Origin of the sequence: Curtobacterium oceanosedimentum (assembly GCF_040545555.1) — a bacterium.
Taxonomy (GTDB): Bacteria; Actinomycetota; Actinomycetes; order Actinomycetales; family Microbacteriaceae; genus Curtobacterium.
In genome coordinates, this window is the sequence record NZ_JBEPMD010000014.1 from 1 (window position 1) to 56966 (window position 56966).

Sequence of the window (56966 nt, forward strand, 5' to 3'; positions counted from 1 at the left end):
CACACACCCCCCGGCTGGGTCTTGCGGCGGCGCACCTGGTGGCCGGCGTCCCCAACCTCGAGGGGGGTCGCCGCACCGCCGCCGCCCCCCCCGGGGGGGGGGGGGGGGGGGGCCCCGCGGCCCCCGCGCCTCCCGTCCGTCTGCCGTGCCGTCTAGAACGCGGGGGTCCCGCCGGCGATCGTGATCGTCGAGCCGGACTGGTAGCTCGACTCCGGGCTGACGAGGTGCACGTAGGCGGCACCGAGCTCGGCGGGCTGGCCGGGGCGTCCGAACGGCGACTGCTCGCCGAAGTGCGCCACGGTCTGCGCGTCGTCCGAACCGGGCTGCAGCGGCGTCCACACCGGACCCGGCGCCACCGAGTTCACGCGGATGCCCTTCGGTGCGAGCTGCTGCGCGACGGCCTCGGTGAAGGTCTTCACCGCGCTCTTCGAGATCGCGTAGTCGATCTTGTCCGGCGACGGGGTGGCGGCCTGGATCGACCCGGTGGTGACGATCGTCGAGCCGGGCTCGAGGTGCGGGACCGCGGCCTGGGTCAGCCAGAACAGGGAGTAGATGTTCGTCTTGAAGGTCGAGTCGAAGTGCTCGGTGGTGAGCGACAGGATGTCGTCGTTGCTGTCCATGCGACCGGCGACCATCACGAGGGTGTCGAGCCCGCCGAGCTCGTCGACGGCCTGCTGCACGAGGTCCTTGCAGTACTGCTCGTCGGAGATGTCGCCCGGCACGAGGACGGCCTTGCGACCCTCGGACTCCAGGAGGTCCCGGACCTGCTCGGCGTCCTCCTGCTCGTCGGGCAGGTAGGAGAGGACGAGGTCGGCGCCCTCACGGGAGAGCGCGATGGCGGCGGCGCGGCCGATGCCGGAGTCGGCGCCGGTGACGATGCCGCGGAAGCCGGTCAGGCGGTCCTTGCCGACGTAGCTCTGCTCGCCGTGGTCCGGCTGCGGGTCCATCTTCCACGCGGCGCCGGGCAGTGACTGCTCCTGCTCGGGGAACGGCGGCTTCGGGTAGAGGGAGTTCGGGTCGCGCTTCTCGTACTGGCTCATGGGGCAATGGTGCTCGTCGGCCGCTCCGCGTCGGTCCAGCGGCGCTGCGCCCGTCGTCTGCCCGTGGCGACCGCCCTGTCCCCGTCACCCCCCGGCGACCGGTGGACAGAGCGGCCTCGTGCTCGACGGCTACTCGACGTGGTCCCCCCAACGGACCACGTGGACCGAGCAGTCGGCACGAGCAACAGCGTACCGCAAGGGGAACACGGGAGTGCCGTTCACGGCAGTGCGGTGAGGAAGCCGGTCACCGTCCGATCGAACCGGTCCGGATCGCCGTTGCGTTCCATACCGTGGGGAACGGGTGTCACCTGCTCGAGGCGGACCCGGTCGGGATGGCTCCGCGCGAGGTGCTCCGAGGCGCTCATCGGCGCGTCGGTGTCGCCGGAGGAGTGCAGGATCAGGACCGGCACCGTCCCGTCCGCGAGGTGCGGCCGGAGGTGGGCAGCGCGGAGCGGTCGCCGCAGCCCGGCGAGCTGCGCCAGGCCGGGGAGGGTCAGCGCGAGCGTGAACAGGGGCGCGAGCGGAGCGGGGATGCCCGACCGCCCAGCGGCATCCCGGATGCTGGCGCGCCAGTCGAGTGCGGGCCCGACCAGCACGAGTGCGGCGAGGTGGCGTCGCGTCCTGACGTCGTCGGCGAGGATCAGGCTGATGGTCGCTCCCATGGACCAACCGACGAGGACGACGTCCTCCGCACCGTGGTCGAGGGCGTACCGGATCGCTGCGTCGACGTCGCGTGCTTCCTCCTGACCGAGGGTCGCGGGCGGCGCGGTCTCGTCCTCCGCGTCCCCGCGGTAGGAGACGACGAGCGAGGGCATCCCGGCGGCGAGCGTCGCGGGCACGCTGCGGAGCGCCGAGATCCGCGACGAGTGGATGCCGTGCACGTGGATCGCCCACCGCGTGGAGGGCTGCTCGGTGTCGAACAGGAACGCGGGACGGGTGCCGCTGGGAGCCTCGATCTGCACCTCGCGGTGGGGCGCTCCGAGGTCGTCCGGGGAGGTGTACACGTAGCCCGTCCAGAGCACGGCGTCGCCGGCTCGCGGGACACCGTGCTCGGCCTCGACCACTGCGCGGGTCACGCTGGCGTCGTCCTGCGCGATGACGTCGCCGACGAGGACGTGCTGCGAGTCCCCGTCCCCGAACCGGATCCGGTACCGGCCCGGCGCGGCCGTGTGCACCGTGCGCTCGAGGCGGATCTGTCGGCTGTCGGCCGCGAGGACCCGGGGCCGCTTCTTCGGGCGGGGACGGATCGCGCGCCGGCCGCCGGCGACGCCGAGGCCCGCGGCTCCCAGGACGGCGCCCGCGGCGATCGCGGCTGCCGTGGTCACGAGTGCTGTCTTCATGCTTTCCAGGTCCTTCCACCCGTCGGGATCGCGGCGCGCGTGATCCAGCGCTCGATGTGTCGGAACCGGCGGGAGTCGCGCGGGCCGAGCTGGAGGGTGTCGTCCAACACTCTGCCCTGGATCCGGATCGACGTGGCGTACGCCTCTCCGAGTGGGTCGGACTCGTCCGTCCACCGCCGGAGGAGCTCCAGGGACGTGCCCGCCTCGCTCATGCGGGACAGGCGCCAGCCGACTGCTCTCCAGAAGGACCGGCCGAGCGCCGGGACCAGGTAGCCCGTCATGATGACGACCATCCCGGGGAAGAAGAACGCTTCGAAGGCGGTCAGGAGCGCACTGCCGGTGGGGGTGAGCTCGCCTCGGACGTGCCCGAGCGAGGTGTACGCCAGGTCGAACACCGCGCCGACCGCGACGGACGCGAACCCGACGACGAACGCCTTCCCGGGGAGGTCGGCTCGGCGCTTCCACGCGGAACGCAGCGAGTCGAGGGCGAGGTACAGCACGCCGAGCATGTACAGGCTGATGTACACCCAGCACGCCGTCGACGCCAGGTGCTCGTCGATGAACCGCACGGCGTCACCCTCCCGACGCGGGACGGCGACGAAGAAGGCACTGAAGACGAGGCAGTGGAGCACCAGGTGGCGACGACGAGCCGGGCGCCGGTCACCGCTGTAGAGCCGGACGGCGTCGCGAAGGTACCAGAAGCCGGCCGTGGCTGCGAGCGCTTCGACGAGGTTGAGGACGTTCTGCCCGCCGACGAGCGGTAGGGCGTCGTCCATCTCGTCGGCCGGGAGCCACACCAGGCCGAGGGTGAGCAGGCCGATGATCGCGAACCCGCTCGCGACCCAGGCGGGTTGGAAGCGGGCACCGACGCCGCCGGCGGCCCGCCAGGTGCGAACGGCGCGTCGAGCGCGGTACAGGAAGATCAGCGCACCGAGGACGAGCGCGAGTGTCGAGGCGAGCGACGGGGTCAAAAGATCTCGGCGGCGGAGGTCGTTCCGGAGCCGCGGAGCCAGCGGGCGAGCGCGAAGGCGCCGCGCTCCGCGACCACCTCCTCGGCCTGCTCGGCGTCCCCGAGGTAGCCGTTCACCACGGAGCGCCCACGGATCGAGATGACGGGATCGGCGGTCGCAGCGCGCAGCTCGTCGACGGTCTCGGGGCGAGCGGAGCATCCGCGGTGCTCGCCGACGGCGTGGATGCACTCGTGCAGGATCGTGTGCAGCTGGATCGAGTCGGTGTCCGTCGGCCGGTACATGATGACGCCGTAGTCGCCGTGGTCGATCCAGTAGCCGGTGTGGTGCTGGTCGGGGTTGCTGATCGGTCGGAGCTCGACCGGGATGCCCCGCGCGTCCGAGACCGCCCGCAGCAGGCGCTCCAGGGTGCGCTCGTCGTCGGGGAGCGCGAAGCGGTCCACGATGCCCCGGACCGCCGCTTCGACCTCGTCGATGTCCTTCATGCGTGTCGTCACTGCCCCCGTCTGTTGCTCTCCCGGATCGCTCGCGCGAGCGCGCGCAGCGAGGCGGGCGTGCCGCCGGGACCGCGCGAGGAGATCCCGCGTGCATCAGTCTGCGCGAAGGCGGCCTGGACATCCAGGCGGGCGTCGATGTCGTCCACCAGGTCCGAGACCTCGACGCTGGTCAGGTACTCCTCCGGGACGCCGAAGAACGTCGCGACCGCTGCGCGCTGCTCCACCGAGACCGCGGAGAGGTCACCGTCGACGACGGCCTGCCAGTGCGACGCGGTGAGCTGCGTCTCCCGCGCGACGTCGCTCGACAGCAGGGTCGCCGGCACGTCGATCCGCGGGAACTGTGCCCGAGCGACCGTGAGCAGCTTCTCGAGACGCTCCGCGATGACCTGCCCGGCGCTCTTGCCGCTCGGCCCGATGTCGGCCTGCGCCCTCGCCCAGAGGTCACCGACGGTGAGACCGCACGCTGCCGCGAGCGCCGACATGTCGTTCGTGGTGAACGGGAGTTCCCCGCGTGCGCGGCGGTAGTAGTAGTTCGCGGAGAGCCCGGAGCGCTTGATGAGGTCGCGGGTGGTGAGGCCGGCGGCGGACTTGGCGTCCTCGATCGCGCGCGCCACCGCCTGGGAGAACTCGTCGGCAGCGCCTGCGGGGACGTCGGGCATCGCACCAGGATACGGACTGCGTCGCGCCCCGCTGTCACCCGGGCACCCAGGTCGCGTCCGGGCGCCGGGCGTTGCCTGCTCCCGGTCACCCGAACAGCAGTTGGAGGCACGACATGGCCAAGACCTGGTTCATCACCGGAGCATCGAAGGGCTTCGGCCGCGAGTGGGCGGAGGCCGCCCTGGAGCGCGGGGACTCCGTCGCCGGCACTGCCCGGAACACCGACGACGTGCAGGCACTCGTCGACCAGTACCCGGACACCTTCCTGGCGATCCGCCTCGACGTGACGGACAAGGCCGCCGACACCGCTGCGGTGCAGCAGGCCGCCGAGCACTTCGGGCGCCTCGACGTCGTCGTGAACAACGCGGGCTTCGGACACTTCGGCATGGTCGAGGAACTCACCGAGGACGAGGTCCGGGCGCAGCTCGAGACGAACTTCTTCGGCGCGCTCTGGGTCACGCAGGCGGCACTGCCGATCATGCGCGAGCAGGGTTCCGGGCACATCGTGCAGGTGTCGAGCATCGGCGGGATCAGCGCGTTCCCGACGGTCGGTGCCTACCACGCATCGAAGTGGGCGCTCGAGGGCCTGTCGCAGTCGCTCTCGCAGGAGGTCGCCGGCTTCGGCATCTCCGTCACGCTCGTCGAGCCCGGCGGGTTCTCGACCGACTGGTCCGGTCCGTCCTCGGAGCACAGCGAGGAGCTCGACGCCTACGCGGAGGTCCGCGAGGCCGCCGCGAAGCGCCCGTCCGCATCGGACCCGGGCAGGCCCGAGGCGACGCGGTCCGCGATCCTCAAGGTCGTCGACGCGGAGCAGCCGCCGCTGCGCGTCTTCTTCGGCAAGGCGCCGCTCGGCATCGCCGAGCGGGACTACGAGTCGCGGCTCGCGACCTGGCGCGAGTGGCAGCCGGTCGCCGAGGAGGCGCACGGCGCATGAACGCCTGAACGCCTGGACGCCTGGACGCCTGGACGCCTGGGCGCTACGTCGCCGACGTCACCACGTGACGGACGGGAGGCTCCCCACCAGCTGGTGGGGAGCCTCCCGTCCGTCGGTGGGTCGGGTCGGTCAGACGCCCGCCGTCGAGCGGATCCACGAGGACGACTGCGACAGCAGCGCGTAGTTCGACCCGGCCGTCGTGTCCGCCCCGGGGTCGGCGCTGTCACCGGTGGAGCACACCGCGACGACCTTGCCGTTGACCAGGAGCGGGCCGCCGGAGTCGCCGTGGTTCGACGCACCGGTGACGCCGGTGACGTGCTGCGCCTTGCCGCTGTACGCGTCGCGCGTCGCGCCCGTGAGCGACACGGTCGCCTGGTACAGCCCGTCCGACTGCTGCGCGTTCGCGCGGAGTCCGTAGCCCTGGATCACGCCCGTGCCGCTCGACTTCGCCGCGGCGGTCAGGTCGAGGGGCGCGTAGGTCGACAGCGCGTAGGTGCTCCGCAGGTGCACGAGTGCGATGTCGCCGGCCGGCGCGGCGCTGACCCGGTCGATCGCGACGGCGGTGCCGCGGTTCGTGGTGGAGTTCGAGTGGTAGACGTTCATCGCGCCGATGCCGTCGATGCAGTGGCGGGCGGTGACGATCCACGAGGCGTTGATCTGCTCGCCGGTGCAGTTGCTGACGTACCCGGACGGGATGGTGCCGCCGGAGGCCTCGAGCTGGACGGCCCAGGTGGTGGTGGGTGCCTTCTCGCCGCCGACGACCTCGGTGCCGACGGGCAGCGCGGAGGCGGGAGTGGCGGCGAACACGCCGCCGGCGACGACGGCCACGGCGGCGAACGCCGCTGCGAGGGTGTGCTTCATGTGGACTCCTCGGTCAGGGACCCTGCGACGTTGCAGGGTGCAACTGAGAGTCATCCTGACCCCCGTCCGGGGGCCGCACCAGTCCGCACTTCGACCGACACGGCACCCGGACGGACGACGTCCGCCGGCTCAGCTGGGCGTCATCACCGAGAAGAAGTCCTGCTCGGTGATCTGCGTCCCGTCGTTCGACGCCGCCGCGTTGCGGTGGTACTCGAGGTCGAGCACGTCGGTCGGGTTCGTCACCGAGTACGCGCACCAGCCCTCGCCGGACTCGCCCTGGTCGATCGACTCGAGCGCCGGGTACCCCGCCGCCTGCATGTCGTCCTCGATCACCGACGTCGTCCCCTGCGAGGTGTACGTCTCGGTGCTGCCGTGGGCCTGCACCCGGATCGGCAGGCAGTCCATCGTCGAGTAGAACCTGTCCCCCGCCGTCACCTTCACGTGCACGAGGATCTGTTCGTTGTCGTCGCGGTCCGCGAGGCCCGCCTGCGCCGAGCTCCACGGGAAGTTCCGGACGATCTCGTCGGCCTGCACCGTGTGGCCCATCTGGTCGTCGACGATCTGGTCCGACGTCACCGTCACCACACCGGACGCCGCCGCGGGCTTCGACGCGGTCGGCGTGGGTGTGGACTGCTCCGCGGCGGCGGTGCGCGACGGTGCCGGCGCCGATGCGTCGTCGGAGCCGCCGGACGAGCAGCCGGCCAGGGCGAACGAGGCGATCGCGAGACCCGCGACCGCGATGGAGACGTGCTTGTACTGCATGGGTTCCTCTCGGAGCTCACGCCGGAGGAACGACTCCGCTCCCCCAGCGGGCGTCACGGCCGGATGAGGGTGATCCGTGACGCGATCGCGCGGCCGTACGCCCCCGCGTACGCCCCGGCGCCGCCCTGTCGGCCGGCCGCGCTCGGTGCGACCGAGGCAGGTCGACGCTACCCGAACCGAGCAGACACGTCGTACTGCGGTCATCGATCGCGCACAGGCACCCCGTGTTCCCGGGTGTCGGTCAGGATGGACGTCCAGCAGCCTCGCCGTCGAAGGCGTCCCGTCGTCCACCACCAGGAGCAGGAGGACCCGTGTTCGAGATCCCCGCCCGCCGCCGTCCCGTGATCGCGATCGCCGGACTCGCGATCGAGACCTCGACGTTCACGCCGACCCGGACACCGGCGCCCGCCTTCCACCCGGATCGCGGGGACGAGGTCGTCGCCCGGCACCCGTTCCTCGCGTCGTACGAGCACGCTGCCGAGTTCCACGGCGTCCTCACCGGGCACGCGCTGCCGGGCGGGGTCGTCGAGCGCGCCGCGTACGAGGAGCTCGCGGGCGAGATCGTCGCCCGGCTGCGGGACACCGGGCCGGTCGACGGCCTCTGGTACGACATCCACGGCGCGATGGTGGTCGAGGGGCTCGACGACGCCGAGACCGACCTGCTGCACCGCATCCGCGCGGTCGTCGGGCCGGACGTGATCGTCTCGGCGTCGATGGACCTGCACGGCAACGTCACGCGGGAACTCGCGCACCAGCTCGACCTGGTCACCTGCTACCGGACGGCCCCGCACGAGGACGTCGACGAGACCCGGGAGCGCGCGGTCCGGAACCTGGTCGACGTGCTCACCACGAGGCCGGTCGGGTCACAGCGCCCGGTCAAGGCGTGGATCCCGATCCCGGTCCTGCTGCCGGGCGAGCAGACGTCGACCCGCATCGAGCCCGCGGCGTCGATCTACGCGCAGGTGCCGGAGGTCGAGCAGGAGGACGGCGTGCTCGACGCCGCGATCTGGGTCGGGTACGCCTGGGCCGACCAGCCCCGCGACCGGGCGGTCACCGTCGTCACGGGATGGGACGCCGACGCCGTCGCCGCCGGGGCCGAACGACTCGCCCGCGCGTTCTGGGACGCCCGCGAGGACTTCGCCTTCGTGGCACCGACGGGCTCCTTCGACGAGTGCCTCGCCGCCGCGCTCGCACCCGGTGCTGCCCGTCCGTTCTTCGTGTCGGACTCCGGCGACAACCCCACCGCCGGCGGTTCCGGGGACATGACCTGGGGCCTCACGCAGGTGCTCGCGCACCCGGCCTTCGCCACGCCCGACGGCCCCACCGTCATCTACGCGAGTGTCCCCGGCCCGGCCGCCGTCGCCGCGGCGGTCGCAGCCGGGGTCGGCGCGACCGTGACGGTGACGGCCGGCGCCGAGGTCGACGACGTCCACGCCGGGCCGATCACGATGACCGGCCGGGTGCACGCCGTCAAGCACGGCGACCGCGACGCCGGCACCGAGGTCGTGCTGCAGGTCGGCAGCGTCTTCGCGATCCTCACGACACTCCGCAAGCCGTACCACCACGAGCACGACTTCACCGATCTCGACCTCGACCCGCGTCGGGCCGACGTCGTCGTGGTGAAGATCGGCTACCTCGAGCCGGAGCTGTTCGACATGGCGGCCGGCTGGATGCTGGCGCTCACCCCGGGAGGGGTCGACCAGGACCTGCTCCGCCTCGGGCACCACCGGATCGAGCGGCCGCTCTTCCCCTACGATCGGGAGTTCGCGACGCCGCCGGACCTGTCCGCGCGCATCGTGCCGCCGTCGGACGAGCCACTCGGAGCCACCCCGTGACCCCTGCACCCGCGATGCCCGTCGCGCTCGAGATCGCCGTGACCTCCCCGGCCGGAGCGATCGTCGCCCGTGACGCCGGGGCCGACCGTGTCGAGCTCTGCGTGGGTCTGGAGCTGGGCGGGCTCACCCCCTCGCAGGCGCTCGTCGAGGCAACGCACGAGACCGGCATCCCCGCACACGCCCTGGTGCGCTGCCGTCCCGGGGGCTTCGAGTTCGACGCCGACGAGCTGGCGCTGATGGAACGCGAGGTCCGCACGGTCCTGCGCTCCGGGGCGGCGGGCGTCGTGGTCGGCGCCCTGCGCTCGGACCGGTCCCTCGACGAGGACTCCCTGCGCCGCTTCGTGGACGCAGCCCGCTTCGTCTCCGCGCACGCCGAGGTCACCCTGCACCGCGCGGTCGACCACGCCGCCGACCCGGTCGCGACGGCCGCGCGGCTCGCCGACCTCGGCGTCACGCGGGTGCTGACCTCCGGCGGCGCCGCGAGCGCTCCGGTGGGGGCGGCGACGATCGCGCGCATGGTCGACGCCGCCGGGCCAGTGCAGGTGATGGCGGGGGCGGGGGTCACTCCCGCGGACGTCCCGGGGCTGCTCGCGACCGGGGTCGCGGCGGTGCACCTCTCCGCCAAGCGGTCGGTCACGGGCGGTCACGCGGGTGTGTCGATGGGCAGCGGAGACGACGGCTCCGGACACACCGTCACCGACGCGGCCGTCGTGGCTGCGGCGCGAGCGGCGCTCGATCAGTCGGCCTGACGACCACCCCGTCCGGGCAGGTCGGGCGGGTCAGCCCAGCGTCACCACCCGGTCCGCAGCAGCGATCGCGACCGGATCGTGTGCCGCGTGGACGACGACGACCCCCGCAGCGGCCTCCTCGGCGAGCGCCGCCGTGACCAGTTCCGCGGACGCCGCGTCGACCCCTGCCGTCGGCTCGTCGACGAGCAGCACGGGAGCACGTTGCGCGAGTCCGAGTGCCACGAACGCCCGTTGGCGCTGCCCGCCGGACAGCTCGTCGAGCGGCCGGTCCGCGAGCTCCGCGATCCGCATGCGCTCCAGCTGCTCGCTCACGACGGCCCGGTCGGCGCGCCCGAGCGGGCGCCACCACGGTCGGCCCCGCCAGCGCCCCATCGCGACCGTCGACCGGACGGTGAGCGGGAGCGCGGTGGGCGGCACCGCTTGCGTCACGTAGGCGACACCATCGGCCGGGAGGCCCGTCACCGTTCCGCCGTCCAGGGTCACCACCCCGGCGAGCGCGTCGAGCAGCGTCGACTTGCCGGACCCGTTCGGTCCGGTGAGCGCCGTCACGACCCCGGCGGGGAAGTCCGCGTCGAACCCGTCGAGCACGGTGCGGTCGCCCCGGCGGAGGACGAGACCGGTGACCTGGAGGGCGCGCGGATCGGCAGTGGTGAGCACCTGTGCACGCTATCAGTATCGATAGTCGTTTTCATGTAGCGTCTCCCAGCGTGACCTGGCTGACCGACCCGTTCTCCGTCGACTTCATGCTGCGCGCCCTCGGCGGCGGCACCCTGGCGGCGGTGCTCTGCGCGGTCGTCGGCACGTGGGTCCTCGTGCGCGGCATGGCGTTCCTCGGCGAAGCGCTCGCGCACGGCATGCTCCCCGGCGTCGCGGTCGCCACGCTCACCGGGATCCCCGCCGTGCTCGGCGCCGCGGTCAGCGCGGGCGTCATGGTGGTCGGCGTCGGAGCACTCCGCCGTCGCGCCCGGCTGTCGTACGACACCTCGATCGGGCTGCTGTTCGTCGGCATGCTCGCCCTCGGGGTCATCATCGTGTCGTCGTCCCGGTCCTTCGCGACCGACGTCACTGCGATCCTGTTCGGGGACGTCCTCGCCGTGACCCGGAGCGACCTCGTCGGGCTCACGGTCGCCGTCGCCGTCGCCCTCGCGCTCGCCGCGGCCTTCCACCGGCCCTTCACCGCCGCCGCGTTCGACGCCCGGAAGGCCGCGACGCTCGGCCTCCGCCCCAGACTGGCCGAGGTCGTGCTCGTCGGGCTCGTGACCCTCGCCGTCGTCGCCTCCTACCGGGCCGTCGGGACGCTCCTGGTCGTCGGGCTCCTGCTCGCCCCCGCCGCCGCGGCCCGGGCCTGGACCCGGCAGGTCGGCTCGACCATGCTCCTCGCCGCCGTGATCGGCAGCGCCGCCGTCACCACCGGCCTGCTCGTCTCCTGGCACGCCGGGACCGCCGCGGGAGCGAGCATCGCAGCCGTCGCCGTCGCGGGCGTCGCCGTCTCCCGCGGCCTCGCCGCCCTGCTGCCGCACCGGGGGCGGCGGACGACCACGACCACACCAGCACCAGCACCAGCACCAGCACCAGCACCACGAGAGGGAGCATGACGAACCCCACCACGACCACCACGACCACCACGACCACCACGAAGCGTCGCGCGGCGGCGCGACGCATGACCACCGCGGCCGTGACCGCCGGCCTCGCGCTCGGCCTGACCGCCTGCTCGGCAGGGGGCACCACCGGGCCGGCGGCCGACGACACGACCGCCACCGCGAAGCCCCACGGCTACGTCGAGGGGGCGAGCGAGGCCCAGGAGCCGCAGGTGCGCCTCCTGACCGTGTCCGCCGCCGGTGCGACGGCGGTGCACGACCTGCTGAGCGGTGGGACCACCGCACTCGACGACGTCGACGGGCCGGAGCACTCCGCGACCGACGGGCGGTTCCTCGTCAGCAGCACGCAGGACCGCACCACGATCGTCGACGGCGGTTCGTGGACCGTCGACCACGGCGACCACACGCACTACTACGCGGCCGAACCGCGCGTGGTGGGCTCGATCGACGGCGGCGGACCGGTCGAGGTGCACTCGTCGGAGACGATGACGACGATCACCTGGCCGGAGCGCGGCGAGGGCGTGGTCCTCGACCGAGCGGCACTCGGGCAGGGCGACGTGGAGGAGACCGCGCGGATCGACGCCACCGTGCTGCTGCCGTTCGGCGAGCAGCTCGTCGCCGGCACCGCCGACGGCGTCCGTGTGCTCGATGCCGACGGCGAGTCGACCGGTACCGAGGCCGCGTGCCCCGACCCGGCGGGCGGCATCGTCACCCGTGCCGGTGCCGTGGTCGGCTGCGCGGACGGCGCGGTCGTGGTCAGCGAGACCGGCGACACCACCGCTGTCGCACTGCCCGACGGAGCCGAGCGCCCGACGGCGTTCTCCGCCCGGTCGGGCCGCCCGACGGTCGCCGGGCTCGCCGGGGACCGCGGTGCCTGGCTGCTCGACAGCCGCGAGGGCAGCTGGCGGCTGGTGGAGACCGAGCGCCCCCTGCGCGCCGTGACGGCCGTCGACGACGAGGACGAGCACGTCGTCGGCATCGACGACCAGGGACGCGTGGTCGTGATGACCGCATCGACGGGAGCGGTCGCCACGACCGACGCGCTGCTCGACCCCGACGAGCAGCCGCTGCTGCAGCTCGACGCCCAGCGGGCCTACGTCGCCGATGCCTCCGGGCAGCAGGTGCACGAGATCGACTTCGCGGACGGTGCCCGCGTCGCGCGGTCGATCGACCTGCCCGCAGCACCCGTCGCGTTCGCCGAGGTCGGACTGTGATGCGCCCGGCGCGGCTCGGGATCGCACTGGCCCTCGCCGCAGGGCTCGTCGGGACCACGGCGGGGTGTTCCTCCGCCGGGTCGGACCGCCCGGTCGTCGCGGTGACGACGAACATCCTCGGCGACGTCGTCACCGAGGTGGTCGGGGACGCTGCCGACGTGATGGTCCTCATGCCGCCGGGCGCCGACCCGCACTCGTTCGAGGTCTCCGCACAGGAGGCCGCCCGACTCCGGAGCGCCGACCTCGTCGTCGAGAACGGGCTCGGGCTCGAGGAGGGCGTCGCCCGGCACGTCGAGGCCGCAGCGTCGGACGGCGTCCCGGTGTTCACGGCCGGCGAGCACGTCGACGCACTCGAGTGGACGACGGAGGACGACAGCGGCCCCGACCCACACCTCTGGACCGATCCCGCGCGCATGGTCGACGTCGTCGAGGCCCTGGACGACGCCCTGCGTGCGAACGGCATCGAGCCGAGCGGGACCGACGCGTACCTCGACGAGCTGACCACGCTCGACACCGAGATGTCCGAGGCGTTCGCAGGCATCCCTGACGAGCGCCGGGCCCTCGTGACGAACCACCACGTGTTCGGGTACCTGGCGGACCGGTACGACTTCCGGGTCGTCGGCGCCGTCATCCCGAGCGGGACGACCCTGGCGTCCCCGAGCGCCGCCGACCTGCGCGACCTCGCTGCGGCGATCGACGAGGCCGGGGTGCCGACGATCTTCGCCGACCTCTCCCAACCCGCCCGCCTGGCCGAGGTGCTCGCCGACGAGGTCGACGTGCACGTGGAGATCCGTTCCCTGGCCACCGAGTCCCTGACCGACCAGGGCCCGGCGTCGACCTACCTGGGGATGATGCGGTCCAACACGGATGCGATCGTCGCGGGCCTGTCGGTTTCGTAATGAGAATGAGAATCAGTACAGTGAACGTCATGACATCCCTGCGCACCACGCTCGCGCCCGCAGCCCTGCTCGGCGCCGCAGCCCTCGTCCTCACCGGCTGCTCGACCACGCCCGCCGACGCGGAGGCCGAGGGCACCCGCACCGCGAAGGCGGCCGCCGCCGAGGGCGACCGCATCGTCCTCACCTACGACGGCGGCCTGCTGACCCTCGACCAGGACCTGCGGGCCGTGGCCGACGACGCGATCGACGGCTTCACCCGCGTGAACCCCGCCGGCGACGGCCGCCACGTCCTCGTCACCGTGCCCGAGGGCTTCCAGGTCCTCGACACCGCCGCCGACCCGGCCCTGACCGATGCGGTCTTCCCGGCCGACACCGGCGGTCACGCGGTCGTGCACGGCGACACGACCGCGCTCTTCGCCGACGGCACCGGCGACGTCACGGTCTTCGAGCACGACGACCTCGACGGCGCCGCACTGCCCGAGGTCGAGACGACGGAGTCCGAGGCCGCCCACCACGGCGTCGCGATCGTGCTCGAGGACGGCACGCTCCTCACCACGATCGGCACCGAGGAGTCGCGCTCCGGCGTCCGCGCCCTCGACGAGGACGGCAAGGAGCTCACCCGCTCCGAGGACTGCCCGAGCGTGCACGGTGAGGGCGCGGTCAAGGACGAGGTCGCCGTCTTCGGCTGCACGGACGGCGCCCTGGTCTACCAGGACGGTGCGTTCACGAAGATCGACGCCCCGACCGAGTACGGCCGCACGGGCAACCTGTTCACCACCGAGACGAGCTCGATCGCGGTGGGCGACTACAACGACGACCCGGACAGCGAGGGCTACCTGCTCGACCAGGTCGCGCTCATCGACGCCGCGTCGGGCGAGTACCGCGTCGCCGACATGCCCGAGGGCGTCGGCTTCACCTTCCGCGACATCGCGCGCGGCCCCGCCGACGAGGCCGTGATCCTCGGCTCGGACGGCGCCCTGCACACGTTCGACGTCGAGACCGGCGAGCCGATCGACACGTTCGACGTCATCGACGGCTGGGAGGGCCCGGCCGAGTGGCAGGACGCCCACCCCGCACTGAAGGCCTCCGGTGACGTCGCGTACGTGACCGACCCTGCGGAGCGGAAGATCCACGCGGTCGACCTCACCACCGGCAAGGTCGTCGCGTCGAGCGACGAGCTGCCGGGCGTCCCGAACGAGATCGCGGTCGCCTGACCGACGACGGCACCACCTGTCGGACGGGAGGCGCGGTACCAGCTGGTACCGCGCCTCCCGTCCGTCGCGTGCGCGGCTCGCGTACGGCGCCACCCGATCGTGTTGACACGTTTGTACTACCATGGCTCTTGTGAACACAGTCGTACCCAGAAGGCCACGTCGGCGCCGAGCCGCCCTGGCGGTGGCCGCCGCCCTCCTCTGCATCGTCCCGCTCCTCGGTGCCGGCTACGAGCACCTCAGTGCGGCAGCCGGCCGCGCGTCCCACCCGGTGCCGGGCAGGATGGTCGACGTGGGCGGCCGCCTGCTCCACGTGGTGCAGCACGGCACCGGAGGGCCGACGGTCGTCCTCGAAGCCGGGAGCGGTGAAGCGGCATCAGGGTGGGAGGCGGTCACGGACCGGCTCGCTCCGACGACGACCGTGGTGGCGTACGACCGCGCCGGCATCGCACGCAGCGAACCCTCGCCCCGACCGCGGACGGCCCGCGCGGTGGTCGACGACCTCCGCACGGCGCTCCACGCGATCGACGCACCGCAGCCCTACGTCCTGGTCGGACACAGCCTCGGCGGGCTCTACGTCCGCGAGTACGTGCGGGAGCACCCCGGAGAGGTCGCCGGTCTCGTGCTGGTCGACGCCCGCCCCGAGGACGACGCCCGGCGCACCGCACACCTGCTGCCCGACGGCGCCGGAGCAGGGACGATCCCACCGTGGGTCGGACGCTCCCTCCACGCCGTCGGCGCCCTGCGGATCGGCGGAGGAGTCCTGCTGGACGGGATGGTTCCGCCGGCAGGCCGTCGCGAGTTCCTCGACGTCACCGCGTCGCCCACCTACTTCGCGACGAAGCAGGCCGAGGCGGACCACATCGCGCCGACGGAACGGGCACTCCGCGGCCAGGACCTCGGCACCCTCCCCGTCCGGGTGATCGCCCGAGCCGTGCCGCAGGACTACGCCGCCGCCGGCATCGACGCCGCGACGGGACGACGCCTCGAGGACATCTGGCAGGACGGCCAGCGCCGCATGCTGCACCTGTCGTCGGACAGCACCCTCGTGGTCGCCGGCGGCAGCGGACACATGGTCCCCACCGAGCGGCCCGACCTGGTCGCGGACGTGGTCCGATCGTTGGTCGAGGAGCTCCGGGACGGGACGTGAGCGGAGCCGTGAGCAGGGCCGCCCGCCCGGTCACACGACAGCGGGCCGCCACATCGAGATCGGCGCAGCGGCACCCAGCCCCGTGATCGGTGCGCCGTCACCGAACCCGTGCCGCCGGTAGAGCCGCCGGTTGTGCGGCGTGGACGACTCCAGGTAGGCGTCCTGCCGCCGACGGTCGACCCGGTCGAGGGCGTGCTCGAGCAGGAGCCCCCCGACGCCCCGACCACGTGCGGCCGCAGCGACACCGATCTCCGCCAGGTACCAGTGCGGGGCCGCGGGGCGCGCTCGGTCCATGCGGCGCAGGTGCCGGACGGCACGCAGTGCACCGCCGACGCCGAGCACCCGGAGGAACGTCGGGACCCGTGCGCCGAAGGCCTCGACGGCACCGGCGTGCGGACGCGGGGCCTCCCAGAGCGCCGCCCCGACGATCCGCTGCCCGTCGAGCGCGACGTCGAGGGCGCGTGACGTGGCGGGGACCGACCGGATGAGCGCGGCGAACAGGTCACCGAGCACGGCGACGCGATCCTCGCCCGGGCGGGGCGGGCGGAACCCGAGCAGGACCGGATCCTCGGCGAAGGCCTCGGCCAGCACCGCTGCGGCGGCGGTGACCTCGGACTCGGATGCGGGGCGGACGGTGATCGTCACAGGGACTCCTCTCGGATCTGGCCAACTGGCCGAATCCAGCTTGCCGAGGAGTCCTGGGGCCACGCCGTACGCTGCCTGTGTGATCGAGGAGCAGCGCCCGCGCGGGTACCGGAGCCGCGCCGACCGCCGTGACGAGCTCCTCGACGCCGCCGCGCTGGTCGTCCGCGAGTCCGGGCTGCCGGGCCTGACGACGCGGGCGGTCGCCGACCGGGCCGGGGTCGCCCACGGAGTGGTGCACTACGTGTTCGGCGCCCGACGGAACCTCGTCGTCGCGCTGCTCGAGCGGCAGGCGCGGGACGTCCTGCCCCGGGTGCTCGCGGCTGCGGACGCGCACGACGACCTGCTCGGCGCACTCGACGCGGGGATCGGCGCCTGGCTCGACCTGGTGCGGCAGGAGCCCGAGCGGTTCCGGCTGCTCGAGGCGGTGAGCGGGACCGCCCTCGACGGCGACGACGGACTCGCATCGGCGGAACGCACGCTCTGGCACGACGGGGTCGCAGCCGGGATCAGCCGGTGGGCCGTGCGGCACGGGGTCGAGCTCGCAGAGCCGACCGCGGTGGCGGGGGACGCCGTGCTCGCTCTGGTCGACGGCCTCGGCCGGGCGGCGTGGAGCGACCCCGACGGCGGCGCGACCGAGCGCGCCCGCCGGCTGCTCGTCCGCGGCCTGGCGGTCACGCTCGCACCCTGAACCGGGCGAGCGGGACGTCGGCGTCGGCACGCAACCGGCCCGGAGTCGGACCGGGACGACACCGCGACGGCGCTCAGAGCCAGGTGCGCGCCACCACCCAGCCGTCCCCGTCCGGCACGATGTCGACGACGACCGCGTCACCCTCGTTGCTCACCTGGAAGCGCCACCCCACCGTGCGCTCCGGCGCGTGGGTCATCGCCGACGGCAGGAACTCCGCCGTCGCCGTCAGCCGCGTCGGGCTGTCGCTCACCCGCCAGCGCCGGTCACGCCACACCATCCGGTCCGGCACGCCGCGCTCCCACCACACCGTGGCGACCTCGTGCGTCAACATCATCTCGACCTCCCGATTCGAACGTGTGTTCGAATGGTAGACCACGGCCGGGACACCTGCGCGGGCCTCCGGCGTGGCGGCGGTCCACGGACACCGACCGCTCCCGGGGCGCCTCCGGACAGCCGGCACCCGGGTCGACGCGGCACGATGGAGGCCCGGGAACACCTGCGCCCACACGCGGGTTGCACCCGGTGATGCCGCAGCCAGCGGCGCCACGACCCCCAGGAGGCCACCATGACCACGACCGAGACCGCCATCCTCGCCGGCGGCTGCTTCTGGGGAGCGCAGCAGCTCCTCCGTCGCCGACCGGGTGTCATCAGCACGCGCGTCGGCTACTCGGGCGGTGACACCCAGAACGCCACCTACCGCAACCACGGCGACCACGCCGAGGCCGTCGAGATCGTCTTCGACCCGTCGCAGATCTCGTACCGCGACCTGCTCGAGTTCTTCTTCCAGATCCACGACCCGTCCACGAAGGACCGGCAGGGCAACGACGTCGGCCGCAGCTACCGCTCGGCGATCTACTTCACGAACGACGAACAGCGCCAGGTCGCGCTCGACACCATCGCCGACGTCGACGCCTCGGGGATCTGGCCGGGCAAGGTCGTCACCGAGGTCGAGCCCGCCGGCGACTTCTGGGAGGCCGAGGAGGAGCACCAGGACTACCTCGAGAAGTACCCCGCCGGGTACACCTGCCACTTCGTGCGCCCGGGCTGGAAGCTCCCGCACCGCGACGAGGTGACCGCGAACGCGTGATCGCGGCGGTCGCGTGATCACGTGACCACACGACGAACGGGAGGCTCCCCACCGGTCCGGTGGGTAGCCTCCCGTCCGTCCGTCGGCTGCCGGGGTACGCACCCGTCCCGAGGACACAGCGACAGACCACTACAAGTGGCATCATGACCTCTTCCTCCCGCACGCCCCTCGGTGTCACCCTCGTCGAGGGCGGCGCCAACGTCGCCCTCTTCTCCAGCACCGCCGAGCGCGTGGAGTTCTGCCGCTTCGACGAGGACGGCACCGAGCACCGCACCGAGCTCCGCAACCGCACGGGCTACACGTTCCACGACGTCGTGCCGGACGTCACCGTCGGCACCCGCTACGGCTTCCGCGTGCACGGCGCGTGGGACCCGGCGAACGGTCTCCGCCACAACGCCGCGAAGCTCCTGCTCGACCCCTACGCCACCGCCGTCGACGGCTCCTACGAGTGGGGCCAGGCGCTGTTCGGACACGACATGGAGGACCCCGAGCAGATCGACGAGACCGACTCGGCGAGCGCCATGCCGAAGTCCGTCGTCGCCGACCGCGAGTTCGACTGGGACGGGGACACCCTGCTCCGCACCCCGTACCGCGACACGGTCGTCTACGAGGTGCACGTCAAGGGCTTCACGAAGCAGCACCCGGACGTGCCCGAGGAGATCCGCGGCACCTACGCGGGCCTGGCGCACCCGGCGGCGATCAAGCACCTGACCGACCTGGGGGTCACGGCGGTCGAGCTGCTGCCGACGCACCAGTTCGTGCAGGACTCGACCCTGGCCGACAAGGGCCTCCGCAACTACTGGGGCTACAACAGCATCGGCTTCTTCGCCCCGCACGACGAGTACTCGTCCTCGGGCACGGCCGGCCAGCAGGTCACCGAGTTCAAGGAGATGGTCAAGGCCCTGCACGCCGCGGGGCTCGAGGTCATCATGGACGTGGTCTACAACCACACCGCCGAGGGCAACCACATGGGCCCGACGCTGTCCTTCAAGGGCATCGACAACCAGTCGTACTACCGCCTGGTCGAGGGCGACGAGGCGAACTACTTCGACACGACCGGCACGGGCAACTCGCTCAACGTGTCGCACCCGTCCGCACTCGGCCTGATCACGGACTCGCTCCGCTACTGGGTCGAGGAGATGCACGTCGACGGATTCCGCTTCGACCTGGCGACGACGCTGACCCGCCAGGACGGCGAGGCCGAGAAGCACTCCGCGTTCCTCGACATCATCCACCAGGACCCGGTGCTCCGCGAGGTCAAGATGATCGCCGAGCCGTGGGACACCGCGGGCTACCAGGTCGGCGGGTTCCCGGCCGACTGGTCGGAGTGGAACGGCAAGTACCGCGACGACCTCCGCGGGTTCTGGCGCGGCGACGAGGGCACGCTCGGCGACGCGGTCCAGCGCACGCTCGGCTCCCCCGACGTGTACGAGGGCTCCCGCCGTTCGCCGCTGTGCTCGGTGAACTTCGTCACGGCGCACGACGGCTTCACCCTGGCCGACCTGACGATGTACGCCGAGAAGCACAACGAGGCGAACGGCGAGGACAACAACGACGGCGAGAGCAACAACACGTCGTTCAACGGCGGCATCGAGGGTCCGACCGACGACGGCGCGGTGAACGACTACCGCGACCGCCAGCGCCGGAACTTCCTCGGCACGCTCATGCTCTCGGCGGGCATCCCGATGCTGCTCGGTGGCGACGAGATCGCCCGCTCGCAGGGCGGCAACAACAACGCGTACTGCCAGGACGACGAGATCTCGTGGTTCGACTGGCAGGCAGCCGACCAGGACCTGCTCGCCTTCACCACGGCGGCGATCGCGTTCCGCAAGGAGCACGAGGCACTCCGCCCGGAGTGGTACCGCACGGCCCCCGGTGACTCGGAGTCGACGGTCCAGGTGCTCCGCGCCGACGCACAGGGCTTCGAGGACGGCGACTGGGCCGACGGCGGCAACCGCGCGGTGATCCTCGTGCTGCAGCGCGGGGACGACACCGTCGCGGTGCTGCTGAACGCGTCCGACACCACGGTGGAGTTCACCCTGCCCGAGAAGCCGGGCGGCGGCAGCTGGTCGCTCGGACTGTCGAGCGACCCGGACCAGGCCGTCGAGAGCGACGCGACGACGCTGCTCGTCCGCGACGCGTCCTTCACCGCGCTGGTCTAGCGGGGACGGTCCGCAGGACGGTCCGGACGGGAGGGACGGTGCCAGCTGGCACCGTCCCTCCCGTCCGTCGTGCGGTCGCCTGGTCCACCGGGCCGGGCGACGAGCGGTCAGTCCCCCAGGACCCCGGCGGCGACCGCGGGGAGCTCCGCCCGGGCGGGCGGGTCCGCGCCCGGCCGGGCCACCGTCACCGCGGCACAGGCCAACGCGAGCGACGCCAGACGGCCGAGCTCGTCCGCGTCGAGTCCGGTCGGAGCCGATCCCCGGGCGAGCACGCCGGCGAGCAGCCCCGCCATGAACGAGTCGCCCGCGCCGATCGTGTCCGCGACCTCGACACGCGGCGCCGGCATCGTGGTGCGTGCACGAGCGGACGCGATCGCGCACCCCGAACCGCCGAGCGTCACCGCGGCGAGCGCCGTCCCGGACGCCAGCAGGCCGTCGAGGACCTGGTCCACGCTGCGGTCCGGCCAGAGCCACGCGGCGTCCTCGTCGCTGAGCTTGACCACGTCGGCCTCGGCGAACAGCGGTTCGAGCGTGGCGAGCACGGCGTCCCGGTCGGGCGTGATCGACGGCCGGACGTTGGGGTCGACGGAGACGAGCGCGTCGGTCGGGCGGATCCGCAGTGCCTCGAGCACGGCGCGTGCCCCGGGTTCGAGGACGGCACCGATGGAGCCGACGTGCACGAGCGGCGTCCCGTCCGGCACGTGCACCGGGTCGAGCCGCCAGTCGAGGTCGAACTCGTAGGACGCGCCGCCGTCGTCGCCGATCGTCGCGACCGCGGTGGAGGTCCGCTCGATCGGCGTCGCGTCGACCTCGACGTCGCTCGCGCCGACGTGCGCCCGGATCGAGGCGCCGCGGTCGTCGTCGCCCAGCGCGCAGACGAGTCGTGCCGACCGGCCGAGCCGGGCGAGTCCGACGGCGACGTTCATCGGGCTGCCGCCCGGGTGCTCGACGCGACCCTCGGGGCGGTCGACCACGTCGACCAGGGCTTCTCCGATGACGATGACGGTGTCCACGGGTCCAGGGTGGCAGACCCGGCGCCCGTGCGACGGCGCACTGTCCGGTCGTCCCCCGGTGGCCTGCGGACGCACGGGTGCGGCGGAGTTGACTGACGGACCCGGCACGACCCCCACCAAGGAGACCCGATGCTGTCCCTCATCTACTCGAGCGTCGCCACCCGACCGCTCGGCGACGACGACCTCGCCGCCCTGCTCGCGCAGAGCCGACGGGCGAACGCGGAGAACGACATCACCGGCGTGCTGCTCTTCCGGAACGGCTACTTCCTGCAGCTGCTCGAGGGGCCGGACCAGGCCGTGCGCACCAAGATGGCGACGATCAAGCACGACGACCGGCACACCAAGGTGGCGGTGCTCACCGAGGAGCTCATCGAGGAGCGGCAGTTCCCGGAGTGGACGATGGGGTACCCGGCCGAGGACACCGACGTCGAGCAGGCACCCGGGTACCGGACGACCTTCGACGACCTCGACGCCGCCGACGGCACGCCGATCAGCGCCCTGCCGGCGCTCCGCGAACTCATCCGCTGGTTCCGTCCCGCGACCCGCTGACGCCCGGGGTCAGGCCGTGCCGGGCCCCTCGGCCGCGGGGTCGAGGACCGCTCCGAGCTGCGCCCGGCCGCCGATGCCGAGCTTCCGGTAGGCCGAGTACAGGTGGGCCCCGACCGTCCGGGGTGACAGGAAGAGCTGCTGCGCGATCGCGCGGTTGGTCAGCCCGGTGTTCGCGAGCGTGCAGATCCGCAGCTCCTGCGGCGTGAGCACGGTCGTTCGCGACGGTGGAGCGTCCGGCAGGCGCTCACCGGCCGCACGCAGCACCTCGCGTGTCCGCCGCGCCCACGCCGGAGCGGGCAGGCGTTCGAACAGCGCGAGTGCCTCGTGCAGGACGGGCCGGCTCTCCGGGGCCAGCCCGACCCGACGGAGGTGGTCGCCGGCGTGCAGGAGCGCCCGCGCCTGCACGTAGGGCATGGGGAGCGGCCGGTCCCGGAGTCCTTGCACGGCCCGCCCCGGATCGGCCGCGAGCGCCAGGGCGGTCTCCGTGTAGCCGAGCGCCGACACGAGGATCGGACCGTGCCACGTCTCGTGGAGCCCGGCCAGCCGTGCGGCGTGGAGCTCCACCAGGTCGCGGGCGTCGGTGGCGACGGCCGCGTCGACGTAGTCCTGCGTCGTGAGGACCGCGAAGTTCGGGTTGTACGCGTCGCCGTCGACGTCGAGGAGCGGGCGCAGGGCCTCCCGGGCGTCGCGGGCCCGTCCGTCGAGCAGCGCGGCCGCCGCGGTCGCGCCCTGCAGGTTCGCCCGCATCACGCTGGACTGCAGCACGTGCGCGCCCGCCGCGGACCCGGCCGTGATCGCCTCGCGGTCGGGCGCCGTTCCGTCGATGCCGTCGAACCAGGCGACGCACGCCCGCGCCGCCGTCGCGAAGCCGGCGTCGCCGAGGTCGCGGCCGAGCACGACGGCTTCCTCGGCCAGGGTCCGGGCCCGCTCCAGCCGACCGGCCTGGAAGTTGCTCATCGACGCACCGAGCAACGCCTGGGGCAGGACGCGGATGTCACCGCTCGCGCGCAGACCCGCCACGGCGACCTCGAGCCGCTCCCGCGCCTCCACGAACTCGCCCGCGATGTTCAGGGCGTAGCCCGACCACCACGCCTGCTCCGGGTCGTCCGGGTCGACCGGTCCGCGTGCGAGCACGCGTTCGACGACCTCGTCCCCCCGCACCAGTGGCTCGGTGACCGCGGCGAGCAGGATCCCCCGCGGGTCGTCGTCCGGCAGTGCCAGCGCGTGCACGGCCTCGAGCATCGGGGCCCCGGGCACCGCCACCCGGTTGTGGTCCCACGCGATGGACGCCAGGTGCAGCAGCGCACCGGTCGCGAGGTCGACCGCGCCGTGCTCCTGCAGTGCCCGGACGGCGGCGAGTGCCGGGGACAGGTCACCGCGGGCGAGCGCCGTCCGACCGGTGGGGAGCGTCTCGCGGACCCAGGCGGCGCGGGCGGCCAGCACCGGGTCGGTCGTCTCCGTCGCGGCGCGCTGGACGAGCAGCGTGGCGTCCGCGGTCCGGCCCGCGAGCCCCGCGTGGTCCGCGGCGTCGAGGAGGCGCTCGACGCGGAGCGGCCCGGGGTCGGTGAGCTCCGCAGCGCGATCCGACGCCCGGGCAGCGGCCACCGGGTCACCGGTCGCGAGCGCCGACCTGGCGTGCGCGGCGAGCTCGGCCGCGAGCTCGGCATCCGGACCGGTCGCCAGTTCGGACCGCCACCACAGCGTCCGCACCGGGTCGGACGCGTGCTCCTGCACGAGGGCGCGGAGGACGGCCGCCCGCTCGGACGGTCGGCTGATCTTCGTGACGGCGGTCTGCACGAGCGGGTGCCGGAACCGCAGCCCGCTCCGGTCCGACCAGACGAGCAGGGACGCGGCGACCGCCCGGTCGATCCACGACGGGTCGGGGTAGCGGCCGAGGGCACGGTCGACGAAGCGGCCCGCGTCCTCCGCCGTGGCGGTCCCGCCCAGGGCGATGGCGAGCACCGCGAGTCGGGTCGGTTGGTCCAGGTCGGCGAACCGCTCCGCGAACGCCGTCTCGAGACGTCGCGTGACCGCGCCGTCCTCGACCGGGTCCGGGCCCCTGCCGGTGAGCTCCACGAGGGCGAGGGGGTTGCCCTGCGCGAGTTCGTGGAGTGCTCGGCGGGCCGCGCCGAGGGGTGGCCGTGGCAGCGCGTCGAGGAGTGCGTCGGCGTCCGCGGCCGACAGCGGGCCGAGGTGCATCCGCTCGAGGCCCGCGTCGTCGTCGGTGCGCCGCTCGCGCGTGGTCATGAGCACCACGACGGGGTCCTGCCCGATGCGCCGGGCGAGCATCCGGAGCGCCCACCGCGACTCGGTGTCGATCCAGTGCACGTCCTCGACGACGAGCAGGAGCGGGGTGACGGCGGCCGCGTCGGACACGACCGTGAGCGCCGCGAGGCCGGCGAGCAGCGGCGACGGCTGCTCGCCCTCCGCCGACCGGAAGGCGACCGCGAGCGCTGTGCGCTGGGGCGGTGGCAGGACGTCGATGCCGGCACGGAGCGGGTGGAGCAGGAGCTGCAGCGCGGCGTACTGCTCGCCGGACTCCGCTGTCGAACCAGCGGTGCGCAGGACCCGCACGCCGCGACCCCGGGCGTACTCGGCCACGGCGTCGACGAGGGTGGTCTTGCCGACCCCGGCGTCACCGTCCACGACGACGGCCGACCCCTCGGACCCGATCCGGTCGATCAGGGAACCCAGACGCGCGAGCTCTCCGTCCCGCCCGACCACACCGGAACGCTCCTCCACGCGTCGAGTATGGCATCCTCCCGCAGCCGCACCTCCACCTGGTGGCGGGCCCGGAGGTACTCGACGGTGGCCGCTGCAGCGCTGCCTGGAGGGCCCGAGAACGACGACAGGAAGTGCTCCCCGCCCGACACCTCGAGGGTCTGCCACCGGAAGGTCACGCACCCGAAGGGCTCGACCTCGACCGGTGCCCAGCCCTCGCGCAGCGGTCGCGCCTCGTGGTCTTCCCACACCCGCCGGAAGGTGCGCGACCGCGATGCGAGGCGCTCCACGAGCTCGTCGAGCCGCGGCGCTCCCGGCTCCGCGTGGAACCGCAGCGCCGCGGTCATGTCCGCGACGGTCCGGTCCCAGGCGGCACGGTGTCGCTCGTCCGTCTCGCGGTCGGCCCGGCGGACGACCTCCTCGAGCACGTTCGCCCCGGGTGCACACCCGGCGGGCAGCAGCATCCGCCCCAGGTCGTTGGCGGCGACCAGGTCGTGGTGCCGGTCGACCACGTAGGCCGGGATGGTCGACCACGAGGAGAGCATCGAGGTCAGGTCGACCGCCCCGCCCCGGATCGCGCCCGGGTCGCCGCCCTGGCCGTCCGTCCCCGACGACGGCGACACGGCCGTGCGAGGCCGCGGGCCCACCTGCCCGGCGAGGCGGAAGAGGTGCTCACGGCCGTCGGCATCGAGCCCGAACGTGCGCGCGAGCGACGCGAGGACCTGCGCCGAGGGGCGACGGTCCTTGCCCTGCTCCAGCCGGAGGTAGTAGTCGGCGCTGATCCCGGCGAGCTCGGCGACCTCCTGCCTGCGCAGTCCCCGGACCCGGCGGCCACGTCCGGTCTCGAACCCGTGGTCCTGCGGCCGGAGCCGGTCGCGGCGAGCGCGGAGGTAGGCCCCGAGATCGGTCGTCAGGTCGTCCAAAGCGTCCCCCTTCCCGTCTCGACGGTAGGGTCGGCGGCCCCGCCGCCGCCACCCGTCGACGACCTAATCCGGTGGGCCGACGTACCTAGGTCGGTGCGACCGGGTGCCGGAGCTGGCCGCCGTGGGGCCACCGTCACGCTCCCCCTCCGCAGCGGTCGGTGCCCGTGGGTCCGCAGGACCCGTCGACGACCGGAGCGGTGCCTCCCGCCCGGAGACGCCGCGGAGCCCGCTCGCGTGCGGACGGATGCTCGTCGAGCTGACCGGGGCGGGGCCACGACAGGCACCGTCGACCCGCCCTAGCGTGTGGCCGTCCCACCTCCACCATCCGATCCAGAGAGGAGCGACGGTGTCAGCACCCACCATCGTGCTCGTCCACGGAGCGTTCGCCGACTCGGCGAGCTTCACTCCCGTCACCCGGGCACTGCTCGACCAGGGGCACCGCGTCGTCGTGCCCGCGGTCCCGAACCGCAGCCTGCTCGGGGACTCCGCCCACGTCCGCTCGATCGTCGAGGGGATCGACGGCCCGGTCGTGCTCGTCGGCCACTCGTACGGCGGCGCGGTCATCACCGTCGCCGGCGCCGCCGAGAACGTCGTCGGGCTCGTGTACCTCGCCGGGTACGCGCTCGACGAGGGCGAGAGCCTCGGCGCCCTGCAGGGCGGTTTCCCGGACTCCGACCTCGCCGCGAACCTCGTGTACACGCCGTTCCCGGTGCCGGGTGGCGAGGACGGCACCGACGTGTCCGTCGCCGTCGACGCGTTCCCGGACGTCTTCGCCGCCGGGATCGACCGGACGACGACCGAGGTGCTCGCCGTCTCGCAGCGCCCACTGGCCGCCCTGGCCTTCGGCGAGCAGGCACCGGTCGCCGCGTGGAGGACCACGCCGGCGTGGGGCATCGTCTCCGCCGCCGACCGCACGATCAACCCGGACGTGGAGCGGTTCGGGTACCAGCGCGGCGGCTTCCGCGCCGTCGTCGAGCTGGACGCCCCGCACCTCGTCATGCTCTCCCACCCCCAGGACGTCGTCGCGTTCATCACCGACGCCGTCACCGAACTCGACCGGAAGGACCAGTCGTGACCACCGCGAACCCCAGGGGCATCGCCCTCGAACCCGCCGCCCAGGCCTTCGCCGAGGCGACCGCGAACCCGCCGTTCCTCTACCAGCTCAGCCCGGAGGACGGCCGCGCCGCCGTCGACGGCGTGCAGGACTCGGAGATCTGGAAGCCCGAGGTCGACGAGGAGTGGGTCACCGTCGAGGGCGGTCCGACCGGCTCCGTCCGCGCCCGTGTCGTCCGGCCGAAGGGCGCCACCGGCGTCCTGCCCGTCGTGCTCTACACGCACGGTGCCGGCTGGGTCTTCGGTGACGCCCACACCCACGATCGCCTGGTCCGCGACCTCGCGGTGGGCACCGGTGCCGCCGTCGTCTTCCCCGAGTACGACCGCGCCCCGGAGCACCGCTACCCGGTGCAGAACGAGCAGTCGTACGCGGTCGCGCAGTGGGTCGTCCAGCACGGCGCCGAGCACGACCTGGACGGCAGCACCGTGGCGATCGCCGGCGACTCGGTCGGCGGCAACATGGCCATCGCGCTGAACCTCATGGCAGCCGAGCGCGGGGACGTGTCCTTCCGCGGGGCGGTCCTGTTCTACCCGGTGACCGACGCCTCCTTCGACACCCCGTCCTACGAGGAGTTCGCCGAGGGGTACTTCCTGGCCCGCGACGGCATGCGCTGGTTCTGGGACCAGTACACGACGAGCGAGGAGGACCGGGCGCAGATCACCGCGTCCCCGCTCCGCGCGACCGAGGAACAGCTCGCCTCGTTCCCGCCCACCCTCGTGATCACGGGCGAGGCGGACGTGCTCCGTGACGAGGGCGAGGCGTTCGCCGCGAAGCTCCGTCGCGCCGGCGTCGAGGTCACCGCCGTCCGGTACGGCGGCATCATCCACGACTTCGTGATGGTGAACAGCATGCACGACACCCCGCAGGCCCGGGCCGCGGTCGCCCAGGCGGTCGCACACCTGTCCGCAGCACTGCAGCACTGACCGGGTGCGGGGCGACCGGCCGCCCGTCGGTCGCCCCGCACCGACCACCCGACACCGAGAGGCCACCGATGCCCGCAACCACGCCCACCGCCGTCCTGATCCACGGCGCGTTCGCCGACTCCTCGAGCTGGAACGCGGTCGCCGCGCAGCTCACCGCCGAGGACGTCGACGTCGTCGCGTTCGCCAACCCCCTGCGCAGTGTCCGCGCCGACGCCCGCGCGCTGCAGGACCTCGTCCGCTCCCTGGACCGCCCCGTCGTCCTCGTCGGCCACTCCTACGGCGGCATGGTCGCGACCGAGGCAGCAGCCGACCTCGACGCCGTCACCGCCCTCGTCTACGTCGGCGCCTTCGTCCCCGCGCCCGGCGAGAGCGCCGGCGACCTCGCCGGCCGATTCCCGGGGAGCACGCTCGGCGAGACCCTGCTGCCGACGCCGCTGACCGACGGCGGTGTCGAGTTCCGCATCGACCCGACGCGCTTCCGCCACCAGTTCGCGCACGACGTGGGCGAACCCGAGGCAGCCGCCATGGCGATCGCGCAGCGTCCCGTGACGGAGGCCGCCCTCGGGGAGCCGCTCGGAGCCTCCCGTGCGGCCTGGTCGTCCCTGCCCGCGTGGAGCGTCTTCGGGGAGGACGACCGGAACATCCCGGTCGCCGCACACCGGTGGATGGCGGAGCGCGCCGCGTTCGTCGAGGCGACCGAACTGGCCGGCGCATCGCACGCGATCGCCGTCTCGCAGCCCGACGCCGTCGCCGCCGCGGTGCTCGCCGCGGTCCGGCACGACTCCTGACCGTGGAGGACCTGCCCGACGCGCGCGAGTCCGCCGACCACCTGCCCGACCGGCCGAGCGCCTTCTTCAGCGCCCTGTTGACGGAGCAGTTCATCCTCGAGTCGGCGCGGAACGCGACGGTGTCGGAGTCCGGGACGCGGGCATCGATCTACCTGACGACCCTGTCGAGCAGCCTGGTCGCCTTCGGCTTCCTCGCGGACACCGCGTTCGCCGTCGTGTTCCTCGCCGCGGTCCTGCCCATGGTGTTCCTGCTCGGCGTGTTCACGTACGTACGGCTGGTCGAGACGTCCCTCGAGGACGTCGCGGCGCTCGCCGCCCTGCAGCAGATCCGTCGGTACTACCGGACGATCCTGCCGGGAGGCGCGCGGTACTTCCCGATGCCGACCCGCGGGCACGCACCGAACGAGATGCTCGACATCGGTGGCACCGCGTCGTGGCGGCGGGTGTTCTCGACGCTGTCGTCGGCGATCGGCGCCGTGAACTCGGTCGTCGCCGGCGCCGGGGTCGTGGCGCTGCTGTCACATGTGACGACGACGCCGCTCGCGGTGACCGGGGGCGTCGTCGTGGTGGTGGTGCTGCTGGTGCTGCACGGGCTGTTCCAGGAGCGGCGGTACGCACAGCTGCCGGCGATCGTGCGGGCGGCGCGGGCCGCGTCGGCCGAGGACGGGCCCGCCCCGTGGTGAGCGAGCCCGTCCGCTGGGTGGCGTCTACTGCAGGCGGATGCTGTCGAGTTCGGCGTACCCGGTCCCGCCGCCGAAGTTCGGCGAGCCCTTCGCGAGTCGGATCACGTTGTACCCGGCCTTCAGCTGCACCGTGACGTCGACGCTGCCGGTGGGGTTGCCCCAGCCGGACGTGGTCGGCGGGTAGCTCACCGTCGAGAACGCGCCCCCGTTGTAGGCGAGCCCCTGCGTGGCGGTCGTACCGGTCCCGTTCGCGTACTTGACCGTCATCGTGTACGACCTCGCGGTCGGCACGTCGACGAGGAAGTCCACGAAGCTGTCGGTCCGGACGTCACCGGAGTTGTCGATGCGGCCGACGTAGCCGCCGTTCGAGGCGGTGGACGAGGACAGGCGGCTGGCGTTGACGACGGTCGCGTTCTCCGCCTCGTACGTCTGCTGGTAGGTGGGTACACCGGTCGTCGGCGTGATCAGCAGCTGGTAGGCGGCGACCGCGTCCATGTTCGACACCGGGACGCTGATCGAACCGTTGACGACGCTGTAGGTCGTGGTCGAGACGAGGTTCGGGGCGGCCTGGTTCGTCTTCCGGCCCGTGGTGTTCGTCGACGAGAGCTGCACCGAGACCTGGCTGCCGAGGCCGGCGAGCCCGTTCACCCGGACGGTGTTCGTGCCGCTGTCACCGCCGAAGACGACGTTCACCTGCTTGCGGCTGGCGTCGTACGAGGCGACGCCGTCGAGGTAGGACTGCGGCACGGTCTGGACGACGTTGCCCGACTGGTCGCCGTACCACTTGTAGGCCCAGTAGGACGCGGTGGGCTGGTTGTCGTACAGCAGCCCGTCCATCGTCCCGGCCTCGTACCAGTACGCGCGCTCGGCGTCGTGGATGCCCGCCCGCTCGAACGCGGCCATGTAGTGCACGCCGATGCTCGGCTGGTCGACCTGGCCCGGCGAGGCGTACTCGTTGATCGAGATCGGGATGTGCGGCAGCCCGAGGGAGTCCTCGATGCCGCGGAAGTCGGCGACGTGTGCCTGCACGTCCTGGTAGCTGAAGTCCCCGAGCTCGTGCCAGACCGCGACCGACGGCAGCGTGTTCGTGTTCTTCGCGTTCGTCATGAACCCGACCATGAAGTCGTGGCTGTACGCGCTGGCGCCGGGTCCGATGATCGGCGTCAGGGTGTCGATCGCGCGGATGTCCCGGTACGTCCGCGTCCATGCGTTCAGGTACGTGCCGGCGTTCGGGTCGTTCTTCGTGCTCTCGGCCCAGTTGGCGTCGGGCTCGTTCCAGATCTCGTACCCGGCGATGTTCGTGGTGTTCGTCGCGTTCACCCTCGCGGTGATCATCGTCCGGATCTTCGACTCCCAGTCGGGCCAGCTGACCCAGTTGTACGGGAAGGTGCTGAAGATGTCGGGGAGCCGGAGGTACTGCTGCCCGCCGGCGGCGGTGATCTTGTCCGCGACCTGCAGGCCGTCGCAGCAGGGGCTGGTCGCGCCGTTGCCGAGCTGCTGGGTACCGGGCGGCGGTTGGGTGAAGGTGTTGACGTGCAGCGGGTAGAGCTGGCTGAGCGGTGGCGTGCTGCCGGTGTCGACGCCGTACAACCCGCCGGCGGCGACGTGCGTGACCGGGCGGACGGTGGTGCCGACGTTCACCGTGAGGGTGTTGCCGGCGGCGAAGGCGGGGGCGCCGAAGCCGAGGACCGCGGTCCCGGCGACGACCGCGGCGAGGACCGCTGCGGTCCGGCGCGGTCGGCTCCGAGGCTGCTCGGTCCGGACTGGTGGGCGAAGATGCGTCATTGCTTCCTCCTCGTGGCGCTCCGGGTGGTCCCGGAGCGGTGGTGTGGTCACTCCGCGGTGCCCGCGGCGTGTTTGTGGAGCCGACCGAGGCGTTCCGCCTCGGTGTTCCGCTCGTAGCCCAGGTAGGCGATGACCGCGAGGACGCGGTGCCGGTTCACCGGTCGCACCGTCTCCGGGCAGTTCAGGACGCGGGACACGGTCTGGTGGGACACCCCGGCGACGAGCGCCACGTCGTAGATCGTCGGCTTCTCGGAGCCGTCGAGCGCCATCGCTCCTCCTCTCGTGGCCGATCCGGCCGGACCGCGTCGCGCTGCGCTGGTCGCGCTGGTCGCGCTGGTGCGGGGCGGACGGGAGGCGCGGTGCGGCTCCCGTCCGCGGCTCGCCTACCCGACGGGCAGGAAGACCCGCATCGTGGACGGACCGCGGTTGCCCCACGTTGCGTACGGCACCAGGCGCACCTCGCGGGGGCCGTCGACCGACAGCGTGTCCGGCCCGGCGCCGTAGGGCAGTCCGTCGGGCTCCGGGAGCGAGCGCGTCCGGACGGGCAGACGCACGTCGTCCGCACCGTGGTCGGCCGGTTCGGCTCCGGCCGGCACCACGACGTCACGCACGTCTGCCCCGGCCTCGAGGGACTCGATGGCGTAGACCAGCGGACCGCGCTCGATCGCGACGGTGCCGCGGACGGCGTCGATGCGGGGGTCGGGGACCGTGACGCGGGCCTGCACCGGCACGTCGAGCACGATGCGGTCCCCGGCGGTGAACACCCGCCGTACCGTGACGGTGTCGCCGCCCACGGGTACCGCCTGGTCCACCACGTCGAGCGTGGTGCCGGACGCCCAGGACGGCACCCGCAGGCGGAGGGCGACCGGGCCGCCGGAGTCGGCGGTCGCGACGACCTCGACCCGGCCGGCGTGCGGCCAGCCCGACCGCACGGAGAACGCCGCACGGGCGCCGTCGCCCACCACGGTGTCGACCTCGTAGTCGCCGTACTGGTGCAGCTGCAGGCCGTCGTCGCTGACGGTGGCGAACACGGTCTGCACGCTCGCGAGCGTCCGGGACAGGTTCGTCGGGCAGCAGGACACCTCGAACCACGGGGCACGCAGGCTCGACAGCGCGCGGCGGCTCACCTCGTCCTCGGGCGGCACCGTGCCCGCGACCCGCTGGTGCATCGTGTTGGCGTAGAAGAACGCCCGGCCGTCCTCGCGCGGGGCGACCATGACCGCGTTGTAGAGCGTCCGCTCGATCAGGTCGGCGTACTTCGACTCCCCGGTCTCGAGCAGCAGGCGCCACGACAGCATGTTCGACGCGATCGCCGCGCACGTCTCGCCGTACTCGCGGTCCGGCGGGAGCTCGAAGTCGGCGCCGAACGCCTCGTCCTGGTGGTGCGCCCCCATCGCACCGGTCAGGTAGGTGCGCTTGGCGACCGTGTTCGCCCACTGGGTCTCGACCGCGCGGAGCAGCTCGGCGTCGCCGGTCTCGACGGCGACGTCGACCGCGCCCGCGGCCAGGTAGAGCGCCCGGACGGCGTGCCCCCGCAGGACCTCGGCGTCCCGGACGGGGACGTCGTCCTGGAAGTACTCCTGGCCGTACTCGATCGGCGCGAGCAGACCGTGACCGCGTCGCTCGACGAACGTCCGCGCCAGCTCGACGTACCGGTGGTCGCCGGTCGCCCGGCCGAGCTCCACGAGGGCCGGCTCGATCTCCGGGTGCCCGCACACCGCCTCCCGTCCGCCCGTCCCGAACACGTCGACGAGGTGGTCGGCGAGGCGGACCGCCACGTCGACGAGCTGCCCGCCACCGGCGGTGCGCAACCGGGCGACCGCAGCCTGCAGCAGGTGCCCCATCGAGTAGAGCTCGTGGCCCCACTCCATGTCGGACCACCGGGGCCGCTGCCACGGACGACCGAAGGCGGTGTGCAGGTACCCGTCGGCGTCCTGCGCCCCGGCGACCCGCTCGACCAGGCGGTCGTACCGCTCGGCGAGGTCGTCGTCGGGCTGCGCGCCGAGCTGCCACGCCATGGCCTCGAGCAGCTTGTACACCTCGGAGTCGACGAACTCGATGCCGGCGTGGTCGAACGGCTGCCCGGTGGCGGCGGCGTCGAAGTTGCCGGTCCAGCCGATGCGCTCCATCCAGGTCTCGCAGTGCCGGATCACGGTGTCGGCGTTGCGCTGCTGCCAGTCGGCCCAGTAGCCGCCGGTCAGGCGCAGGTCACCGAGCGGCAGGGGGCGGAGCGCGCCGGTCGACGGCACGACCGGACCGGCCGCGACGGTGGTGTGGGTGATGGTCACGATGTCCTCCTGGGACGTGCGGGTACGGGTGCGTCAGTCCTTCACGGCGCCGGCGGTGACACCGGCGGCGACGTAGCGCTGGGCGAGGACGAGGAGCACCGCTGCGGGGATCGACGCGACCACGGCGGTGGCCATGATCGAGTTCCACTCCTGGTTGTTGTTGCCGATGTAGGCGTAGATGCCGAGGGTGATGGGCTTCGCGTCCCCGCCGCCGTCGAGCGTGTTGGCGAACAGGAAGTCCGACCACGCCCACAGGAAGCTGAAGAGCGAGACCGTCACCACCGAGTTGCGGCTGACGGGCATGACGACCGCGGTGAACGTGCGCCACGTGCTCGCGCCGTCGATGCGGGCCGCGTTGAGCAGCTCGTCGGGGATGCCGCGCATGAACGCCGTGAAGATGAGGACCCCGAACGGCACCGCGATCGTCGAGTCGGCGAGGATGAGTCCCCAGACCGTGTCGAGGATCCCGAGCTGCACGTAGATCGTGTAGAAGCCCATCGCCATGATGATCGCGGGGATCATCTGTGCGATGAGGAGCACGAAGCTCATCGCACCGCCGCCGCGCGGGCCCAGCTTGGCGAGCGAGTACGCGGCCGGGGCGGACAGCGCGAGCGTGAGCACCACCGTGCCGAGGCCGACGAGCAGGCTCGTGCCGAGGAACGGCAGCTGCTGGCCGAGCACCGTGGTGTAGCCGTGCAGGGTCCCGTCGATCGGGATCAGGTTCGGCGGGCTCTTCCGCATGTCCTGGTCGCGGGTCAGCGAGACGTTCACCATCCAGTAGACGGGGAACAGCATCACGGCGGTGAGGACGATCCCGAGTGCGGTCCGCCACCAGCGCTTCGCTGCGGTCGGTGTCGCGGTGGTGCGTCCGCGACCGCTCGTCGTGCGGGTCGTGACGGCTCGGGTGACGGTCGTGGTGGCCATCTCACACCTCCAGGCGGCGCTGGACGCGCGCGTAGACCAGGCCGACGACCAGGGCGATGACGATGAGCACGTTGCCCACGGTCGCGGCGGAGCTGAAGTCGGGCAGGAGCGATCCGAAGCCCAGTTGGTAGGACCAGATGGCGAGCGTGGTGGACGAGCCGGAGGGGCCGCCCTTCGTCATGATCCAGATGATGTCGAAGACCTTGAGCGTGTAGACGAAGCCGAGCAGCAGGGTGATCGCGGTGACCGGGCGGAGCAGCGGGAAGGTGATCCGCCAGAAGCGCTGCCAGCCGTTCGCTCCGTCCAGGGACGCCGCCTCGTAGAGCTCCCCCGGGATGCCCTGCAGGCCGGAGTACATGATCACGAGGTTGAACGGGATGCCGATCCAGATGTTCGCGACCAGGACCGCGACGAGCGACCAGTCGGGCGAGGTCAGCCAGTTGATCTGCCCGATGCCGACCGCCTCGAGGAACGCGTTCACGATGCCCGAGTCGCTGTTCATCATCCACGACCACGTGCTGGCGGACACCAGCAGCGGCAGGAGCCACGGCACGAGGAACAGTGCGCGCAGCAGCCCCGACAGCGGGAAGTGGTCGTGGAAGAACACCGCGAGGGCCAGCCCGAGGGCGAACTGCACGACGATCGACACGAGCACGAAGACCGTGGTGTGCCAGATCGCCGGGCCGAAGGTGGCGTTCGAGAACACGTCGACGAAGTTCTGCAGGCCGACGAAGGGGGCGTTGCCGGAGACGAAGGACGCCACCGTGTAGTGCTTGAGGCTCAGCTCGATGTTCTTCCAGAGCGGGTACGCGTAGAAGAGCACGAGGTACAGGGCCACCGGGGCGAGGAACGCCCAGGCCGTGAGCTGCGCTCTCCGCTGCGCGTGCGCGCGGCGGCTCCGGGCCGAGGAGGCGGTGTCCTCGGCCCGGGGACGCGCAGCCGACGGTCGCAGTGACGTCGTGTCGGTCGTCATGGTCGTGTCGGCTTCCGTTCGGTGGTGCGGGTGGTGTCGGTGTTGGACGTCGCCGGCGGCTACTTCTGCAGCTTCGAGTCGACGGCCTGCTGGGCCGCCTGCAGGGCGTCGGACGTCGACGCCGAACCGGACTCGGCCTTCTGCACCGCGGTCCAGAGCTGCTCGGAGATCACCGGGTACTTCACGCCGAGGTTGTCCCCGGTCCGAGCGCGGGCAGCACCGACGGCTTCGACCCAGGTCTTCAGGTCGGCGTTGCCGGACAGCTGCTGCTGCTGGAGGTCCTTCGACGCAGCGATGTAGTTGAGCGTGTTGTCGGTCTTCACCACGTCGTCACCGGACGACAGGCACTCGACGATCTTCTTCGTCGTCGCGTACCGGGCGTCGTCCTTCTGCACCGGGATGGTGAAGAACTCGCCGCCGGTCGGGACCGGAGCGGCGCCGCCGTCCTTCGCCGGGATGGTGATGACGCCGGCGCCCATCTCCTCGGCCGCGTCCTTCTGCCACGTGCCGTTCTCGCCGAAGGCGAAGTCGCCCGACTGGAACTCCTGCCAGCTGGTCGTCTGGGTGTTCTGGATGACCGAGTTCGGCGCGTAGCCCTCGTCGATCCAGCCCTTCCAGAGGTCCAGCGCTTCTTCCGCCTTGGCGGAGTCGAGCTTGGTCAGGTCGGCATCGGCACCCCAGAACCACGGCAGGAACTGGAACGAGCCCTCCTCGGTGTTGATGCCCGAGAACGTGATGCCCTTCTTCCCGGCCGCCTTCACCTTGGCGAGTGCCGCGGTCAGCGAGTCCCAGTCCTTCACGGACGCGGGGTCGACGCCAGCGGCCTCGAGCACCTTGGGGTTGTAGTAGAGCGCCAGGGTGTTCGCGCCGATCGGGACGCCGTAGGTCTTGCCGTCGATGACGCCGGCGCCGAGGATGTTCTCCGCGATGTCGCCGGTCTTCAGGCCGTTCGTGGCGGTGTCGGTGACGATCCCGGCCTGCGCCAGCGTCGAGACGACCGGGTTGTCGACGAGCAGGACGTCGGGCGACTTGCCCTGCTGCCCGGCGAGCAGTGCCTTGTTCGTCAGGTCCGACGTGTCGTACCCGGTCCGCTTGACGGTGACGCCGGCGTCCTTGCCGCACTGGGTGACGAGCTTGCCCCACGCCGACGAGGCGTCGTACTGGGGGTACGGGTCCCAGAAGGTGTAGGTGCCCTTCGCGGCGTCCGACGAACCGGAGCCGGAGGACTGGGCAGAACATCCGGTCAGACCGGCGACGACGCTGGCTGCTGCCACCAGCGCGCCGATGCGGACAACAGTCTTGGTGCGCATGATCACGGGTTCCTCTCTGAATGCGACGTGATCGCCGTTCGGGTCCGGCTGCGACCGTCCCGACAAGGGCACCCCGTGGGAGAGGAACTCTTCGTCGAGCGGAACCGAAACCGGTTTCGGGAGCAATGTACGAGCACTCTTGCCGCAGTGTCAAGAACTTTCGTAAACTGGTTTCGGAGGGGCTGATGGACGACGAGGATCACCGCACCGCGACGACGGTCGAGACCGTGACACTGGCCGACGTCGCCCGCGCCGCTGGCGTCTCGGTCGCCACGGCATCGAAGGCACTCAACGGTCGCGCGCACGTGAGCGCCCGCTCGCGCGAGGCCGTGCTCGCCGCCGCCGCCGCCCTGTCCTTCACCCCGAACCCGTTCGCACGCGCCCTGAACCGCGCGTCGACCAACACCATCGGCATGCTCACGAGCGACCTCGACAACCGCTTCGTGCTGCCGATCCTGCTCGGGGCCGAGGACGCCTTCGGCGCCGGCTCGCTCAGCGTCCTGCTCGCCGACGCCCGCGACAGCGCGATGCGCGAGCAGCTGCAGCTGCAGTCCCTGCTCACCCGACGGGTCGACGGCGTGCTCATCGTGGGGCGGACGACGAACCCGCGGCCACCGCTCCAGGCGAAGCCCGACGTCCCGGTCGTCTACGTGTACGCCCCGTCGACCGACGAGCAGGACCTGTCCTTCGAGCCGGACAACGAACTCGCCGGGTGGATCGCCGTCGACCACCTGGTGGCGACCGGTCGGCAGCGCATCGCGATCGTCAACGGCGAGGACACCTACGCCGCCGCGCGGGATCGTCTCCGCGGCGCCGCGACGGCACTCGACGAGCACGGGCTCGAGCTCGTCGGCAGCCCGGGCCGCGTGTTCGGCGAGTGGAACGAGACGTGGGGGCGTCGGGCCACCGAGCGCCTGCTCGAACGCCACCCGGACCTCGACGCGATCGTCGCCGGCAGCGACCACATCGCCCGCGGGGTCATGGACGCGGTGCGGGAGTCCGGGCGGCGGATCCCCGAGGACGTCGCCGTCGTCGGGTTCGACAACTGGGACATCCTGGTCGAGGGCGCCCGACCGCGGCTCACCAGCGTCGACATGGACCTGCAGCAGCTCGGGCGGTTGGCCGCCGGAGCACTCGTCGACACCATCGAGGGCAAGGTGCAGCGGGGGCGCGTGCGGAACCCGGTGTCGCTGGTCGTGCGGGGGTCCACCGTCGCCGGAGCCGACAGCGCCTGATCCGGGGTCGTCCGGCACCGTGACCGGCGCGCGGCGTGCGGCCCGTCGTCGCGCCGCTGATCCGGACGGGAGGCACGGGGCGGGCCCGCACCGCGCCTCCCGTCCGACGGCGCCGGCTCCGCGGCACGGATCGCCCGAGCAGGCTGCCGCCCTCGGTCAGGCGGTCGGGCCGAGCGGCAGCGGGTCGACGCGCCCGTCGCGACCGGCGACCACGAGGTCGGCGCTCGCCCCGACGCTGAGCGGCGGACGCAGACCGATCAGCGACGCCGCTCGTGCGGACGACGCGCGGACGGCGGTCGGCAGCTGGTCCGGACGACCGTCGACGAAGCGCGCGACGGCGTCCGCCACCGTGATCGTGCTCCCTGCCAGGGACGAGCCGTCCGCCAACCGGGCGACCCCGTCGGCGACGACGACCTCGGAGCCCGCGATCCGGTAGCTGCCGTCGGCACAGCCGGTCGCAGCCATGGCGTCCGAGACGAGCACGAGGCGGTCACCCGCGGCTCCGCGCACGAGGTCGACGGTCACGGGGTCGAGGTGGTGGCCGTCGACGATGCACTCCACGGTGAGCCGCTCGTCCGACAGCGCGACGCCGACCGGGCCTGGCGCACGGTGGTGCAGCGGCGGCATCCCGTTGAACAGGTGCGTGACGAGGGTCGCGCCGGCGTCCACCGCCGCCCGGACCTGGTCGCCGTCGGCGTCGGAGTGCCCGATCGCGACGACGATGCCCGACGCGACCAGCCGCCGGACCGCGTCGAGCGCGCCCGGGAGCTCGGGTGCGAGGGTGACGATCCGGAGCGCTGCGCCGCCGGCGTCCACGAACAGGTCGACCTCGTCGGGGGTCGGCGGGTGCAGCAGCCCGACGGCGTGCGCACCCCGGCGGGCGGGAGCGAGCCAGGGTCCCTCGAGGTGCAGTCCGGCGAGCGTGCCGTCGTCGACGAGCGGTCGGAGGCGGTGCAGCGCCGCGACCGTGTCGGGGACGGTGCCCGTCGCGATCGACGCCACCAGGTGGGCGGTCCCCCGCGCGGCGTGGTGGGCGGCCGCTGCACGGGCCTCGTCGACCGAGCACGAGGCGAAGTCCTGCCCGAGTGCGCCGTGCGCGTGCAGGTCGACGAAGGCCGGCAGGACGGTGCCCGTCACCTCGGTCACGTGGTCGTGCGCGGGTGCCGGACCGGTGCCGACCGCGGCGACCCGGTCACCGTCGACCGCGAGCCAGGCGTCCGGGAGGTCGACCTCGGCGGTGACGATGCGTGGGGCGCGGACGAGGGCCGTCACGCGGTCACCGTCACGGCGTCCGTCGAACCGGCGCGCGCGGAGCCGGACCGCGCCGGGGCGACCAGCACACGGCGGGCGAGCAGCACCGCACCGATGGCGCCGGCCGCATCACCGTGGCGCGCGCCCACCAGCTCGGGGAGCCTGACCCCGGTGAGCCGGTCCGCCACCGCGGCCCGCAGTGGGTCGAAGAGGAGCGGCCCGGACTGGGCGAGGCCGCCGCCGACGATCAGGGTGTGGCAGCCGGCGACCGCCGTCAGCCAGGCCAGGGTGTCGGCGAGCACGTCGACGCAGTCGTCCCACGCCCGTCGGGCCACCGCGTCGCCGTCGAGGACCCGGAGCATCGCGTCGTGGGCACTCGGGGAACCGCTGCGACGCGCGACGGCGCCGGCCGAGGCGACCTCCTCGACCCGGAGGCCCGCGTGCGCGCCGTCCCGGATCCGCACCTGGCCGATCTCCCCGGCCCAGCCACCGCCCGACACGACCCGGCCGTCGACGACCAGGGCGCTCGCGAGACCGGTCCCGACGGGGACGAACGCGACGGTGCCGCGACCGAGCGCGGTGGCAGGATCGGTGGCGAGCGGACCGCCCGGGGTCGCTGCGGGGGTGGCGGCGTGGACCTCGGCGAGCGCGCCGGCCCGGACGTCGTGGCCGACGGCGAGCGGGACCGCGTCGACGCCTGCCGCACGCAGGGCCCCCTCCACCAGGGCCCGGACCGGCACGTCCCGCCAGCCGAGGTTCACCGAGAGCACCGAACGGCCCCTGTCCTCGTCGACGACCCCGGGGACGACCAGTCCGATCGCCCCGAGGTCGGCCCCGTGCTGCCGTGCGAGCGTCCGCGCCCGCTGCCCCAGCGTCGCGACGAGTCCGGCCAGTGCGACGGCGTGGAGGTCGTCGCGCGGGGTCGGGACGCGCTGCTCCTCGAGCACCCGCCCGTCGTCGGCGACCAGGCGCACCTTGATGCTCGTGCCCCCGACGTCGATCCCGAGCACTGCGCCGTCAGCGGTCATCGCGGGCCCTCCGATCACGCCGACCAGCGCTGATCGGACGCCGTCAGCCTGCCGACCGATCATGATCAGTGCAAACAACGCGCATCATTTCCGCTCACATCGCACGGCAGGCTCGCCCGTAGGATGACGCCATGACCCCGCAGCAGAGGCTCAACGCGCTCCTCGAGCTCGTGAGCGACCGCGGGAACGTCTCGATCGCCGAGATCGGCGAGGCCCTCGGCATCTCCGCTGCGACCGCACGCCGCGACCTCGCGACACTGGCGGACCAGCGGCTCGTCACGCGCACCCACGGAGGGGCCGCAGCACTGGGGGCCGGGTACGAGCTGCCGCTGCAGTACAAGATCGCACGGCAGGCCGAGGCGAAGACCGCCATCGCCCGGGCGACCGCGGCGCTCGTCTCGCCCGGCGACACGGTCGGCCTGAACGGCGGGACGACGACGACCGAGGTCGCGCGGGAGCTCGGCAAGAGCGAGCGCTTCCTCCGCGCCGACGGCGAGTGCGGCATCACCATCGTCACGAACGCGCTGAACATCGGGTACGAGCTGTCCGTCCGCGCCAACGTCAAGATCATGGTCACGGGCGGCGTGGCGCGGCGGCAGTCCTACGAGCTCATCGGGCCGACCGTGCGGGACACGCTCGACGGCTTCGCACTGGACGTCGTCGTGCTCGGCGTCGACGGTCTGACCGGCCAGTACGGCGCGACGACCATGCACGAGGGCGAGGCCGAGGTCAGCAGGCACTTCGCGTCCGTCGGCCGCCGGGTCGTGGTGGTCGCCGACTCGACGAAGATCGAGCGCGCCACCTTCGCGCGCATCTGCCCGCTCGAGCGCATCGACGTGCTCGTCACGGACCAGCCGGTCCCTGCTCCGTTCGCCGCGGAACTGGCATCGGCCGGCGTGGAGCTCGTCGTCGCGAGCTGACCCGACCGATCCGGACCGCACGGATGCGCGGCCGCTCGGATGCGTCCACGGCGCCCCACAGCCCTGCCGTGCGCGTCGACCGCCGGACGTTGCCGACATGTAACAACGTCGGATGAACGCTTCCGTGATCGCGCCGTGCGTGCTTATTGTGCACTCATGATCGATTTGGCATCATTGCCGTCACAATCACGCAAGGGAGCGAGATGACCACCACGAGCACACGCCTGCTCCGGGTCGGCGTCGTCGGCATCGGACAGCGCGCAGCCATCGCCGACCACGTGGCCGCCGCGGGCCTGGACGCCGACGGCGTGGACGCGCGGGTCACGGCCGCCGCCGACACGACGCCCGCCGGGCGGGACCGTGCCGCCGCACACTGGCCCGAGGCCGAGGTGGTGGCCGACCACCGGGCCCTGATCGGCACGGACGGCGCACCGAACCTCGTGGACGCGGCGATCGTCACCACCCCGGACTGGACCCACGCCGAGATCGCGACCGACCTGCTCCGCGCCGGCATCGCCGTCTACCTCGAGAAGCCCCTGGCGATCACCGTGGAGGACGCCGACGCCGTCCTGGACACCGCCGCCGAGACCGGCACGCCCCTGTACGTCGGCCACAACTTCCGGCACGCAGCCGTCGTCCGCCTCATGCGCGAGGTCATCGCCCGCGGCGAGATCGGCGAGGTCAAGGCGGTGTGGGTCCGCCACTTCGTCGGCAACGGCGGGGACTACTACTTCAAGGACTGGCACGCCGACCGCAGCCGTGTGAACTCGCTCCTGCTGCAGAAGGCGAGCCACGACCTCGACGTCGTGCACGCCCTCGCCGGTGCGTACACCAGCCGGGTCGTCGGGATGGGGTCGCTCTCGGTGTACGGCGACGTCACGGACCGGCGGGACCGCAGCGACGAGCTCATGACCGACTGGTTCTCGTTCGACAACTGGCCGCCCGCCGAGCAGACCGGGCTCAACCCCGTCGTCGACGTCGAGGACGTCTCGATGGTGATGATGACGCTCGACAACGGCGTGCAGGCGAGCTACGAGCAGTGCCACTTCACGCCCGACTACTGGCGGAACTACACCGTGATCGGCACCCACGGGCGACTCGAGAACATCGGGGACACCGGCGGTGGCGTCGTCAAGGTGTGGAACCACCGCCGTGGGTGGGACGTCGCCGGTGACGTGGAGTACCCGATCGACGGCGTCGAGGACGGCCACGCCGACGCCGATCTCCTCACCATGACCGAGTTCCTCCGCTCCGTCGCGCTCGGTGAGCCGACGACCCTGTCCCCGATCGCGGCGCGCATGGCGGTCGCCGCCGGCGCACTCGCCACCCGCTCGCTCCGCAACGGCTCCGTCCCGCTCGACGTGCCGCCCCTCCCCGAAGCCACCATCCGTCACTTCGCGGCCGCAGCCGGCCACGACGACCCCTCCGGAAGGAACACCCGATGACCCTCCCCTCCCCCCGTCACGGCCGCGGTCGCCGCCGTGCCCTGCTCGGCCTCGCTGCCGCGGTCAGCGCCGTCGCCCTCCTCGCGGGGTGCAGCAGCGCGTCCTCCGCCGGCTCCGACTCCGGGACGGGCACGGTCGCGAAGGACACGAAGGCCGACCTGACCTACGCCGTGTGGGACCAGAACCAGGTCGACGCGATCAAGGCGAACATCAAGGGCTTCAACGAGGAGTACCCCGACATCACGGTCAACGTCGACGTCACGCCGTACGCCAACTACTTCACGAAGCTGCAGACGCAGGGTTCCAGCAACACGCTCCCCGACCTGTTCTGGATGAACGGTCCGAACTTCCAGCTCTACGCGGGCAACGGCAAGCTCGCGCCCATCACGGGAGCGGTGGAGTCGGGCGCGATCGACCCGTCGAAGTACTCGAAGGCGCTCGACGACCTCTACACCTACGACGGGAAGCAGTACGGCGTCCCGAAGGACTTCGACACGATCGGCGTCTGGGTGAACAAGGCGCTGTTCGAGAAGGCCGGCGTGCCGCTGCCGTCGAAGGACTGGACGTGGCAGGACTTCCAGGACACCGCCGCCGAGCTGTCGCAGAAGCTCAAGGGCGACGGCGCGTACGGCGCCGCCGGCGGCATGGACGGACAGACCACCTACTACGACACGATCTTCCAGGCCGGCGGGTCCGTCGTCGACGACGGGAAGTCGGAGTACGACACGAAGGCTGCTCAGGAGGGCATCCGCTTCTGGACGGACCTGATCGCCTCCGGCGCCTCGCCGACGATCAAGCAGTTGACCGACACCACGGCGGACCAGTGGTTCACCTCCGGCAAGCTCGCGATGTACCAGGGCGGCAGCTGGTTCCGGTCGGCGCTGATCGGAACCGACATGGAGCAGGACGTCGTCGTCTACCCGCTGCCGAAGGGCAAGGAGCAGGCGACCGTCATCCACGGCGTCTCGAACGTCGTCGCCGAGGGGTCGGGGAACAAGGCGGCCGCCCAGGCACTGCAGGCGTACCTGGCGAGCAAGCCGGCCCAGCAGCAGCAGGGTGACATGGGCGCGGTGATCCCGGCCTACGAGGGCACGCAGGACGCCTTCACGAAGACGATGCCCGACGCGGACCTGCAGGTCTTCCTCGACGCGGTCGACTACGCGAAGCCGCTGCCGGTGTCGAGGAACACCGCCGCGTGGAACACCCTCGAGACGAACCTGCTGCCGAGCGCCTTCGACGGCTCGCGACCCGTCGACCAGGTGACGGCCGAGCTCGCGAAGGAGATGGACGCCGCGCTCGCCAAGGAGTGACCGTGACGCCGATCGGCCGGGTCCTCCCGGTCGATCGGCGTCGTCCGTCCCACCGGACCCACCTCCCCGCACCCACACCCGCACCCCCTGATCCGCCCGCCCCGGCGTAGGAGCGACCCGATGACGACCACCACCCGGCAGACGACGGCGACCCGGCCGTCTCCGCCGTCCCGACCCCAGCACGACGATCGGCCGCGATCGACCCGTGCCCACCGCACCGACGGCATCTGGCCGTGGTTGTTCGTGCTCCCGCTGCTGATCGGCGTCGGCACGTTCTTCATCTGGCCGATCCTGCAGACCTTCTGGTACTCGTTCACGAGCTGGGGTGTCTTCGGCGGCGCCACCTTCACCGGGCTCGCGAACTACGGCCGCCTGCTGACCGACCCGCAGCTGTACCAGTCGCTCGTCAACACGATCGTCTACACGGTGATCGTCCTGCTCGGCATCCCGATCGCGGTCTGGCTCGCGAGCCTGCTCAACACCCCGGGCCTGCGGTTCGCACAGTTCTACCGGGTGCTCTTCTTCCTGCCCTACGTGGCGATGCCGGCCGCGATCGCCCTGGTCTGGCGCATCATGTTCAACGGCGACTTCGGCATCGTGAACTGGTTCCTCGGCCGCTTCGGGATCGACGGCCCGTACTGGATCTCCACCCCGGGCTTCGCGCTCGTCGCGGTGTCCCTCGTCGGCCTGTGGTCGTCGCTCGGGTTCTCGATGATCATCCTCGGCGCTGGGCTGAAGGACATCCCGCCCGAGCTGTACGAGGCGGCCGAGCTCGACGGTGCGAGCCGCTGGCGTCAGTTCCGCTCGCTCACCGTGCCGTTGCTGACGCCGAGCATCTTCTTCGTGCTGGTGGTCACCACGATCTCGAGCTTCCAGCTGTTCGACCTGCTCTACGCCATCCTCGGCTCCACCAACCCGGTCATCCCGGAGACGATGTCCCTCGTCTTCTACTTCTACAACGCCGGGTTCATCGACAACGACAAGGGCTTCGCGGCTGCCATCGCGATGGTGATCTTCGTGCTCATCGGCATCATCACCGTCGTGCAGTTCCGGGTCCAGCGGAAGTGGGTCCAGTCATGACCGGCATCATCGACGCGCGCGGCAGCAAGGTCGCGGCGGCCACGAGGGCCGCGGGTCGCACCCGCGCACAGGCCGCGTCGCGGCCCGGTCGCCGCGGTGGCAGCCACTGGTGGATCCACGTGGTGCTCGGCATCGGCGGGTTCGTCATGGCGTTCCCGTTCCTCTGGCAGATCATCATGGCGCTGTCCACGAACGCGCAGGTGACCTCGCCGACACCGACGTTCTGGCCCGGCGAGCTGCAGTGGGGCAACTTCGCCCGGGTCTTCGAGCGGCTCCCCTTCCTCGACCAGCTCGCGACCTCGATCTGGGTGACCCTGATCCGCACCCTGGCGCAGATCGTGCTGTGCACGCTCGCCGGCTACGCCTTCGCCCGCATGCGCTTCCGCGGACGCGCGGTCATCCTCGGCATCGTGCTCTCGATCCTGCTGGTGCCGTCGCAGGTCTACCTCATCTCGCAGTACCAGATCGTGCAGGGCCTCGGGTGGCTGGACACCCTGGCCGGCATCGTCGCACCCGGCCTGTTCAGCGCCTTCGGCACGTTCCTCATGCGCACCGCCTTCCTCAACATGCCCGCCGAGCTCGAGGAGGCGGCGCGCATGGACGGCGCGAACCCGTTCCAGACCTTCTGGCGGATCATGCTGCCGCTCGCACGTCCGTCGATCAGCGTGCTCGCGATCACGACGGTGCTGTGGTCGTGGAACGAGCTGCTCTGGCCGCTGGTGGTCTCCACCCGCGCCGAGGACATGCCGCTCGCCGCCGGGCTCGCGACCCTGTCCAGCGACCGGACGATCGACTACCCCCTGCTCATGGCGGCGAGCCTGATGGCGATGGCCCCGGTGCTGGTCCTGTTCATCGTGCTGCAGCGGCGGGTGATCGACGGGCTCGCGTCCTCCGGCCTGAAGTGAGCGGTGGCTGACACGGCCGAACGACGACGAAGCGCCCCTCGGGATCCGAGGGGCGCTTCGTCGTGCCCGGTGGGACCGCCGGACGGGAGGGACGGTGCCGGGCCGACACGCGCCTCCCGACCGTCCGGACGCACGACGGGAGGCTCGCCACCGACCGGACCCGCGCCTCCCGTCCGGCACACCGCGCCGTCCGGCAGCACGGTGCCGGGCCGACACGCGCCTCCCGGACCGCCCGCACGGACGACGGGAGGCACGGTGCCCGTGGGCACCGTGCCTCCCGTCGATCGTGCCGCTCAGCCCTTCAGGCCGGCCGACGCCATCGTCGCGACGAACTGCTTCTGCGCCACCAGGAAGAGCAGGATCAGCGGCAGCGTCGCGACCACGTTCCCCGCCATCAGCAGCGACCAGTCGGTCCGCCGCGCGCCCTGGAAGTTCGTCAGACCGAGCTGCAGCGTGAACGAGTCCGCGTCGTTGATCGCGACGAGCGGCCAGACCAGGTCGTTCCAGGACCCGAGCAGGGTGAAGATCGCGAGCGTCGCGAGCGCCGGACGGGCGAGGGGCAGGACGATCCGGAAGAACACCTGCAGGCGCGAGCACCCGTCGATCTGGCCGGCCTCCTCGAGCTCGGCGGGCAGGGAGAGGAAGAACTGCCGCATCAGGAAGATGCCGAACGCCGACGCGAGCCACGGCACGATCGCGGCGCCGAGGCTGTCCACGAGGTGCAGCCGCGCGAACATGACGTAGGTCGGGATCATGAGGAGCTGCGACGGGATCATGATCGTCGCGAGGATCGCCAGGAACCCGAACGTCCGCCCCGGGAACCGCAGTCGTGCGAACCCGTAGCCGGCCAGCGAGCACAGCACCAGGTGCGAGACGATCGCGGACGCCGACACGATCACCGTGTTGAGGAGCCAGTGCAGGATGTCCGACTCGGCGAACAGGCGCGTGTAGCCCGACAGGGTGAACTGCGTCGGGAGGAACGACGGCGGGAACTTGTTGATCTCCGACGCCGGTTCGAGCGAGGTGAGGAACATCTCGACGAACGGCAGCAGGAACAGGAGTGCCACCGGTGCGAGCAGGAGGTGCCACGGGCTGAACGGCAGGCGACGTCGACGGCGGGGCGCGGGGCGTCCCGTCGGTGCCGCGACGGCGGACCGCCGGTTCGGGGTCTCGAGGACTCGGGTCTCGACGGTCATCGTGCCGCGTTCCTTCCGGCTCGGCGCTGCACGACCGTGACGATCACGGTCGCGGTGAGGGTGACGAAGAACATGCCGTAGGCGATGGCGGACCCGTAGCCGAACTGCAGGTTCTGGAAGGCCGTCTTCCACAGGTAGTAGACGATCGTCTGGGTGGCGTCGAGGGGTCCGCCGCGGGTGGTCGCGTAGACGAGGTCGAAGAGCTGCACGGCCTGCAGGGTCTGGTAGATCCCGACGAACGCGGTGACCGGCGCCAGCTGCGGCCAGACCACGCGCCAGAAGGTCTGCCAGGTGTTCGCGCCGTCGATCCGCGCTGCCTCGAGCACGTCGCCGGGGACGTCCTGCAGTGCGGCGAGGTAGATGACGGTCGTGAAGGCCGCCTGCCCCCACAGGGACATGATGACGATCACCACCATCGCCTCGGAGCGGTCCTCGAGCCAGCCCTGCGGCGGCACGTGCAGCACGCGCAGCACGGTGTTGACGATGCCGAACTGCGGGCTGAACAGGTAGGTGGTCAGGATGCCCGTCGCCGCGGCCGAGGCCACGAACGGCACGAAGATCGCCGTGCGGTACAGGCCGATGAACCGGATGCGCCGGTTCAGGGCGACGGCCAGGGCGAGCCCGAGCAGCAGGGACGCGGGGACGAACAGGACCGTGTACAGCAGGGTGTGCACGGCGGCCGCGAGCGCGCTCGCGTCGGTGGCCAGGTCCTGGTAGTTCTCGATGCCGGCGAAGGACGGCGGGCTGAAGCCGTCCCAGCGCTGGAAGGAGAGGACGAGCGCCCAGACCCCGGGGAAGATCGTGAGGCCGAGCACGACCGCCAGGGCCGGGCCGACGAAGCCCCAGCCGGCGAGGCCCTCGCGGGCGGCGGCCGATCGTCGTCGACGCGGCTCCGGGGCGCCGGCAGCGCCGGTGGTCGGACGGGTACGGAGTGCGGGAGTGGTCACGGGGGCCTCCTAGCCCTGACGGAGTGCCTTGTCGGCGGCGACGGTCGCCTGCCGGAGTGCCTCGGCCGGTTCGCCCTCGCCCTGCAGCACGCGGGACACCGCGTCGCCGAAGGCCTCGGACAGGCCGTTGTAGCCGGGCAGGGTCGGACGGACCTGCTTCGCGTTCGCGGAGTTCGCCTGGATGACGTCGAGTCCGGGCAGGGCTGCGACCTGCTCCCGGAAGGCCGGGCTGTCGGCCTCGCTCGACCGCAGCGGCAGGTTGCCGACAGCGACGTTGAACCGTTCGTCCTGCGCGGGCGAGGTCAGCCACTTCGTGAAGTCCTTCGCCCAGTACGCGCGGTTCACGTCGTGGTTGTCGAACAGGGTCCAGAGGTCGGGTCCGGACACCGTCTGGTGGTCGCCGTCCGTCCCCGGGAGCCGCACCACGCCGTACGACGTCCCGGCGGTCTTCAGGGCGGAGAGCTCCCACGGACCGGAGGTGATCATGCCGACGCGGTCGCTCTCGAACAGCTGCGCGAACTTGGTGTCCGTCTGGTCGAGGTACACGCTGCGGTCGGTCACGGCCATGGACCGCATGAACGACAGGGCGTCGACGCCGGCCGTCGAGTCGAACGCGGCGTGCTCGCCGTCCTCGGACAGGATCGAGCCGCCGTTCTGCCAGAGGTGCGGCCACATCTGCCAGGTGGTCTCCTCGCTGCCGGACACCGAGTAGCCGTAGCCGAAGGTCTGGCTGTCCCGGTCCGTCAACGCCTTCGCGGTGCGACGGAAGTCCGACCAGTCCCAGTCCGCCGTCGGGTACGGCTCGCCGGCGGCGTCGAAGACCGTCTTGTTGTAGAAGAGCGAGATGTTGTCGACGACCGCGGGGAAGCCGATCACCTTCCGCCCGGTCGGCTGCGCGGTCCCGCGGGCCGCCGGGGAGAACTCGTCCCAGTGCGTGTCCGGGTCCTCGGCCTCGGCGCGCAGGTCGAGCGTCCGCCCGGACCGTTCGAGCTGGCTCGCCCACGACCCGAAGGTGTACGAGATGTCGGGTGAGTCGTTCCCGGCGAACGAGGCCGCGAGCTTCTGCAGCAGCTCGTCCGTCGACGAGGCCCCGGAGGACATGTCGATCGTCACGTTCGGGTGCGCGTCCTCGTACTCGTCGACGAGCCCCTGCAGGAGCTTCGCCGCCTCGTCGCTCTGCCCCGACCACATGGTGAGGTGGACCGGTGCGGTGGTGTCGAGCACGGTGGTGCCCTGCGGTGCGCAGCCGGTGAGGACCGACGCGGCGACCGCGATCGCGACGGCGAGTGCCGTGCGTGCGGTGCGACGTCGTGCGGTGCGGCGGCGGGCGGAGCTGGTCCTGGTGCGTGTCACTGCGGACTCCTTCGTCGTCAGTGGTGCGTCGGCCCGCGAGCTCAGATCCCGCGAGCCGGGATCGTCGCGCGCAGCGGTTCCGGCAGCAGGTCACCGTGGGCGACCACGAGGTCGTTGCACAGCTCCCAGATCTGCTCGGGTGTCAGCGTCGACGACGCGTTCGGGTCCATGAGCACCGCCTGCCGGATCGCGACGGGATCGCCCGTCCGCGCGGCGTGCACCGTGAGCTCGTTCACGGAGACGTACGGCCGGTTCAGCGCCGCCGCCTGCACGGGGAGCGCCCCCATCGGGATCGGTGCGATGCCAGCGGCGCCGACGGTGGTCGGGACCTCGACGACGCAGCCCGCCGGCAGGTTGTCGATCAGGCCCGCGTTCGGGACGTTCGCGTGGATCTCGCGCTCGGTGCCGGTGACCAGCGAGTGGATGACCTGCGGGGCGTACTCCGACGCGCCCTCCTCGAGCTGCACGGGCCGGCCGGCCGCCAGGTCGCGCTCGGCTGCCTCGAACTCCGCGACGTTGTCCTCGGAGATGCCGACGTACTCGAGCGGCCGCAGGCGGAAGCGGTCCACCTGCTCCTGCGAGCGGAGGAACCACGACAGGTACTCCGAGGAGTGCTCGCTCGTCTCGGTCGGGTAGAAGCCGACCCGCTTGAAGACCTCGACCCGCACGCGACGTTCGAGCTCCGGGTCCTGCCGGATGCGCTCACGGAGAAGGGGGTAGAGGTCCTCGCCGTCGTGCGTCCACTCGAGCAACCACGACTGGTGGTTGACGCCCGCTGCGCGGAAGCGGGTCTGCTCGACGTCGAGGCCGAGGAGTCCGGCGAGGTCGTGTGCCGTCCAGTAGACGCTGTGGCAGAGCCCGAGCGCGGTGATGTCCGGCGCGACGGTGTTCGCCCACCAGATGTTCATCGCCATCGGGTTCGTGTAGTTGAGCAGGACCGCGTCCGGGGCGACCTCGCGCATGTCCGCGGTCAGCTCCGTGAGGAACGGGAAGGTACGGAGGGCACGGAAGACCCCGCCGACCCCCGTCGTGTCGCCGATCGTCTGGTGCAGGCCGTACCGCTCCGGGATCTCGAGGTCGGTCCGGGTCGCCGCGATCCCGCCGATCTGCACCATGTCGACGACGAAGTCGGCGTCGGCGAGGGCGCGACGGCGGTCGGTCGTCGCCGTGACGGTGACCGGACGCCCGAGGCGCTCGCTCACCTGGCGGGCGGTGGCCTCGGCGACGGCGAGGCGGCGCTCGTCGACGTCGAACAGCCGGAGGTCCAGCTCGGGGAGGTCGTCGTAGCGGAGGAGGTCGGCGAGCAGCTGTCGGGTGAAGACGACGCTGCCGGCGCCGACGAACACGATGCGGGACACGGGAAGCCCTTCGTTCGGGGTACCGCCGAGGGACGGCGGTCGGAACCACCTGCGGTGGCAGAAGGCACGGAGGGGTGGGAGGGCGCGCTTCCCGACACGGGCTCCTGCGGTGTCCGGGTGCGCGGCCTCGACGGGGTTCGCCGGCCGGGCCCCACGGTAGGGGGCGGCGGACGCGACCACCACGCAGCGTCGTGAAACGCGCAGGACGAGTGCGCGTTCGGGTGCGCAGTGCTCAGGCGATGAGGACCTCGACGCCCGCCGCGGCGATCTGCTCGAGCGCCTCGCGCGGGGCGTGCTCGTCGGTCACCAGGACGGACACGTCACCGATGTCGGCCATCCGTGCCATCGTCTGCCGTCCGACCTTCGACCCGTCGCAGACCACGACCACCCGGTCGGCGTGCGTGACCATCACGCCGTTCGTCCGCGCCTCGGTGTCGTCGTGCGTGGTGACGCCGCCGGCAGCGCTGATGCCGTCCGTGCCGAGGAACGCCGTCGTCACCTTGAAGGCGGAGAACGCCGCCTCGGCCAGGGGGCCGACCGCCTCGAGCGAGGTGGCGCGGAGGGTCCCGCCAGTCAGGATCGTCTTCACACGGGGACTGCGCGAGACCTCCAGCGCGATGGTCACGGCGTTCGTGATGACGGTCAGGCCGTTCCGGTCGCCGAGCGCCCGCACGACCTCCTGCGTGGTGGTCCCTCCGCTGACCGCGACGGCCTGCCGCCCCGGGGGCAGGAGCCGGGCCGCGAGCCGTCCGACCGCGCGCTTGGCGGCGTCGGCCTCGGAGGCCCGCATCACGACGGGCAGCTCCGGGAGCGCACCCACGGCCTCGACCCGGCCGTAGCTGCGCCGGACGAGCCCGCGTGCCTCGAGCTCGCTGAGGTCGCGGCGGACCGTGGCCGCGGAGACCCCGCAGGCGCGGATCAGCTCGTCCGTGCTCGTCGACCCCTGCTCGCGCACCCGCTCGAGGATGTCCCGCATCCGGTCCCGCCGCTTGCGGCCGACGTCCGGGGTGTCGTTGTCCATGGCCCCATCATGCGACAGAACGATCACTGCGAATGACCGGAGTGATCGTTACGGCAGCGGAACTGATCGGTCGTTGCCGACACTGAGACCGGACGCGGCGCCGGACGGTGCCGCGTCGGCAGCGCCGCCGACCGCGGCGCACGCACCAGGAGAACCACGTGAACCCCATCACTGCGCTCGTCGCTCGCCACCGTGCCGGATCCGGTGAGGGCATCACCTCGGTCTGCTCGGCGAACCCCTACGTCCTGCGGGCCTCGATGCGCCAGGCGCTCGAGGACGACGCACCCCTGCTCGTCGAGGCGACCTCGAACCAGGTCGACCAGTTCGGCGGCTACACGGGCATGACACCCGCGGACTTCCGCGCGGCGGTGCTCGAGCTCGCCGAGGCCGAGGGCTTCCCGGCCGACCGGCTCGTCCTCGGCGGCGACCACCTCGGCCCGAACACGTGGCAGGAGCGCCCGGCCGACGAGGCCATGCCGCTCGCCGTCGACCTCGTCCGCGCCTACGTCGCCGCCGGGTACACGAAGATCCACCTCGACTGCAGCATGCCGCTGCAGGGCGAGACCGCTCCGCTGACCGACGCGGTCGTCGCCGAGCGGGCCGCGGTGCTGCTCGCCGCCGCGGAGTCCGCCGCCACCGACGCCGGGATCGACCGCGACGGCATCGTCTACGTCATCGGCACCGAGGTCCCGACCCCCGGCGGGGCGAAGGAGACGCTCCACGACCTCGTGCCGACCCCGGCGACGGCAGCGGTCGGCACGTTGGACGTGCACCGCGCCGCGTTCGAGCGCGCCGGGCTCGCCGACGTGTGGCCGCGCGTCGTCGCCCTCGTCGTGCAGCCCGCGGTCGAGTTCGACCACCTGCAGGTGATCGACTACGTCCCCGAGGCCACGGCCGCCCTGCAGGAGGTCATCGAGGCGACGCCCGGACTCGTGTACGAGGCGCACTCGACCGACTACCAGACGCCCGAGGCGCTCCGTGCCCTGGTCGACGACCACTGGGCGGTGCTCAAGGTCGGCCCCGGTCTGACCTTCGGGCTCCGCGAGGCGCTGTTCGCCCTCGACGCCCTCGAGTCGGAGCTCGTGCCGGACGGCTCCGCCACCGACCTGCGCGGCGTCGTCGAGCGCCGCATGCTCGCCGAGCCGGGCCGGTGGGAGCGCTACTACGAGGGCGACGAGCACGAGCGGCGCATCGCCCGCACCTACAGCTACAGCGACCGCATGCGCTACTACTGGCCGGACCCGGAGATCACCGCCGCGACCGAGGCGCTCCTGCACAGCCTCGACGAGGTCGGCATCCCGCTCCCGCTGCTGAGCCAGTACCTGCCGGTGCAGTACGAGCGGGTCCGCGAGGGTCTGCTGCCGAACCGCGCCGAGGACATCGTGCTCGACCGGGTCCGCGACGTCCTGCGCCCGTACGCCGCCGCCGTCGCCCCGCGCGAGCGTCTCGCCGCCGCGGTCGCCACCACCACCAGCAAGGAGTCCCTGTGACCACGACCGCCCCCGTCCGCGCCGACGAGACCGCGACCCACCGCGAGATCCTGCAGCAGCCCGAGAGCTGGCAGCGCCTCGTCGCGTCGCTCGACGACAGCCGTGCCGCGCTCGACGCCTTCCTGCAGCCGCTGCTCGCCGACCCGGACCTGCGCATCGTGCTCACCGGGGCCGGCACCTCGGCCTTCGTCGGGGACATCGCGAGCGTCGACCTCCGCCGCCACATCGGCCGTCGCGTCGAGTCGATCGCCACGACCGACATCGTGGCCGACCCGCACGGCTCGCTCGGCGACCCGGGCCGGGTGCTCCTGGTCTCCTTCGCCCGCTCCGGCAACAGCCCGGAGAGCGTCGCAGCGACCCGCGTCGTCGACGACGTCGCGCCGGGTGCGCACCACCTGGTCGTCACCTGCGACCCCGCGGGCTCCCTCGCCCGCGAGCACCGCGGGCAGGACCGGTCCTTCGTCCTCGACATGCCGGCCGAGACGAACGACACCGGCTTCGCGATGACGTCGAGCTTCTCCACGATGCTCCTCGCCGTCCTCCTGGCCTTCCGGCCGGAGCTCGTGGCGGGCACCGGCGCGCTGGTCGCGGCGGCGCGGACGATCGCCGGCCTGGAGGCACGGATCGCCTCGCTCGCCGAGGGCACCGAACGCGTCGTCTACCTGGGCAGCGGCGCGCTGCAGGGCCTGGCACGCGAGTCCGCGCTGAAGCTGCTCGAACTCACCGCGGGCGGGGTCGTGTCGTTCTTCGACACCCCGCTCGGCTTCCGGCACGGCCCGAAGGCCGTCGCGGGTGCACACACCCTGGTGGTCGTCTACGGCTCGGCCGACCCGTACACGGCGCGGTACGACGCGGACATCCTCCGCGAGCTGCGCGGGGACGGGACCGTGCGGGTCGTCTCGGTCGGCGGAGACGCGGACGACGAGCGTTCCTTCCCGCTCGACGGCCTGGCGGGGCTCGACGACGCGTTCCGCAGCGTCGCCCTGGTCGGCTTCGCGCAGCTCCTCGCCCTCGCGACGTCGGTCGCGCACGGCTGCACGCCGGACAACCCGTTCCCGGGCGGCACGGTCAACCGCGTCGTGCAGGGCGTGACGATCCACGACCACCGCGGGGGAGTCGCGCGGCCATGACGGTCTTCCTCGGCATGGACGGCGGTGGCACCAAGACCGCGTTCCTGCTCACCGACGGCGAGGGCACCACGCTCGCCGAGTCGCGGCAGCCGACCTCCTCCTGGTTCGACGCGGGGACCGGACTCGTCGGCGACGTCGTCCGTGCGGGCGTCGACGCGGTGACGTCGGCGGCCGGCATCACCCCGGCGGACATCACGTCCGCGCACTTCGGCATCCCCGGACACGGGGAGTCGAGTCGGGACACCCCGGTGCTCGACGCCCTCCCCGCCGCGGTGCTCGGACACGACCGGTACTCCTGCGGCAACGACATGGTCGGCGGTTGGGCCGGTTCCCTGGCCGGGCGGGACGGCGTGAACGTGATCGCGGGCACCGGGTCGATGGCCTACGGCGAGCGCGACGGCACCGCACACCGCGTCGGCGGCTGGAGCGAGGTGTTCGGCGACGAGGGGTCCGCGTACTGGGTCGCCGTCCAGGGGCTCAACGCCTTCTCCCGGATGGCCGACGGCCGACTGCCCCGGGGTCCGCTGCACGCACTCGTCCGCGAGCGGGTCGGGGTGACCGAGGACCTCGACCTGATCGGCGTCGTCATGGACGAGTGGGGGGCGGACCGCGGGACCGTCGCCGACCTGGCGAAGGTGGTCGTCGCGGCCGCCGACGCCGGCGACGACGCGGCTGCCGAGATCCTGCACCGCGCCGCAGCCGAGCTCACGACCCTGGTCGGCACGACGGTCCGCGCGCTCGGTTTCCCCGCCGGCGAGACCGTTCCGGTGTCGTACTCCGGCGGGCTCTTCCGGGCGCCGCGCTTCCGCGAGGCGTTCGCCAGCGCCCTGTCCGCCGAGGACACGAACCTCGAGCTCGTCGAGCCCCGCCACGATCCGACCGTCGGCAGCGTCCTGGTCGCGATGCGTCGGGCCGGGGCACCGATCCCCGAGCGGTTCGCCGCGGACGTGCTCGCGGCGACCAGCTCCAGCGCCGCCGCACGCTGACACCGCGCACCGACATCGCGTACCGACCCCACGAGGAGCCCAGCAGTGCAGTTCACGTTCGAGTTCGACGGCCTCCGGGTCCCCGCGAACGTCTCCGGAGCACCCCGCCGGACGGCGGACGGGTGGATCGTCCCGGCCGGTCCCGTCGCGCTGCTCCACACCTCCGGTCCCGCGGCCGAGTTCTACCGGCACGGCTGGAACTCGTGGAGTCCGAGCGGATGGACAGGTGTCGACGGCGACACCATCGGGATCAAGGACAGCCCCGAACGGCTGCTCACCGCCGACGACGCTGCGAACGAGACACCGCACGCACACTCCGGCAGTGCCGTGGGCGCGGTGACCGGTCCGGACGGCGGGACGTTGCTCGTCGGGGCGCTCGGGCTCGGCACCCCGCGGGTCGGCGCCGACCGCAACGTCCTGTGGGCGAGGAGCGAGCACGACGACGCGGAGTGGTTCGTCGCGTACGGCGCCGAGCAGGACGTCTTCGCCGCGTACGCCGACCGGGTCGCCGAGCGGTTCGGTCGCCGGACCGCCCGCGCCGGCACCGTGTGGAGCAGCTGGTACTCGTACTACGAGGACATCACCGAGGACCGGATCGCGCGTGCGGCCGCCGACCTCGAGGGGTACCCGGTCGATGTCTTCCAGATGGACGACGGGTGGGAGCCGATCGTCGGCGACTGGACGGCCGGACCGGACTTCCCGAGCGGGATGGCCGCGACGGCGCGGACCATCGCGCGCCACGGCTTCCGCCCGGGCATCTGGCTCGCGCCGCTGATCGCCCTGCCCGGATCGACGATCGCCACCGAGCGCCCCGACCTGCTCGTGGCCGGTGACGACGGCCGTCCGCTCGTCTCCGGGTACAACTGGGGGTCGTACTACCACTCGCTCGACACGACGAACCCGGAGGTGCTCGACCACCTCCGCGGCGTGTTCGACCGGATCACGACGGACGGCTACGGCTACCTGAAGCTCGACTTCATGTACGCCGGGGCGATCGCCGGACACCGACACGTCGACCTGCCCCGCGAACAGGCCTACCGGCAGGCGATCGAGCACATCCGGGCCACCGTCGGCGACGACGTCTACCTGCTCGGCTGCGGCGTCCCGATGATCCCCTCGGTCGGGGTGTTCGACGGAGCCCGTGTCGGACCGGACGTCGCGCCGTTCTGGGACAACGCCGAGCGGGTGGGCGACCCCTCCGGCGAGGGCGCCCGCAACGCGCTGGTGGCCTCGGTCAACCGGGTGTGGATGCGGCGGCTGTACGAGGTGGACCCCGACTCGGTCTACTTCCGGAGTGAGCGCAACCTGCTCGGCGCGGACGAGCGTCGGGCCCTGCAGGACACCGCGGCCGTCCTCGGGTTCCGGTCGACGTCCGACCCGGTCGACTGGCTCCGACCGGAGGAGCGTGCCGAGGCCGCCGACTGGCTCGGCGGCAGCGCGGTGGTCGAGCAGGTCGGCCGGTACGTCTTCCGCGTCGACGACCGGATGATCGACCTCACCCCGTACGTCACGGGCGAGCACGCGGTCGACGCGGCGTCCTCCATCGGCTGACCGGCTGGCGGTCGTCGTCCCTCAGACGGTGACGACGACCTTGCCGGCGATCCGACCGGCCGCGCCCTCGGCGTGCAGCGCCGGGAGCTCCGCCAGCGGGATGCGTCGGGTGACCTCGACGGTGAGCTGCCCGGCGTCGACGAGCGCGACGAGCTCGGCCAGTCGCTGACGGTCCGGCAGGACGAACACCGTCGCGGCGCGGACGCCCCGGGACTCGTCGTCCGGCGTCGCCATGAACGCGGTCGTGCTGACCACGGCCCCGCCGTCACGCACGGCGGCGACGAGCGCCCGGAACCGCTCCGGCTCGATCGGCGCGAGGTTGAGCAGCACGTCCACCTGCTGGTCGAGCGCCGCGAGGACGTCCGTCGTGGTGTGGTCGACGACCTGCTGTGCTCCGGCGGCGCGGACCGCGTCGGCGCTCCGCGGGCTCGCGGTGGCGACCACGTGCACACCGGCACGGACGGCGAGC

The 56966-nt window shown here is 72.4% G+C and carries 53 protein-coding genes (1 of these 53 running past the window's edge); 26 read left to right on the forward strand and 27 right to left on the reverse strand.

What is annotated here, in order from left to right:
- Positions 1 to 152 precede the first annotated feature (152 nt).
- The 5 genes from ABIC52_RS13535 to ABIC52_RS13555 all read right to left on the reverse strand — a co-directional run bounded on the left by ABIC52_RS13535 (position 153) and on the right by ABIC52_RS13555 (position 4504).
- On the reverse strand, positions 153 to 1040 hold the full coding sequence (locus ABIC52_RS13535) for an SDR family oxidoreductase (protein WP_126891176.1): 888 nt from the start codon (positions 1038 to 1040) through the stop codon (positions 153 to 155).
- Positions 1041 to 1258: 218 nt separating this feature from the next.
- The gene (locus ABIC52_RS13540; RefSeq protein WP_354027573.1) at positions 1259 to 2380 is read right to left on the reverse strand and encodes an alpha/beta hydrolase family protein; all 1122 of its coding nucleotides are present in this window, start codon (positions 2378 to 2380) and stop codon (positions 1259 to 1261) included.
- Positions 2377 to 3351, reverse strand: a complete 975-nt coding sequence (locus tag ABIC52_RS13545; protein ID WP_354027574.1) for a hypothetical protein — start codon at positions 3349 to 3351, stop codon at positions 2377 to 2379. The genes ABIC52_RS13540 and ABIC52_RS13545 overlap by 4 nt, the downstream gene beginning before the upstream one ends.
- On the reverse strand, positions 3348 to 3833 hold the full coding sequence (locus ABIC52_RS13550; RefSeq protein WP_354027575.1) for a hypothetical protein: 486 nt from the start codon (positions 3831 to 3833) through the stop codon (positions 3348 to 3350). Before ABIC52_RS13550 ends, ABIC52_RS13545 begins: the two co-directional genes overlap by 4 nt.
- Before the next feature lie 8 nt (positions 3834 to 3841).
- Complete coding sequence (locus ABIC52_RS13555; protein ID WP_354027576.1) at positions 3842 to 4504, reverse strand: helix-turn-helix domain-containing protein; 663 nt, start codon at positions 4502 to 4504, stop codon at positions 3842 to 3844.
- Positions 4505 to 4617: 113 nt separating this feature from the next.
- Between ABIC52_RS13555 and ABIC52_RS13560 the strand changes: the two genes are divergently transcribed.
- Entirely contained in the window at positions 4618 to 5436 is an 819-nt protein-coding gene (locus ABIC52_RS13560) for an SDR family oxidoreductase (protein WP_354027577.1), read from the forward strand.
- Between the two features lie 129 nt (positions 5437 to 5565).
- Here the strand turns inward: ABIC52_RS13560 and ABIC52_RS13565 are convergent, their stop codons facing one another.
- Positions 5566 to 6297 (reverse strand): S1 family peptidase, encoded by a 732-nt coding sequence (locus tag ABIC52_RS13565; RefSeq protein ID WP_126891170.1) that lies wholly within the window; start codon positions 6295 to 6297, stop codon positions 5566 to 5568.
- A gap of 129 nt (positions 6298 to 6426) precedes the next feature.
- Positions 6427 to 7059: a hypothetical protein gene (locus ABIC52_RS13570; RefSeq protein ID WP_354027578.1), complete on the reverse strand. Its 633-nt coding sequence runs from the start codon at positions 7057 to 7059 to the stop codon at positions 6427 to 6429.
- Positions 7060 to 7370: 311 nt separating this feature from the next.
- Between ABIC52_RS13570 and ABIC52_RS13575 the strand changes: the two genes are divergently transcribed.
- Both ABIC52_RS13575 and ABIC52_RS13580 read left to right on the forward strand, forming a co-directional pair.
- Positions 7371 to 8894 carry a M81 family metallopeptidase gene (locus tag ABIC52_RS13575; protein ID WP_354027579.1) on the forward strand — a complete coding sequence of 508 codons (1524 nt, stop codon included), beginning with the start codon at positions 7371 to 7373 and terminating at the stop codon, positions 8892 to 8894.
- Positions 8891 to 9643, forward strand: a complete 753-nt coding sequence (locus ABIC52_RS13580) for a copper homeostasis protein CutC (RefSeq protein ID WP_354027580.1) — start codon at positions 8891 to 8893, stop codon at positions 9641 to 9643. The genes ABIC52_RS13575 and ABIC52_RS13580 overlap by 4 nt, the downstream gene beginning before the upstream one ends.
- Positions 9644 to 9673: 30 nt before the next feature.
- On the opposite strand, the gene ABIC52_RS13585 is transcribed toward ABIC52_RS13580, so the two are convergent.
- Positions 9674 to 10300, reverse strand: coding sequence for a metal ABC transporter ATP-binding protein (locus ABIC52_RS13585; protein ID WP_354027581.1), 627 nt, complete (start codon positions 10298 to 10300; stop codon positions 9674 to 9676).
- 50 nt (positions 10301 to 10350) lie between these two features.
- Between ABIC52_RS13585 and aztB the strand changes: the two genes are divergently transcribed.
- The 5 genes from aztB (at position 10351) to ABIC52_RS13610 (ending at position 15715) form a co-directional block, all read left to right on the forward strand.
- The gene (gene aztB / locus ABIC52_RS13590) at positions 10351 to 11238 is read left to right on the forward strand and encodes a zinc ABC transporter permease AztB (protein WP_354027582.1); all 888 of its coding nucleotides are present in this window, start codon (positions 10351 to 10353) and stop codon (positions 11236 to 11238) included.
- Positions 11235 to 12455: an ABC transporter gene (locus ABIC52_RS13595; RefSeq protein WP_354027583.1), complete on the forward strand. Its 1221-nt coding sequence runs from the start codon at positions 11235 to 11237 to the stop codon at positions 12453 to 12455. The genes aztB and ABIC52_RS13595 overlap by 4 nt, the downstream gene beginning before the upstream one ends.
- The gene (locus tag ABIC52_RS13600) at positions 12455 to 13354 is read left to right on the forward strand and encodes a metal ABC transporter solute-binding protein, Zn/Mn family (protein ID WP_209824405.1); all 900 of its coding nucleotides are present in this window, start codon (positions 12455 to 12457) and stop codon (positions 13352 to 13354) included. The genes ABIC52_RS13595 and ABIC52_RS13600 overlap by 1 nt, the downstream gene beginning before the upstream one ends.
- 29 nt (positions 13355 to 13383) lie before the next feature.
- Positions 13384 to 14568 (forward strand): hypothetical protein, encoded by a 1185-nt coding sequence (locus ABIC52_RS13605; RefSeq protein WP_354027584.1) that lies wholly within the window; start codon positions 13384 to 13386, stop codon positions 14566 to 14568.
- A gap of 181 nt (positions 14569 to 14749) precedes the next feature.
- Entirely contained in the window at positions 14750 to 15715 is a 966-nt protein-coding gene (locus ABIC52_RS13610) for an alpha/beta fold hydrolase (protein WP_354027585.1), read from the forward strand.
- Between the two features lie 30 nt (positions 15716 to 15745).
- Here the strand turns inward: ABIC52_RS13610 and ABIC52_RS13615 are convergent, their stop codons facing one another.
- A complete protein-coding gene (locus tag ABIC52_RS13615; protein WP_354027586.1) occupies positions 15746 to 16360 on the reverse strand; it encodes a GNAT family N-acetyltransferase in 615 nt (204 codons plus the stop codon).
- A 79-nt stretch (positions 16361 to 16439) separates the two neighbouring features.
- Here ABIC52_RS13615 and ABIC52_RS13620 point away from each other — a divergent pair, with 79 nt between their 5' ends.
- Positions 16440 to 17048, forward strand: a complete 609-nt coding sequence (locus tag ABIC52_RS13620; protein WP_161972614.1) for a TetR/AcrR family transcriptional regulator — start codon at positions 16440 to 16442, stop codon at positions 17046 to 17048.
- 73 nt (positions 17049 to 17121) lie between these two features.
- On the opposite strand, the gene ABIC52_RS13625 is transcribed toward ABIC52_RS13620, so the two are convergent.
- The gene (locus tag ABIC52_RS13625) at positions 17122 to 17382 is read right to left on the reverse strand and encodes a hypothetical protein (RefSeq protein WP_126891156.1); all 261 of its coding nucleotides are present in this window, start codon (positions 17380 to 17382) and stop codon (positions 17122 to 17124) included.
- Positions 17383 to 17613: 231 nt separating this feature from the next.
- Here ABIC52_RS13625 and msrA point away from each other — a divergent pair, with 231 nt between their 5' ends.
- Both msrA and glgX read left to right on the forward strand, forming a co-directional pair.
- Positions 17614 to 18135: a peptide-methionine (S)-S-oxide reductase MsrA gene (gene msrA, locus ABIC52_RS13630; RefSeq protein WP_126891155.1), complete on the forward strand. Its 522-nt coding sequence runs from the start codon at positions 17614 to 17616 to the stop codon at positions 18133 to 18135.
- 143 nt (positions 18136 to 18278) lie between these two features.
- On the forward strand, positions 18279 to 20297 hold the full coding sequence (gene glgX, locus ABIC52_RS13635; RefSeq protein ID WP_354027587.1) for a glycogen debranching protein GlgX: 2019 nt from the start codon (positions 18279 to 18281) through the stop codon (positions 20295 to 20297).
- A 107-nt stretch (positions 20298 to 20404) separates the two neighbouring features.
- On the opposite strand, the gene ABIC52_RS13640 is transcribed toward glgX, so the two are convergent.
- Entirely contained in the window at positions 20405 to 21310 is a 906-nt protein-coding gene (locus ABIC52_RS13640; RefSeq protein WP_354027588.1) for a carbohydrate kinase family protein, read from the reverse strand.
- A gap of 129 nt (positions 21311 to 21439) precedes the next feature.
- Between ABIC52_RS13640 and ABIC52_RS13645 the strand changes: the two genes are divergently transcribed.
- Positions 21440 to 21859, forward strand: coding sequence for a BLUF domain-containing protein (locus ABIC52_RS13645; protein ID WP_354027589.1), 420 nt, complete (start codon positions 21440 to 21442; stop codon positions 21857 to 21859).
- Positions 21860 to 21868: 9 nt separating this feature from the next.
- Here ABIC52_RS13645 and ABIC52_RS13650 read toward each other — a convergent pair whose 3' ends face one another.
- Together ABIC52_RS13650 and ABIC52_RS13655 are read right to left on the reverse strand one after the other, a co-directional pair.
- Positions 21869 to 24601 (reverse strand): helix-turn-helix transcriptional regulator, encoded by a 2733-nt coding sequence (locus tag ABIC52_RS13650; protein ID WP_209824390.1) that lies wholly within the window; start codon positions 24599 to 24601, stop codon positions 21869 to 21871.
- Positions 24541 to 25503 (reverse strand): helix-turn-helix domain-containing protein, encoded by a 963-nt coding sequence (locus ABIC52_RS13655; protein WP_354027590.1) that lies wholly within the window; start codon positions 25501 to 25503, stop codon positions 24541 to 24543. The genes ABIC52_RS13650 and ABIC52_RS13655 overlap by 61 nt, the downstream gene beginning before the upstream one ends.
- Positions 25504 to 25849: 346 nt before the next feature.
- Between ABIC52_RS13655 and ABIC52_RS13660 the strand changes: the two genes are divergently transcribed.
- The 4 genes from ABIC52_RS13660 (at position 25850) to ABIC52_RS13675 (ending at position 29011) form a co-directional block, all read left to right on the forward strand.
- A complete protein-coding gene (locus tag ABIC52_RS13660) occupies positions 25850 to 26578 on the forward strand; it encodes an alpha/beta hydrolase (RefSeq protein WP_126890505.1) in 729 nt (242 codons plus the stop codon).
- Positions 26575 to 27540, forward strand: coding sequence for an alpha/beta hydrolase (locus ABIC52_RS13665; RefSeq protein ID WP_126890504.1), 966 nt, complete (start codon positions 26575 to 26577; stop codon positions 27538 to 27540). Before ABIC52_RS13660 ends, ABIC52_RS13665 begins: the two co-directional genes overlap by 4 nt.
- Positions 27541 to 27608: 68 nt before the next feature.
- Positions 27609 to 28328: an alpha/beta fold hydrolase gene (locus ABIC52_RS13670; RefSeq protein WP_354027591.1), complete on the forward strand. Its 720-nt coding sequence runs from the start codon at positions 27609 to 27611 to the stop codon at positions 28326 to 28328.
- Between the two features lie 2 nt (positions 28329 to 28330).
- Positions 28331 to 29011: a hypothetical protein gene (locus ABIC52_RS13675; RefSeq protein ID WP_126890502.1), complete on the forward strand. Its 681-nt coding sequence runs from the start codon at positions 28331 to 28333 to the stop codon at positions 29009 to 29011.
- 24 nt (positions 29012 to 29035) lie between these two features.
- On the opposite strand, the gene ABIC52_RS13680 is transcribed toward ABIC52_RS13675, so the two are convergent.
- From ABIC52_RS13680 to ABIC52_RS13705, 6 genes are all read right to left on the reverse strand, one after another.
- Positions 29036 to 30796, reverse strand: a complete 1761-nt coding sequence (locus tag ABIC52_RS13680) for a carbohydrate-binding protein (protein ID WP_202976516.1) — start codon at positions 30794 to 30796, stop codon at positions 29036 to 29038.
- A gap of 47 nt (positions 30797 to 30843) precedes the next feature.
- Complete coding sequence (locus ABIC52_RS13685; RefSeq protein WP_126890501.1) at positions 30844 to 31065, reverse strand: LacI family DNA-binding transcriptional regulator; 222 nt, start codon at positions 31063 to 31065, stop codon at positions 30844 to 30846.
- Between the two features lie 114 nt (positions 31066 to 31179).
- Positions 31180 to 33084, reverse strand: a complete 1905-nt coding sequence (locus ABIC52_RS13690) for a glycoside hydrolase family 127 protein (protein WP_354027592.1) — start codon at positions 33082 to 33084, stop codon at positions 31180 to 31182.
- Between the two features lie 33 nt (positions 33085 to 33117).
- On the reverse strand, positions 33118 to 34008 hold the full coding sequence (locus tag ABIC52_RS13695; RefSeq protein WP_126890499.1) for a carbohydrate ABC transporter permease: 891 nt from the start codon (positions 34006 to 34008) through the stop codon (positions 33118 to 33120).
- Position 34009: 1 nt separating this feature from the next.
- Entirely contained in the window at positions 34010 to 34981 is a 972-nt protein-coding gene (locus tag ABIC52_RS13700) for a carbohydrate ABC transporter permease (RefSeq protein ID WP_126890498.1), read from the reverse strand.
- Between the two features lie 59 nt (positions 34982 to 35040).
- Complete coding sequence (locus ABIC52_RS13705) at positions 35041 to 36291, reverse strand: sugar ABC transporter substrate-binding protein (protein ID WP_126890497.1); 1251 nt, start codon at positions 36289 to 36291, stop codon at positions 35041 to 35043.
- A gap of 185 nt (positions 36292 to 36476) precedes the next feature.
- Here ABIC52_RS13705 and ABIC52_RS13710 point away from each other — a divergent pair, with 185 nt between their 5' ends.
- Positions 36477 to 37526 carry a LacI family DNA-binding transcriptional regulator gene (locus ABIC52_RS13710; RefSeq protein ID WP_354027593.1) on the forward strand — a complete coding sequence of 350 codons (1050 nt, stop codon included), beginning with the start codon at positions 36477 to 36479 and terminating at the stop codon, positions 37524 to 37526.
- 156 nt (positions 37527 to 37682) lie between these two features.
- Here ABIC52_RS13710 and ABIC52_RS13715 read toward each other — a convergent pair whose 3' ends face one another.
- Entirely contained in the window at positions 37683 to 38798 is a 1116-nt protein-coding gene (locus tag ABIC52_RS13715) for an N-acetylglucosamine-6-phosphate deacetylase (RefSeq protein ID WP_354027594.1), read from the reverse strand.
- Positions 38795 to 39805 (reverse strand): ROK family protein, encoded by a 1011-nt coding sequence (locus tag ABIC52_RS13720; protein ID WP_354027595.1) that lies wholly within the window; start codon positions 39803 to 39805, stop codon positions 38795 to 38797. Before ABIC52_RS13720 ends, ABIC52_RS13715 begins: the two co-directional genes overlap by 4 nt.
- A 131-nt stretch (positions 39806 to 39936) precedes the next feature.
- Here ABIC52_RS13720 and ABIC52_RS13725 point away from each other — a divergent pair, with 131 nt between their 5' ends.
- The 5 genes from ABIC52_RS13725 to ABIC52_RS13745 all read left to right on the forward strand — a co-directional run bounded on the left by ABIC52_RS13725 (position 39937) and on the right by ABIC52_RS13745 (position 45465).
- Positions 39937 to 40725 (forward strand): DeoR/GlpR family DNA-binding transcription regulator, encoded by a 789-nt coding sequence (locus ABIC52_RS13725; RefSeq protein ID WP_126890492.1) that lies wholly within the window; start codon positions 39937 to 39939, stop codon positions 40723 to 40725.
- 203 nt (positions 40726 to 40928) lie between these two features.
- Positions 40929 to 42170 carry a Gfo/Idh/MocA family protein gene (locus tag ABIC52_RS13730; RefSeq protein WP_126890491.1) on the forward strand — a complete coding sequence of 414 codons (1242 nt, stop codon included), beginning with the start codon at positions 40929 to 40931 and terminating at the stop codon, positions 42168 to 42170.
- The gene (locus tag ABIC52_RS13735; protein ID WP_209676042.1) at positions 42167 to 43480 is read left to right on the forward strand and encodes an ABC transporter substrate-binding protein; all 1314 of its coding nucleotides are present in this window, start codon (positions 42167 to 42169) and stop codon (positions 43478 to 43480) included. The genes ABIC52_RS13730 and ABIC52_RS13735 overlap by 4 nt, the downstream gene beginning before the upstream one ends.
- 120 nt (positions 43481 to 43600) lie before the next feature.
- Entirely contained in the window at positions 43601 to 44560 is a 960-nt protein-coding gene (locus ABIC52_RS13740) for a carbohydrate ABC transporter permease (protein WP_238638069.1), read from the forward strand.
- Positions 44557 to 45465 carry a carbohydrate ABC transporter permease gene (locus ABIC52_RS13745; RefSeq protein WP_354027596.1) on the forward strand — a complete coding sequence of 303 codons (909 nt, stop codon included), beginning with the start codon at positions 44557 to 44559 and terminating at the stop codon, positions 45463 to 45465. The genes ABIC52_RS13740 and ABIC52_RS13745 overlap by 4 nt, the downstream gene beginning before the upstream one ends.
- A 293-nt stretch (positions 45466 to 45758) precedes the next feature.
- Here ABIC52_RS13745 and ABIC52_RS13750 read toward each other — a convergent pair whose 3' ends face one another.
- From ABIC52_RS13750 to ABIC52_RS13770, 5 genes are all read right to left on the reverse strand, one after another.
- Positions 45759 to 46661 carry a carbohydrate ABC transporter permease gene (locus tag ABIC52_RS13750; RefSeq protein WP_126890489.1) on the reverse strand — a complete coding sequence of 301 codons (903 nt, stop codon included), beginning with the start codon at positions 46659 to 46661 and terminating at the stop codon, positions 45759 to 45761.
- A complete protein-coding gene (locus ABIC52_RS13755; protein ID WP_126890488.1) occupies positions 46658 to 47608 on the reverse strand; it encodes a carbohydrate ABC transporter permease in 951 nt (316 codons plus the stop codon). Before ABIC52_RS13755 ends, ABIC52_RS13750 begins: the two co-directional genes overlap by 4 nt.
- 9 nt (positions 47609 to 47617) lie before the next feature.
- On the reverse strand, positions 47618 to 48961 hold the full coding sequence (locus ABIC52_RS13760; RefSeq protein ID WP_354027597.1) for an extracellular solute-binding protein: 1344 nt from the start codon (positions 48959 to 48961) through the stop codon (positions 47618 to 47620).
- A 41-nt stretch (positions 48962 to 49002) separates the two neighbouring features.
- Complete coding sequence (gene melA, locus ABIC52_RS13765) at positions 49003 to 50319, reverse strand: alpha-galactosidase (RefSeq protein WP_354027598.1); 1317 nt, start codon at positions 50317 to 50319, stop codon at positions 49003 to 49005.
- 232 nt (positions 50320 to 50551) lie between these two features.
- On the reverse strand, positions 50552 to 51340 hold the full coding sequence (locus tag ABIC52_RS13770) for a DeoR/GlpR family DNA-binding transcription regulator (protein ID WP_126890486.1): 789 nt from the start codon (positions 51338 to 51340) through the stop codon (positions 50552 to 50554).
- A gap of 158 nt (positions 51341 to 51498) precedes the next feature.
- On the opposite strand from ABIC52_RS13770, the gene ABIC52_RS13775 reads away from it, so the two are divergent.
- From ABIC52_RS13775 to ABIC52_RS13790, 4 genes are read left to right on the forward strand one after another with little or no spacing between them, the layout of a single operon-like run.
- Positions 51499 to 52830 (forward strand): D-tagatose-bisphosphate aldolase, class II, non-catalytic subunit, encoded by a 1332-nt coding sequence (locus tag ABIC52_RS13775; RefSeq protein WP_354027599.1) that lies wholly within the window; start codon positions 51499 to 51501, stop codon positions 52828 to 52830.
- Positions 52827 to 53960: an SIS domain-containing protein gene (locus ABIC52_RS13780; protein WP_354027600.1), complete on the forward strand. Its 1134-nt coding sequence runs from the start codon at positions 52827 to 52829 to the stop codon at positions 53958 to 53960. Before ABIC52_RS13775 ends, ABIC52_RS13780 begins: the two co-directional genes overlap by 4 nt.
- Positions 53957 to 54946, forward strand: coding sequence for an N-acetylglucosamine kinase (locus tag ABIC52_RS13785; RefSeq protein ID WP_354027601.1), 990 nt, complete (start codon positions 53957 to 53959; stop codon positions 54944 to 54946). The genes ABIC52_RS13780 and ABIC52_RS13785 overlap by 4 nt, the downstream gene beginning before the upstream one ends.
- 45 nt (positions 54947 to 54991) lie before the next feature.
- On the forward strand, positions 54992 to 56497 hold the full coding sequence (locus ABIC52_RS13790; RefSeq protein WP_354027602.1) for a glycoside hydrolase family 36 protein: 1506 nt from the start codon (positions 54992 to 54994) through the stop codon (positions 56495 to 56497).
- 21 nt (positions 56498 to 56518) lie between these two features.
- Here the strand turns inward: ABIC52_RS13790 and ABIC52_RS13795 are convergent, their stop codons facing one another.
- Positions 56519 to 56966: the end of an NADP-dependent oxidoreductase gene (locus ABIC52_RS13795; RefSeq protein WP_354027615.1), read on the reverse strand. Its footprint extends 482 nt past the window's final position; only the last 448 of its 930 coding nucleotides appear in the window; its start codon lies beyond the right edge, outside the window; it ends in the stop codon at positions 56519 to 56521.

Excerpts from the sequence above, each read along its gene's own strand:
- ABIC52_RS13535 (WP_126891176.1), bottom strand. The coding sequence starts at position 1,040 with ATGAGCCAGTACGAGAAGCGCGACCCGAACTCCCTCTACCCGAAGCCG.
- ABIC52_RS13540 (WP_354027573.1), bottom strand. The coding sequence starts at position 2,380 with ATGAAGACAGCACTCGTGACCACGGCAGCCGCGATCGCCGCGGGCGCC.
- ABIC52_RS13550 (WP_354027575.1), bottom strand. The coding sequence starts at position 3,833 with ATGAAGGACATCGACGAGGTCGAAGCGGCGGTCCGGGGCATCGTGGAC.
- ABIC52_RS13555 (WP_354027576.1), bottom strand. The coding sequence starts at position 4,504 with ATGCCCGACGTCCCCGCAGGCGCTGCCGACGAGTTCTCCCAGGCGGTG.
- ABIC52_RS13560 (WP_354027577.1), top strand. The coding sequence starts at position 4,618 with ATGGCCAAGACCTGGTTCATCACCGGAGCATCGAAGGGCTTCGGCCGC.
- ABIC52_RS13565 (WP_126891170.1), bottom strand. The coding sequence starts at position 6,297 with ATGAAGCACACCCTCGCAGCGGCGTTCGCCGCCGTGGCCGTCGTCGCC.
- ABIC52_RS13570 (WP_354027578.1), bottom strand. The coding sequence starts at position 7,059 with ATGCAGTACAAGCACGTCTCCATCGCGGTCGCGGGTCTCGCGATCGCC.
- ABIC52_RS13595 (WP_354027583.1), top strand. The coding sequence starts at position 11,235 with ATGACGAACCCCACCACGACCACCACGACCACCACGACCACCACGAAG.
- ABIC52_RS13600 (WP_209824405.1), top strand. The coding sequence starts at position 12,455 with ATGCGCCCGGCGCGGCTCGGGATCGCACTGGCCCTCGCCGCAGGGCTC.
- ABIC52_RS13605 (WP_354027584.1), top strand. The coding sequence starts at position 13,384 with ATGACATCCCTGCGCACCACGCTCGCGCCCGCAGCCCTGCTCGGCGCC.
- ABIC52_RS13625 (WP_126891156.1), bottom strand. The coding sequence starts at position 17,382 with ATGATGTTGACGCACGAGGTCGCCACGGTGTGGTGGGAGCGCGGCGTG.
- msrA (WP_126891155.1), top strand. The coding sequence starts at position 17,614 with ATGACCACGACCGAGACCGCCATCCTCGCCGGCGGCTGCTTCTGGGGA.
- glgX (WP_354027587.1), top strand. The coding sequence starts at position 18,279 with ATGACCTCTTCCTCCCGCACGCCCCTCGGTGTCACCCTCGTCGAGGGC.
- ABIC52_RS13645 (WP_354027589.1), top strand. The coding sequence starts at position 21,440 with ATGCTGTCCCTCATCTACTCGAGCGTCGCCACCCGACCGCTCGGCGAC.
- ABIC52_RS13670 (WP_354027591.1), top strand. The coding sequence starts at position 27,609 with ATGCCCGCAACCACGCCCACCGCCGTCCTGATCCACGGCGCGTTCGCC.
- ABIC52_RS13680 (WP_202976516.1), bottom strand. The coding sequence starts at position 30,796 with ATGACGCATCTTCGCCCACCAGTCCGGACCGAGCAGCCTCGGAGCCGA.
- ABIC52_RS13685 (WP_126890501.1), bottom strand. The coding sequence starts at position 31,065 with ATGGCGCTCGACGGCTCCGAGAAGCCGACGATCTACGACGTGGCGCTC.
- ABIC52_RS13695 (WP_126890499.1), bottom strand. The coding sequence starts at position 34,008 with ATGGCCACCACGACCGTCACCCGAGCCGTCACGACCCGCACGACGAGC.
- ABIC52_RS13700 (WP_126890498.1), bottom strand. The coding sequence starts at position 34,981 with ATGACGACCGACACGACGTCACTGCGACCGTCGGCTGCGCGTCCCCGG.
- ABIC52_RS13705 (WP_126890497.1), bottom strand. The coding sequence starts at position 36,291 with ATGCGCACCAAGACTGTTGTCCGCATCGGCGCGCTGGTGGCAGCAGCC.
- ABIC52_RS13710 (WP_354027593.1), top strand. The coding sequence starts at position 36,477 with ATGGACGACGAGGATCACCGCACCGCGACGACGGTCGAGACCGTGACA.
- ABIC52_RS13720 (WP_354027595.1), bottom strand. The coding sequence starts at position 39,805 with ATGACCGCTGACGGCGCAGTGCTCGGGATCGACGTCGGGGGCACGAGC.
- ABIC52_RS13725 (WP_126890492.1), top strand. The coding sequence starts at position 39,937 with ATGACCCCGCAGCAGAGGCTCAACGCGCTCCTCGAGCTCGTGAGCGAC.
- ABIC52_RS13730 (WP_126890491.1), top strand. The coding sequence starts at position 40,929 with ATGACCACCACGAGCACACGCCTGCTCCGGGTCGGCGTCGTCGGCATC.
- ABIC52_RS13735 (WP_209676042.1), top strand. The coding sequence starts at position 42,167 with ATGACCCTCCCCTCCCCCCGTCACGGCCGCGGTCGCCGCCGTGCCCTG.
- ABIC52_RS13740 (WP_238638069.1), top strand. The coding sequence starts at position 43,601 with ATGACGACCACCACCCGGCAGACGACGGCGACCCGGCCGTCTCCGCCG.
- ABIC52_RS13745 (WP_354027596.1), top strand. The coding sequence starts at position 44,557 with ATGACCGGCATCATCGACGCGCGCGGCAGCAAGGTCGCGGCGGCCACG.
- ABIC52_RS13750 (WP_126890489.1), bottom strand. The coding sequence starts at position 46,661 with ATGACCGTCGAGACCCGAGTCCTCGAGACCCCGAACCGGCGGTCCGCC.
- ABIC52_RS13770 (WP_126890486.1), bottom strand. The coding sequence starts at position 51,340 with ATGGACAACGACACCCCGGACGTCGGCCGCAAGCGGCGGGACCGGATG.
- ABIC52_RS13785 (WP_354027601.1), top strand. The coding sequence starts at position 53,957 with ATGACGGTCTTCCTCGGCATGGACGGCGGTGGCACCAAGACCGCGTTC.